Origin of the sequence: Roseibium sediminicola, from assembly GCF_023156505.1 — a bacterium.
Classification (GTDB): domain Bacteria; phylum Pseudomonadota; class Alphaproteobacteria; order Rhizobiales; family Stappiaceae; genus Roseibium; species Roseibium sediminicola.
In genome coordinates this window covers 629,077-685,078 of record NZ_JALNMJ010000001.1, presented here as the reverse complement: position 1 = coordinate 685,078, position 56,002 = coordinate 629,077, and the positions used below count along the sequence as shown (strand labels likewise).

Annotated in this window: 58 protein-coding genes and 1 pseudogene (2 of these 59 running past the window's edge); 24 read left to right on the top strand and 35 right to left on the bottom strand. The window is 61.5% G+C overall.

All coding sequences use genetic code 11. The features are described 5' to 3' along the window. From M0H32_RS03055 to M0H32_RS03040, 4 genes are all read left to right on the top strand, one after another. Positions 1-437, top strand: the 3' portion of a protein-coding gene (locus M0H32_RS03055; RefSeq protein ID WP_248150508.1) for a recombinase family protein. The gene continues 235 nt to the left of window position 1, outside the view; the window shows 437 of its 672 coding nt (coding positions 236-672); the start codon falls outside the window, past its left edge; its stop codon occupies positions 435-437. Positions 438-732: 295 nt separating this feature from the next. After that, positions 733-879: a hypothetical protein gene (locus M0H32_RS03050; protein WP_248150507.1), complete on the top strand. Its 147-nt coding sequence runs from the start codon at positions 733-735 to the stop codon at positions 877-879. A gap of 1 nt (position 880) precedes the next feature. Continuing rightward, complete coding sequence (locus M0H32_RS03045) at positions 881-1,123, top strand: hypothetical protein (protein WP_248150506.1); 243 nt, start codon at positions 881-883, stop codon at positions 1,121-1,123. Positions 1,124-1,325: 202 nt separating this feature from the next. Continuing rightward, the gene (locus M0H32_RS03040) at positions 1,326-2,069 is read left to right on the top strand and encodes a recombinase family protein (protein ID WP_248150505.1); all 744 of its coding nucleotides are present in this window, start codon (positions 1,326-1,328) and stop codon (positions 2,067-2,069) included. Positions 2,070-2,139: 70 nt separating this feature from the next. Here the strand turns inward: M0H32_RS03040 and M0H32_RS03035 are convergent, their stop codons facing one another. From M0H32_RS03035 to M0H32_RS03010, 6 genes are all read right to left on the bottom strand, one after another. Further along, entirely contained in the window at positions 2,140-2,532 is a 393-nt protein-coding gene (locus M0H32_RS03035) for a hypothetical protein (RefSeq protein WP_248150504.1), read from the bottom strand. Between the two features lie 538 nt (positions 2,533-3,070). After that, complete coding sequence (feoB, locus tag M0H32_RS03030; RefSeq protein WP_248150503.1) at positions 3,071-5,449, bottom strand: ferrous iron transport protein B; 2,379 nt, start codon at positions 5,447-5,449, stop codon at positions 3,071-3,073. After that, positions 5,449-5,778, bottom strand: a complete 330-nt coding sequence (locus tag M0H32_RS03025) for a FeoA domain-containing protein (protein ID WP_248150502.1) — start codon at positions 5,776-5,778, stop codon at positions 5,449-5,451. Before M0H32_RS03025 ends, feoB begins: the two co-directional genes overlap by 1 nt. A gap of 58 nt (positions 5,779-5,836) precedes the next feature. Then, on the bottom strand, positions 5,837-6,367 hold the full coding sequence (locus M0H32_RS03020; RefSeq protein ID WP_248150500.1) for a YbaN family protein: 531 nt from the start codon (positions 6,365-6,367) through the stop codon (positions 5,837-5,839). 47 nt (positions 6,368-6,414) lie between these two features. After that, positions 6,415-7,008 carry a UbiX family flavin prenyltransferase gene (locus tag M0H32_RS03015; protein WP_248150498.1) on the bottom strand — a complete coding sequence of 198 codons (594 nt, stop codon included), beginning with the start codon at positions 7,006-7,008 and terminating at the stop codon, positions 6,415-6,417. Further along, entirely contained in the window at positions 7,005-8,513 is a 1,509-nt protein-coding gene (locus M0H32_RS03010; RefSeq protein ID WP_248150496.1) for a UbiD family decarboxylase, read from the bottom strand. The genes M0H32_RS03015 and M0H32_RS03010 overlap by 4 nt, the downstream gene beginning before the upstream one ends. Positions 8,514-8,669: 156 nt before the next feature. Between M0H32_RS03010 and ubiT the strand changes: the two genes are divergently transcribed. From ubiT to M0H32_RS02950, 12 genes are all read left to right on the top strand, one after another. Then, positions 8,670-9,227, top strand: coding sequence for a ubiquinone anaerobic biosynthesis accessory factor UbiT (gene ubiT / locus M0H32_RS03005; RefSeq protein ID WP_248150494.1), 558 nt, complete (start codon positions 8,670-8,672; stop codon positions 9,225-9,227). 14 nt (positions 9,228-9,241) lie between these two features. Then, the gene (gene ubiU / locus M0H32_RS03000) at positions 9,242-10,228 is read left to right on the top strand and encodes a ubiquinone anaerobic biosynthesis protein UbiU (RefSeq protein ID WP_248150555.1); all 987 of its coding nucleotides are present in this window, start codon (positions 9,242-9,244) and stop codon (positions 10,226-10,228) included. Positions 10,229-10,230: 2 nt separating this feature from the next. Next, positions 10,231-11,142 (top strand): ubiquinone anaerobic biosynthesis protein UbiV, encoded by a 912-nt coding sequence (gene ubiV, locus M0H32_RS02995; protein ID WP_248150492.1) that lies wholly within the window; start codon positions 10,231-10,233, stop codon positions 11,140-11,142. Further along, positions 11,115-11,516, top strand: coding sequence for a hypothetical protein (locus M0H32_RS02990; protein ID WP_248150490.1), 402 nt, complete (start codon positions 11,115-11,117; stop codon positions 11,514-11,516). The genes ubiV and M0H32_RS02990 overlap by 28 nt, the downstream gene beginning before the upstream one ends. Positions 11,517-11,619: 103 nt before the next feature. After that, entirely contained in the window at positions 11,620-12,840 is a 1,221-nt protein-coding gene (locus tag M0H32_RS02985) for an NnrS family protein (protein ID WP_248150488.1), read from the top strand. Positions 12,841-13,161: 321 nt separating this feature from the next. After that, on the top strand, positions 13,162-15,327 hold the full coding sequence (locus M0H32_RS02980; RefSeq protein ID WP_248150485.1) for a NosR/NirI family protein: 2,166 nt from the start codon (positions 13,162-13,164) through the stop codon (positions 15,325-15,327). Between the two features lie 29 nt (positions 15,328-15,356). Next, positions 15,357-17,267 carry a TAT-dependent nitrous-oxide reductase gene (gene nosZ / locus M0H32_RS02975; RefSeq protein WP_248150483.1) on the top strand — a complete coding sequence of 637 codons (1,911 nt, stop codon included), beginning with the start codon at positions 15,357-15,359 and terminating at the stop codon, positions 17,265-17,267. 4 nt (positions 17,268-17,271) lie between these two features. Next, positions 17,272-18,555 carry a nitrous oxide reductase family maturation protein NosD gene (locus tag M0H32_RS02970; RefSeq protein WP_248150480.1) on the top strand — a complete coding sequence of 428 codons (1,284 nt, stop codon included), beginning with the start codon at positions 17,272-17,274 and terminating at the stop codon, positions 18,553-18,555. Then, positions 18,552-19,472 (top strand): ABC transporter ATP-binding protein, encoded by a 921-nt coding sequence (locus tag M0H32_RS02965; RefSeq protein WP_248150478.1) that lies wholly within the window; start codon positions 18,552-18,554, stop codon positions 19,470-19,472. Before M0H32_RS02970 ends, M0H32_RS02965 begins: the two co-directional genes overlap by 4 nt. 3 nt (positions 19,473-19,475) lie before the next feature. Next, positions 19,476-20,306 (top strand): ABC transporter permease, encoded by an 831-nt coding sequence (locus M0H32_RS02960; protein WP_248150476.1) that lies wholly within the window; start codon positions 19,476-19,478, stop codon positions 20,304-20,306. Then, positions 20,303-20,851: a nitrous oxide reductase accessory protein NosL gene (locus M0H32_RS02955; RefSeq protein WP_248150474.1), complete on the top strand. Its 549-nt coding sequence runs from the start codon at positions 20,303-20,305 to the stop codon at positions 20,849-20,851. Before M0H32_RS02960 ends, M0H32_RS02955 begins: the two co-directional genes overlap by 4 nt. Continuing rightward, positions 20,848-21,858, top strand: coding sequence for an FAD:protein FMN transferase (locus M0H32_RS02950; RefSeq protein ID WP_248150472.1), 1,011 nt, complete (start codon positions 20,848-20,850; stop codon positions 21,856-21,858). The genes M0H32_RS02955 and M0H32_RS02950 overlap by 4 nt, the downstream gene beginning before the upstream one ends. A gap of 84 nt (positions 21,859-21,942) precedes the next feature. On the opposite strand, the gene M0H32_RS02945 is transcribed toward M0H32_RS02950, so the two are convergent. The 15 genes and pseudogenes from M0H32_RS02945 to M0H32_RS02875 form a co-directional block, all read right to left on the bottom strand. Next, positions 21,943-22,338 (bottom strand): hypothetical protein, encoded by a 396-nt coding sequence (locus M0H32_RS02945; protein ID WP_248150470.1) that lies wholly within the window; start codon positions 22,336-22,338, stop codon positions 21,943-21,945. Between the two features lie 45 nt (positions 22,339-22,383). Then, positions 22,384-22,623, bottom strand: a complete 240-nt coding sequence (locus M0H32_RS02940; protein ID WP_248150468.1) for a hypothetical protein — start codon at positions 22,621-22,623, stop codon at positions 22,384-22,386. Then, complete coding sequence (locus tag M0H32_RS02935; protein ID WP_248150466.1) at positions 22,620-23,363, bottom strand: sirohydrochlorin chelatase; 744 nt, start codon at positions 23,361-23,363, stop codon at positions 22,620-22,622. Before M0H32_RS02935 ends, M0H32_RS02940 begins: the two co-directional genes overlap by 4 nt. After that, positions 23,320-24,852: a nitrite reductase gene (locus M0H32_RS02930; protein ID WP_248150464.1), complete on the bottom strand. Its 1,533-nt coding sequence runs from the start codon at positions 24,850-24,852 to the stop codon at positions 23,320-23,322. The genes M0H32_RS02935 and M0H32_RS02930 overlap by 44 nt, the downstream gene beginning before the upstream one ends. Next, positions 24,827-26,047, bottom strand: coding sequence for a heme d1 biosynthesis radical SAM protein NirJ (gene nirJ / locus M0H32_RS02925; RefSeq protein WP_248150461.1), 1,221 nt, complete (start codon positions 26,045-26,047; stop codon positions 24,827-24,829). Before nirJ ends, M0H32_RS02930 begins: the two co-directional genes overlap by 26 nt. A gap of 3 nt (positions 26,048-26,050) precedes the next feature. Beyond that, on the bottom strand, positions 26,051-26,539 hold the full coding sequence (gene ahbB, locus M0H32_RS02920) for a siroheme decarboxylase subunit beta (protein ID WP_248150457.1): 489 nt from the start codon (positions 26,537-26,539) through the stop codon (positions 26,051-26,053). Then, positions 26,536-26,991 carry an Lrp/AsnC family transcriptional regulator gene (locus M0H32_RS02915; protein ID WP_248150454.1) on the bottom strand — a complete coding sequence of 152 codons (456 nt, stop codon included), beginning with the start codon at positions 26,989-26,991 and terminating at the stop codon, positions 26,536-26,538. The genes ahbB (M0H32_RS02920) and M0H32_RS02915 overlap by 4 nt, the downstream gene beginning before the upstream one ends. Next, entirely contained in the window at positions 26,988-27,992 is a 1,005-nt protein-coding gene (ahbB, locus tag M0H32_RS02910) for a siroheme decarboxylase subunit beta (RefSeq protein ID WP_248150452.1), read from the bottom strand. The genes M0H32_RS02915 and ahbB (M0H32_RS02910) overlap by 4 nt, the downstream gene beginning before the upstream one ends. A gap of 3 nt (positions 27,993-27,995) precedes the next feature. After that, entirely contained in the window at positions 27,996-29,144 is a 1,149-nt protein-coding gene (locus M0H32_RS02905; RefSeq protein WP_248150449.1) for a cytochrome D1 domain-containing protein, read from the bottom strand. After that, a complete protein-coding gene (locus M0H32_RS02900; protein WP_248150446.1) occupies positions 29,141-29,458 on the bottom strand; it encodes a c-type cytochrome in 318 nt (105 codons plus the stop codon). Before M0H32_RS02900 ends, M0H32_RS02905 begins: the two co-directional genes overlap by 4 nt. Continuing rightward, positions 29,451-30,248, bottom strand: coding sequence for a uroporphyrinogen-III C-methyltransferase (gene cobA / locus M0H32_RS02895; protein ID WP_248150443.1), 798 nt, complete (start codon positions 30,246-30,248; stop codon positions 29,451-29,453). Before cobA ends, M0H32_RS02900 begins: the two co-directional genes overlap by 8 nt. A 203-nt stretch (positions 30,249-30,451) precedes the next feature. Next, on the bottom strand, positions 30,452-30,871 hold the full coding sequence (locus tag M0H32_RS02890; RefSeq protein WP_248150442.1) for a cupredoxin domain-containing protein: 420 nt from the start codon (positions 30,869-30,871) through the stop codon (positions 30,452-30,454). A gap of 57 nt (positions 30,872-30,928) precedes the next feature. Next, a complete protein-coding gene (locus M0H32_RS02885) occupies positions 30,929-32,074 on the bottom strand; it encodes an ethylbenzene dehydrogenase-related protein (protein WP_425607286.1) in 1,146 nt (381 codons plus the stop codon). Positions 32,075-32,182: 108 nt separating this feature from the next. Then, positions 32,183-32,674: pseudogene (locus M0H32_RS02880) on the bottom strand (NapC/NirT family cytochrome c); the annotation flags it as partial. A 244-nt stretch (positions 32,675-32,918) separates the two neighbouring features. Continuing rightward, positions 32,919-34,595 carry a cytochrome D1 domain-containing protein gene (locus M0H32_RS02875; RefSeq protein ID WP_248150441.1) on the bottom strand — a complete coding sequence of 559 codons (1,677 nt, stop codon included), beginning with the start codon at positions 34,593-34,595 and terminating at the stop codon, positions 32,919-32,921. Positions 34,596-35,372: 777 nt separating this feature from the next. Here M0H32_RS02875 and M0H32_RS02870 point away from each other — a divergent pair. The 6 genes from M0H32_RS02870 to M0H32_RS02845 are packed head-to-tail and all read left to right on the top strand — an operon-like array spanning position 35,373 to position 40,837. Beyond that, positions 35,373-35,825 carry a c-type cytochrome gene (locus tag M0H32_RS02870; protein WP_248150440.1) on the top strand — a complete coding sequence of 151 codons (453 nt, stop codon included), beginning with the start codon at positions 35,373-35,375 and terminating at the stop codon, positions 35,823-35,825. 24 nt (positions 35,826-35,849) lie between these two features. Then, a complete protein-coding gene (locus M0H32_RS02865) occupies positions 35,850-37,220 on the top strand; it encodes a cbb3-type cytochrome c oxidase subunit I (protein ID WP_248150439.1) in 1,371 nt (456 codons plus the stop codon). A gap of 5 nt (positions 37,221-37,225) precedes the next feature. After that, the gene (locus tag M0H32_RS02860) at positions 37,226-38,035 is read left to right on the top strand and encodes a CbbQ/NirQ/NorQ/GpvN family protein (RefSeq protein WP_425607282.1); all 810 of its coding nucleotides are present in this window, start codon (positions 37,226-37,228) and stop codon (positions 38,033-38,035) included. Between the two features lie 10 nt (positions 38,036-38,045). Beyond that, positions 38,046-39,983 carry a nitric oxide reductase activation protein NorD gene (locus tag M0H32_RS02855; protein ID WP_248150437.1) on the top strand — a complete coding sequence of 646 codons (1,938 nt, stop codon included), beginning with the start codon at positions 38,046-38,048 and terminating at the stop codon, positions 39,981-39,983. 8 nt (positions 39,984-39,991) lie between these two features. Next, positions 39,992-40,558: a cytochrome c oxidase subunit 3 gene (locus M0H32_RS02850; RefSeq protein WP_248150435.1), complete on the top strand. Its 567-nt coding sequence runs from the start codon at positions 39,992-39,994 to the stop codon at positions 40,556-40,558. A 6-nt stretch (positions 40,559-40,564) separates the two neighbouring features. Next, the gene (locus M0H32_RS02845) at positions 40,565-40,837 is read left to right on the top strand and encodes a hypothetical protein (protein WP_248150432.1); all 273 of its coding nucleotides are present in this window, start codon (positions 40,565-40,567) and stop codon (positions 40,835-40,837) included. On the opposite strand, the gene M0H32_RS02840 is transcribed toward M0H32_RS02845, so the two are convergent. After that, complete coding sequence (locus M0H32_RS02840) at positions 40,827-41,384, bottom strand: DUF4202 domain-containing protein (protein ID WP_248150428.1); 558 nt, start codon at positions 41,382-41,384, stop codon at positions 40,827-40,829. The two genes, M0H32_RS02845 and M0H32_RS02840, sit on opposite strands and share 11 nt — an antisense overlap. Positions 41,385-41,386: 2 nt before the next feature. Then, positions 41,387-42,091 carry a Crp/Fnr family transcriptional regulator gene (locus M0H32_RS02835; protein ID WP_248150425.1) on the bottom strand — a complete coding sequence of 235 codons (705 nt, stop codon included), beginning with the start codon at positions 42,089-42,091 and terminating at the stop codon, positions 41,387-41,389. Positions 42,092-42,261: 170 nt separating this feature from the next. Between M0H32_RS02835 and hemA the strand changes: the two genes are divergently transcribed. Together hemA and M0H32_RS02825 are read left to right on the top strand one after the other, a co-directional pair. Then, the gene (gene hemA / locus M0H32_RS02830) at positions 42,262-43,485 is read left to right on the top strand and encodes a 5-aminolevulinate synthase (RefSeq protein WP_248150423.1); all 1,224 of its coding nucleotides are present in this window, start codon (positions 42,262-42,264) and stop codon (positions 43,483-43,485) included. Positions 43,486-43,707: 222 nt separating this feature from the next. Further along, entirely contained in the window at positions 43,708-44,091 is a 384-nt protein-coding gene (locus M0H32_RS02825; protein WP_248150421.1) for a c-type cytochrome, read from the top strand. Between the two features lie 278 nt (positions 44,092-44,369). Here M0H32_RS02825 and ampH read toward each other — a convergent pair whose 3' ends face one another. The 12 genes from ampH to M0H32_RS02765 form a co-directional block, all read right to left on the bottom strand. After that, positions 44,370-45,467 carry a D-alanyl-D-alanine-carboxypeptidase/endopeptidase AmpH gene (ampH, locus tag M0H32_RS02820; RefSeq protein ID WP_248150419.1) on the bottom strand — a complete coding sequence of 366 codons (1,098 nt, stop codon included), beginning with the start codon at positions 45,465-45,467 and terminating at the stop codon, positions 44,370-44,372. Positions 45,468-45,606: 139 nt separating this feature from the next. Then, the gene (locus M0H32_RS02815; RefSeq protein WP_248150417.1) at positions 45,607-46,302 is read right to left on the bottom strand and encodes an RraA family protein; all 696 of its coding nucleotides are present in this window, start codon (positions 46,300-46,302) and stop codon (positions 45,607-45,609) included. After that, the gene (locus tag M0H32_RS02810; protein ID WP_248150416.1) at positions 46,302-46,994 is read right to left on the bottom strand and encodes an alpha/beta fold hydrolase; all 693 of its coding nucleotides are present in this window, start codon (positions 46,992-46,994) and stop codon (positions 46,302-46,304) included. The genes M0H32_RS02815 and M0H32_RS02810 overlap by 1 nt, the downstream gene beginning before the upstream one ends. Beyond that, positions 46,991-48,124: a cobalamin-independent methionine synthase II family protein gene (locus tag M0H32_RS02805; protein ID WP_248150415.1), complete on the bottom strand. Its 1,134-nt coding sequence runs from the start codon at positions 48,122-48,124 to the stop codon at positions 46,991-46,993. Before M0H32_RS02805 ends, M0H32_RS02810 begins: the two co-directional genes overlap by 4 nt. A gap of 19 nt (positions 48,125-48,143) precedes the next feature. Then, on the bottom strand, positions 48,144-49,109 hold the full coding sequence (locus M0H32_RS02800) for a cupin domain-containing protein (RefSeq protein WP_248150414.1): 966 nt from the start codon (positions 49,107-49,109) through the stop codon (positions 48,144-48,146). A 31-nt stretch (positions 49,110-49,140) separates the two neighbouring features. Further along, positions 49,141-50,109 carry a nuclear transport factor 2 family protein gene (locus M0H32_RS02795; protein ID WP_248150412.1) on the bottom strand — a complete coding sequence of 323 codons (969 nt, stop codon included), beginning with the start codon at positions 50,107-50,109 and terminating at the stop codon, positions 49,141-49,143. Then, positions 50,096-51,127: a LacI family DNA-binding transcriptional regulator gene (locus tag M0H32_RS02790; protein WP_248150410.1), complete on the bottom strand. Its 1,032-nt coding sequence runs from the start codon at positions 51,125-51,127 to the stop codon at positions 50,096-50,098. Before M0H32_RS02790 ends, M0H32_RS02795 begins: the two co-directional genes overlap by 14 nt. Then, positions 51,127-51,894 carry an SDR family NAD(P)-dependent oxidoreductase gene (locus M0H32_RS02785; protein ID WP_248150408.1) on the bottom strand — a complete coding sequence of 256 codons (768 nt, stop codon included), beginning with the start codon at positions 51,892-51,894 and terminating at the stop codon, positions 51,127-51,129. The genes M0H32_RS02790 and M0H32_RS02785 overlap by 1 nt, the downstream gene beginning before the upstream one ends. Then, on the bottom strand, positions 51,891-52,940 hold the full coding sequence (locus M0H32_RS02780; protein ID WP_248150404.1) for an ester cyclase: 1,050 nt from the start codon (positions 52,938-52,940) through the stop codon (positions 51,891-51,893). The genes M0H32_RS02785 and M0H32_RS02780 overlap by 4 nt, the downstream gene beginning before the upstream one ends. 2 nt (positions 52,941-52,942) lie before the next feature. Next, a complete protein-coding gene (gene hisD / locus M0H32_RS02775; protein ID WP_248150401.1) occupies positions 52,943-54,253 on the bottom strand; it encodes a histidinol dehydrogenase in 1,311 nt (436 codons plus the stop codon). Between the two features lie 138 nt (positions 54,254-54,391). Then, positions 54,392-54,928, bottom strand: a complete 537-nt coding sequence (locus M0H32_RS02770) for an ester cyclase (RefSeq protein ID WP_248150399.1) — start codon at positions 54,926-54,928, stop codon at positions 54,392-54,394. Between the two features lie 123 nt (positions 54,929-55,051). Further along, positions 55,052-56,002, bottom strand: partial view of a carbohydrate ABC transporter permease gene (locus M0H32_RS02765; protein WP_248150397.1) — the 3' portion only. Its footprint extends 207 nt past the window's final position; only the last 951 of its 1,158 coding nucleotides appear in the window; its start codon lies off the right edge, out of view; the stop codon is at positions 55,052-55,054.

Below are 56,002 nucleotides of genomic sequence, written 5' to 3'. Positions count from 1 at the left end.
TGTCCAGAGACGCGGCGTTTCTTCTAAATCTCCAGAAGGCTGGTGTACGCTTTGTCGCCGCAGACATGCCGGAAGCGAACGAAATGATCGTAGGTATCATGGCCGTTGTCGCCCAGGCCGAGCGGAAGATGATCTCAGATCGCACACGAGCCGCTTTGACAGCTGCGAAGGCTCGCGGCGTGCGCCTTGGTGGCTTCCGGGGACATAAGGCTGACGACAACGCCAGGCGCAAGGCTGCAGACGTAAAGAGCCAACGAGCCAACGGATTTGCGAGTGACGTCTTCCCGGCAATCGCAGCGGCACAGAAAGCCGGGGCAACCTCACTTCGTCAGATTGCCGCCGAACTGAACCGCCAGGAAATCACAACCGCGCGGGGAGGCAAATGGAGTGCGACCCAGGTCCAACGCGTAATGGACCGTTTGCAACACAATACATAGGGAGCCGTTCAATACGTACTGCATCGGCCTGTTCACTGTGTTTTCAACAGCTCCAGATTTCTGAAACCCAACAATATTTTCAGTCCATTTGACAAAATACGGCCAAAAATCTCACTTTCCAAAAGTTTAAAAAAGTATCACCTATGTTAACGAGAAACTCAAAAAAGTCGAAGTCTTAGAAATCCACACATAAGCGGAACCCTATGCAGTCATTGTCGGCCAAATATTTCAATTTATGCTTCAATTATACTTCAAATAATTGTAGAATAGAGCAAATTAACCAATTGGAGTTCCCATGAATAAATTCACTAGCATTTCGATCCGCAAGGATACGCGTGATCTCCTTCGCTCAATCGCTCAGGCAGAACGCCGGTCGATTGCTGAGACCGTAACCATCCTGGTTGAGCAGAAGGCCAAGGCCGCCTCCGTGGGAGGCAAGTAACATGAGCGAGATGAACTTCTACGCCCTCACCTCAAGTGACTTGACTGAGTTTCAGACACGGTTCCAGGGCGAAGGCCCGTTCGCTGTCGGCAATGCGGAATTCAATTTTGGATCGGTGGACGGTGTGCCGACCGTCATCATCAAGTCTGCGGGTGAAGCTGTTGCGGTAGCCCTGGCTGATGATTGGTCGACTTTCCAGGCAACACGCAGCGACGGACAGCCGCTCGAGTTGACGGACATGTAGTCAAAACCCGTGCGCATGCAGCTCCAGGAGCGTACTGCGCACGGGATCTATTTGAGCATTTCAACCAGTTTTCCATCCCTACCAGGCCACGCACGCACATCTCTAAAAGATCACCGAGAACTCGCAGAATTTCGCCATAAAAGAATTGTACATCACTATAAGGTATCGTATAGTATTGCTCACTCATATGAACGGAGGAACGATGCCAAAGAAAACCCCTGCAATCGCCTACACCAGAGTGTCAACGAAGAGACAGAAGGATCAAGGAGCCGGCCTGGATCTCCAGATGACAAGCATTGAAGCCTTCGCAGATCGGGCTGGATTTGAGATTGTCGATAGGTTTAGTGATGCACATACCGGTGTGGGTGAAGACAGCATTAAAAATCGCCCTGGCATCATTGCTGCCCTGAACCGTCAACGAGAAACTCGCTACCCAATCCTTGTAGACAATTTTGACCGCATCAGCAGGAATACAAATTCCATACAGCGACTGGCAAGCGAAGGCAGGCTCCACGTCATCGCCTGTCGGAATGATCACAGCGATAAGGCGGCTGTGATGATTGCAGAAACTAGCTATGCGCAAGCAAGGGCGGAACGTATCAGCAAATCGACTAAGCGCGGCCTTCAGATGGCCAGGGAACGCGGTGTAACCCTTGGCAATACGAAGAACCTGAAGGAAGCGCAGAAGAAAGGTGCTGAAGCGAACCGGGCCAAAGCTGAGGCCTTCGACAAGGAACTTGCGCCGATTGTCAGCGAGATAACCGCGGACAGAAAGCTCTCCCGGGCCGAGGTTGCCGCCGAACTTAATAAGCGCGGCCTTACAACCTCACGCGGCAAACCTTGGTCAGCGAACAACATTCGCCGCCTCCTGGATCGCATTCAATCAACTGAAGAAACAAAAGCCCGCGAGGCGTATGAGAGCGACCCTAATTGGGGTGCGTTTTGATCACGCACCCCAAATTGCGCCATGCGAACCCCAAAGCGTTTGCAGCTTCTGCTCGCAACACATGAGGACGTTAAATGCTTCTCAGTGCCTCTAGTTTTGGAAATGGCTGCCATCTCAGCGCTGAATTGTTACATGCTGCGCTATTCACCAGGTATCCATATAGCTTTCCATCACGGACGGTAATCTCTACTGCTTGCCGCCCAGCGTAGCCGCCCAATCTATTTTTTGAGTTTGCTTTAACACATAGCCAGTGCAACCCGCTGTGCTTGTTTAATTGCATGTATGATATTTCTGCATCTCGAACTGAATAGGGATCGACAAGGTAATCGCGCGCCGCGTCAACAATTTGTGTTTTAGTCGAAGCTGGAACCGGCTTGGCCTGGTCAATAGCTGCCTGAAGTTCGGCTGAGGTTTGGCATCCGGCAAGGATGAAGGCAATTGCTACAATAAAAAGCGATCTCAATTTAGCTCCCCGGTTAGATCATTCCTCTTCCGGTTGTTGAACATGAGCACTAAACCTGTCAAGCCTCGCGTAGCATATTTCTGTTTAATTGCAGTCTCTTGGCACATGATGAAGAATTCAATGAACCGCTGAGATACTCAACGGAGCATAACCTATGAACGGCATTCGTCGGATTTCGAGCAGCTCAACGAAAGCCGAACGTCGGCAGACCAGGCGAGGCTGGAATCCACAACACATTTACCGACACAATCAACCGACACACTGCGAGAGAAAGAGACTTTAAAAGATCAGAAACCTGCCATTTCAAAGCCGAGTCACCAGTTTTCAAATCTCTCCGGCAGCACCAATCACATTTGACAAGATTCGACGAAACTTCGCTTCGATAACGCGCAACTCTGTGCCTTCTGTCGCCGCCGGGGCATCGCGAGCCGTCCTGGGAGATGGCAGAGCGCAAACACATTGCCGCTGAAACAGTCTTTCCAGTGCCGGCTCGACCAGGGCTTCGCCGCTGCGAACGCTTTGATCTGTGGTTTGTCTTTCAGGTCCGGAACAATACTGTTGTCCAATGCGGCCCTGCTCTGCCGGCGCATCTTGCGACGGCGAAGATCAGCAATATCAATAAACCCATTCCCGCTAACCAGCCGATGGACGCTTCGGGATGCTGTGCGAATGTGCCCGCCTGGTAGGCGATGGTGGCCCCAGCATAGGCAACGATCGTGGTCCAGCCGGCCGCAAAGGCAGCCCACCAGGCGCCGATTTCCCGGGCGATGGCCGAGAGTGTCGCGACGCAGGGGATATAGAGCAGCACCGCCAGCAAATAGGCGAAGGCGGCGGCCTTGCTGCCGAAGTTGCGGTTCATTTCCGCAAAGACGGTGGCGGGAACGTCCTGTTCGGAGGCGGCGATTTCGAAGCTGGAAATATCGCCGACATCAAGACCAAGCGGGTCCAGCAGGGCACTTGCGAGGCCCGCTGCCGACGCACCGAGTGTCCGCAAGGCGGTTTCCGCGGTTTCAAGCGGACGCGGTGCTGCGTCGTCGGCAGGCTCCGCGGCGGCATAGAGCGCCTGCAGCGTGCCAACCACGGTTTCCTTCGCGAACATGCCGGTAAAGAGGCCCACCGCCGCCGGCCAGTTGTCGGCGCGGACACCCATCGGTTCCAGCACCGGCGTCACCTGGCGCGCGGTCAGCGCCAGGATCGACGTGCCATTGTCCTCGTTGCCGAAGCTGCCGTCCGGCCCGACCGAATTCAGGAAGGACAGCAGCGCCACGACGATGACGATGGTCTTGCCGGCCTCGGCAACGAACTGACGGATGCGGGCCCAGCAAAGGCGTAAAACGCGCGACAGCGGCGGCATCTGATAGATCGGCAGTTCGATCGCCAGCGGACGTGGCCGTTGCAGCGTCAGTCTCGGCGCCAGCATCCAGCCGGTGAAGAGAGCCGCGGCAATGCCGATGAGATAAAGCGCGAACACCACATTCTGACCGCCCACCGGGAAAAAGGCGGCCGCAAAAAGCGCATAGACCGGCAGGCGCGCGCCGCAGGACATGAACGGCGCCATCATGGAGGTGAGGATCCGTTCCGCGCGTGTGTCGAGCGTGCGGGTTGCCAGAACCGCCGGGATGGTGCAGCCGAAACCGAGCACCAGCGGCAGGAAGGCCCGGCCGGAAAGACCGAGGCGGCGCATCAGCCTGTCGGCGACGACCGCGGCGCGGGTCATGTAGCCGCTCTCCTCCAGGAAAATCTGGCACAGGAACAGGAAACCGACCACGGGCACAAACGTCCCGACCGTTTGAATGCCGGTGCCGACCGCCCCGACCGCAACATCCGCGGCACTTCCGGATAAACCCAGCCAATGGAACAGCAATGCCGGGGTCTCGACGAAGGCGGCCTGGCCGAGACCGTCGAACAGATCGATGAAAACACCGGAGACGTTGATGGTCAGGAAAAACAGGACATACATCACGCCGAGAAAGAGCGCCGGGCCGAACAAGGGCGACAGGGCAATCCGGTCGATCCGGTCGGACAGGAACCTGCGCCCGACAGGCGCCGGCATGTCGATGCGCCGGACCAGGGCAGACGCTTCCGCCAGCGGTGCGTCCGTCAGGTATTGATCGGCAGGAACGCCATCCACTGGCCCTGCCTCATCCAGAAGCCCGTCACGGATCTTGAGCAAATCCGCGTTGGCGCGCCGTTCGGTCAGCCAGTCCCGCTCCATCAGGCGGCGGGCGACGGCGAGGGTGTTGGCGTTCTCGTATTCCGGGCCTCCCTCCAGCGCCTGCCGCATCTTTTCCAGCGCGCTTGCGACCCTGGCGGGCAAAGCCGTCGAGGCCGGAATCACAGAAAGGCCTTCCCGCGCCTGCAGGCAGGCCACGAGCGCTGCATGTAGTTGGTCGAGACCGGCCAGAGTGCGGCCGGAGACGGGTACCGCGGGAACGCCGAGCTCTTGCGTGAGGATCGCAGCCGCATTGTCCACGGCGGCGGCGGTCCAGCAGTCGGCCTTGGTCAGGACCGCGATCACCGGAACGCCGTTGCCGCGCGCCTGCAACAGCATGGAAAGCCCCCGGTGCGGCGCGGAGAGATCGACGGCAATGAGCAGCGCATCGTGCGGCACGTTGGTCAGGGCGTCGCGGGCAACCCGTTCGTCGATGCGTTCGGCCTGCGGCGCCGACAGGCTGGAAATGCCGGGAAGGTCGACAAACTCGACAGCCAGCCCCTGTATCTCCGCCGTACCGCTCTTGCGGTCGACGGTCACGCCGGGCCAGTTGCCGATCGTTTGCCGCGAACCGGTCAGCATGTTGAAGAGCGTCGACTTGCCTGAATTGGCCGGCCCGAGCAGGAACACCCGGTATTGCGCCGGCGCGCAGGGCAGGATCTCCCGCTTAATACAGCCGGACGCGGCGCAGCTGGAGCATCCCATCAGTTTGTCTCCCCGGCATCCGCGCCACCGGCGTCTGTTTCCTTTACCACGGTGCACCGGAGTTCATGGGCGCAACCACAATCGCTGCCGCAAGGCGCCAGCCTTATGCTCGTGGCAAGATCCGCATCGATGGCGGCGCGGATACCGCCGCAGGCGACGATACGTGGCCGCCCCCCCTCCCCTCGGAGCAGATTGACCACAGCACCCGGTGCCAGTCCCGCCGACAGAAGTTCCAATTGGGCCATGCGTGTCTCGCCGAGAGACATGACGTGATAGGTCCTTGCAGGCACCGCCGATGCCAGGGTCAGCGCCGCGTTACCGTCAGGCACCCCTCTCTCCCTACGCTTGCTTGCCTCTGGCAAGGCCTGAAACGCATTTTGTGTCATGTCAGCACTCACTTTGATCGGTTGGAGACCGGGCGGCATTTGGACGGCTGAGAACGAAGACCGCCGCAGCGGTCATGCAGGCGACCTGCACGGCCAGCACGGTGACTGGCAAGGACAGCGCAAGGCTGAGTCCCAGGGCACCGGCCATCATTGCGACAGCGAGCACTTTGAAACGCGAGGCAATGGCGCCAGCCGCACGCCAGTCCGCAATCGCCGGACCGAACATCCGGCTCTCTTCCAGTTTCTTCTGCAGGTCCGGCGCACTCTTGCCAAAGGCAAAGACGGCAAGAAGAACGAAGGGCGTTGTCGGCAGGACAGGCAAAAAAGCACCCAGGCCGCCAAGTCCGAGCGCCAGCAACCCGAGCGACCACCAGAGGATGCGTCCCAACGGCGGGGCAACAAAGTTCAGGGCCGATTTCAAGGGGAACCTCATTAACTGGAATGACAGCCTCATGTTTATCCAGCGACCGGAGGTCTGGTTTTGACTTTCGTCAATCCGCGTCCACTTTTTGCGAATGAATTTCAATTGCAAGGCAGAGGCGGCGCAGTGCGCAAGGAGATAGCCCCCGGTACGCTGGCTCAGTCGGTGGCCGAACCCGTCAGGCCCTGCCACGGGCGCAGACTGTCACCCGGATCGAAACCCGCAGTCGCCAATGCACGGGCGGCAATCTGGCGTGTCATGTCCTCAAGGCTGGAAAGGCCGGCATAAAAGGGCGGCACGGGCGGCAAGACGATGGCGCCCATGCGCGTCACCTTGAGCATCGCTTCCAGGTGGCCTTCATGAAGCGGTGCTTCCCGCGCGAGCAGGACGAGGCGGCGGCGTTCCTTCAGCGTGACATCCGCCGCGCGCGCCAGCAGCCCCTCGCCGGTGCCGTAGGCAATGGCGGCCAGGCTGCGCATGGAACAGGGGGCGACGATCATTGCCCCCATGGGATAGGAACCACTGGCAATCGGTGCGCCGAGCTCCGCCATGGCGTATTCCCCGGTCGCCAGCCCACGGATCTCGCCGCGCGCTTCGTCCCCCAATTCGTGTTGGATGGTCAGTTCAGCGCCCTTGGTCACCGTGACGAAGGTCTCGATGCCAAGGGATCTCGCGAGGCGCAACAGTTCAAGTGCGATGACCGCACCGGAAGCGCCGGAAATTCCGAGAATGAGGCGTCTGGAGCGGTTCATGACAGGGGCTCCGGGATTCCGGCCGGCTGTAGCAGCGCGAAAAGCCGTTCGGCCTGTTCTTCCAGAGCCAACGGCATGATCAGCTTCTCGGCAAAGGCGCGAGATGTTTCCGCGCCGATCTTGATGGTCGCGTCGATGCCGAGCTTGCCGCCAAGGCCTTCACGCGGGCTCGCGAAATCGAGCTGGTCAACCGGCGTGTCGGTCAGGACCAGCAGGTCACGCTCCGGATCGGACCGTGTGGCGACCGCCCACATGACCTCATCCCAATTGCGGATATCGATATCCGGATCGACGGCGATCACATATTTGGTCATGGAGAATTGCGGCAGCAGAGACCAGAAGCCCATCATCGCGCGGCGGACCTGACCGGGATAGGACTTGTCGATCTTCAGCACCGCCACCCGGTAGGAACAGGTCGCCGGCGGCAAATAGACATCCAGGATTTCCGGGATCGCCTGGCGCAGCAGCGGGCGGAAGATGTCCAGCATGGCTTCGCCGATCACCGACGGCTCGTCGGGCGACCGGCCGGTAAAGGTGGAGAGATAAACCGCCCCCCGGCGTATCTTCATGCCCGTGAGCCGGAAAACGGGATAGGGCGCGGCTTCATTGTAATAGCCGGTATGGTCACCGAAGGGGCCTTCCAGCTCCGTCTCGCCGGGCCACACCTCGCCCTCCAGAACGATCTCCGCACTTGCCGGGACATGCAGGTCGATGCTGTCGCAGGGCACCAGGCGTGCCGGCCTTCCGTTAAAAATGCCGGCCAGGGCAAGTTCACTGACATTGCCCGGCGCTGGAATGACGGAGGCAAGCAGGGTTGCGGGATCGCAGCCGATGACAACGGCAACCGGCATCGGGCCTCCGCCAGCAAGCCACTGCCGATGATGCTGCGCCCCGCCGCGAAACGGCAGCCAGCGCAGGATCGCCCGGTCGCGGTCCAGCACTTGAATACGGTAGATGCCGAGATTGTAGCTCCGCGGATCGTCCTTGCCCGGTGCACGGGTGACGACCATGCCCCAGGTGATCAGCGGTCCGGCATCGCCGGGCCAGCAGGTCTGAACCGGCAATTGCGCCAGATCCGGGTCGACGCTGCACAGCTCCTTTGCAGGGCCAACGATCTTCGGCCGGGCATTGAGCCCTGCCTTGGCTATCGGGAACAGCTTGCGGGCGTCCCGCCAGGACGCCGGCGGCTGCGGGCTGCGCAGCGAGGCCAGGAAGGTCCCGAGATCCGGCAGGTTCTCCGGCTGCAGTCCGAGCCCATTCGCGACCCGCTTTGCCGTGCCAAAAAGATTGATCAGGAGGGGTGCGGCAAAACCGCCCCTGCCCGCACGGACGGGATTGGAGAGAAGCACGGCCGGACCGGCTGCGCCGATCACCTTGCGATGCAGGGCGGTGGCCTCCAGATGCAGATCGACCGGTGCCTGCAATGCCTTCAGCTCTTCCTGCCGGTCCAGAAAACCTAGGAATTTCCGCAAGTTGGGGAATGGAGGCAAGTCGCGGCCGGTCATGGACTGCTCGTCTGCTGGAATAGGGCAACGCGCCTTGAAACGCGCTTTCGGGATGTCCGGCGATATCGTCAGAACGGCCAGCCCCCACCTTGACAATTGTCAAGATGGCGGCGGTGGCAACCGGATTAGGGTCTGGCCACAGAAAGTGAGATCCGGATGCAAACACACCCCTCCTCCGAAAGCCTGCCGCCCCTCGTTTCCACTCTCATCTCTCCCTTGCCGAAACCACCGATGGAAGCCTTGCTGTCGACGCTGACCAGGCGCCTCGTCGCGCGCCGGCCGGATCTGATCCGCCGGCTCGGGGATGTTGTGCGGGTGCCGATCGCCATCGTGCCGGATGACCTGCCGCATGCCTTCCTGCTGTCTCTGGATCCTGACACGTCGCGTGTCCGGATCTGCGACAAGAGCCGGATCGGCGACGCGTCCGCAATCGTGCGGGCCCCTTTCCTTGTGCTGCTGGGACTGCTGGACGGTACCTACGACGGCGACGCCCTGTTCTTCAGCCGCGATCTCCGCATCGAGGGACGGACCGAACACGTGCTCGCCCTGCGCAACACGCTGGAAGAAGCGGACCTGACACCGGGCGCCTTTTTCGGTCTCGGCGGACGCTCCGCCGATTGGGTGAACGCGCTCAGCGACCGGCTGCTCGGCCAGGTGCGCGCCTATGCGCAGAAATCCAAGCCCGCCGCAGGCAGTGCCCGGCACCTGTCATGACCGGGACAAGACCGATGGAGCTTGTCTGTCCGGCGGGAACGCCCGCTGCCCTGCGCGCCGCCGCCGATGCCGGTGCGGATGCCATTTATTGCGGGTTCGCCAATGAGACCAACGCGCGGAACTTCCCCGGCCTCAATTTCACGCGGGAAGACCTTGCCGACGGCGTCGACCACGCGCACCGCAAGGGATCGAAGGTTCTGGTTGCCATCAACACCTTTGCCCGGGCCGGAAGTGTCGGCCTATGGACAGAAGCCGTCGATACGGCGGCGCGCTGCGGCGCCGATGCCATCATTGCGGCCGATCTTGCCGTGCTTGACCATGCCGCCAGCAATCATCCAGACCTGAGACTTCATCTCTCCGTCCAGGCCGCCGCCAACACACCGGAGGCGATCCGGTTCTATGCGGAGACCTTCGGCGTCAAGCGGGTGGTGCTGCCGAGGGTGCTGTCCGTGCCCGAGATCGCGGCGCTGAACAAGGAGATCGAGGTGGAGATGGAGGTCTTCGTTTTCGGCGGGCTCTGCGTGATGACGGAGGGACGCTGTTCGCTCTCCTCCTATGCCACCGGCAAGTCACCGAACCTTACCGGCGTCTGTTCGCCGCCCGATCATGTCGACTACCACGAAGACCCATCCGGCAAGCTGCTCGCCCGGCTCGGCGGCTTCACCATCGACAGGTTCGAGGCCGGACAGGCGGCCGGATACCCGACGCTTTGCAAGGGGCAGTTTTCCGCTGAAGGCAAGACCGGATATCTGTTCGAGGACCCGGTCAGCCTCAATGCCTTCGAATTCCTGGGCGATCTCGCCCAAGCCGGAGTGACCGCCCTCAAAATCGAAGGTCGGCAGCGCGGCAAGGCCTATATCGCCGGTGTCGTCAGCGCCTTTCGCAAGGCGGTCGACAGTCTTTCCGGCGGTGGCGACCCGAAACCTGCCATTGCCGCGCTGAAAGCGTTTTCGGAAGGCGGCAGGGAAACCGCCGGTTCCTACAAGAAGACCTGGCGGTGACCATGACGGACGTGACCCGGATCGAGCTTGCCCTTGGCCCCTGCCTCTTCAACTGGCCGGCGGACAGGCTCACGGAATTCTACGGCCGCATCGCGGACGAGGCGGAGATTGACGTTGTCTATCTCGGCGAAGTCGTTTGCGGCAAACGCATGCCCTTTACCGATCCGGTCTGGCCGGAAGCCATCGACAGACTGACGGCCGCTGGCAAGAGGGTGGTGCTGTCGACACTCGCCCAGCCGGTCAACAAACGCGAGCGGGAGGTCCTGCGCCAGCAGGCGGATTATGATTTGCCGATCGAAATCAACGATATGTCGATGCTGGCGGCCTGTTCGGGCCGCGCCTTCACAGCGGGGCCTTTCCTCAATATCTATAACGAGGCGAGCCTTGCCCTCTTGGCTGGCCGCGGCGCGACTGTCTGGTGCCCGCCTGTGGAGCTGCCGCTCGCCTCGACCCAGAAGATCGCCGCGCTGGTGCCGGAAGTGGAAGTCGAACTCTTTGCCTTCGGCCGGCTGCCGCTGGCGTTGTCGTCGCGTTGCTACCACGCGAGGACACATGGGTTGCGCAAGGATTCCTGCCAGTTCGTCTGTGACAGGGATCCGGACGGCATGCTGGTGGAGACGTTGGACGGGCGCCGGTTCCTGGCCGCCAACGGCATACAGACCCTTTCCGACACCTGCCACGTCGCCGGACTTACCAGCGGACATCTGACAGCCTCAGGCGTCAAGCGGCTTCGCCTCTCACCACACACGGTGGACATGGTTGCCGTCGCCAGGCTGTTCCGGAGCTTTCTCGACGGTGCCATGAACGCCGACGAATTCGAGACGAAGCTGGAGGCTCTGGATTTGCCCGGGCCGCTCAGCAACGCCTATCTGGCCGGAGACGCGGGATGGAAGAAGACAGCGCTGCCAGTCTGACAGGAGCCGAATACAGCGATCTCCTGGAGCAGATCCATCGGGAACTGGCCGGGCTCGACATGCCCTGCACCTGCAAGAGCGAGCTCGACCGGACCATCCGGGCCATCGAGACCTGGCACAGGCTGAAGACCCGCGCGGAGCTTACCCGGGAAATCGCCGCCGATTACCGGCATCTTGCTGCGGGGATTTCCTTCCTGACGGATCTCGGGCAGATAAGCACCGCGCCTCTCTCCTCCCAGGAGCTGCGCGATCACGCGGAAAGTCTTCTGTTCCTTTCCAGCCTGGCGTCGAGATGCTCCGGGCATCTTGTCGCGCTGGCGAAAGTTGCCGAAGGAAACCCGGATTTGCGCGACACTTGCGCCGGGACAACTTGACGATAGTCAAGACATCCGGATTTCAACCCTGTGACCATGGCCCTTCAGCGGCCCGGGAGACGCGGCCGTCCCGCAATTCCCGACTTTTGCAAAGGGCATCACCATGGCAGCCAGCATTCCCTCAAGGGACCAGGGAACGCCCTTCCGGGTGCCGACGGTCTTCACCGCCGGGTTCCGCTTCTTCTTTCTCTCCGCCGGGCTCTTCTCGGTGCTCGCGATGACGGTCTGGACGCTATGGCTTGGCATTCAAGCCGCCGGTGGTGAGGCCATGGCGGTTCCGATCGCCATGGCGCCGCAGCTCTGGCACGCGCATGAGATGGTGTTCGGCTATGCGGTTGCGGTGATGGCCGGTTTCTTCGTGACGGCGGTGCCAAGCTGGACGGGAACCAAGGAAACGGGCGCGGCCTTTGTCACCTTCAGCGGCCTGGTCTGGCTGGCGGGGCGACTGGCTGTCTGGTTTTCTGCAGTTCTCGATCCGATCCTTGTCGCCGCGGTCGATCTTGCGTTCGTTCCGGTCCTGTCTTCGGCTGTGATCGGTCGTCTGGCGCAGAAATCGCAGACCCGGAACATGGTGTTCCTGGCACTGCTTACCGCGCTCTTTTCCGGCAATCTCATGATGCATCTCGACTGGATCGGCTGGACCGGGGGCAATGCAGAGGCGGGTGCGCGGCTCGGCATCTTCACCAGCGCCGCAATGATTGCCGTCATCGGTGGACGTGTCGTTCCCGCCTTTACCCGCAATGCGCTGATCCGGCAGGGGATGGAAGATGACCTCCCCCGCTCCCGGGCCTGGCTCGACCGGTGCGGCATCCTGCTATCCCTTCTGACCACGCTCGCCTGCCTGCCCTTTGTGCCAGAAACTGCACTCGGTGCCCTCTGCGTGGCGGCGGGGATCGTCACTCTCATGCGTCTTACCGGCTGGCAGGGTCCTGCGACCCGCAAGGAACCGATCCTCTGGATCCTGCATGTCGCCTTCCTTTTGCTTGGTGCCGGGTATCTGCTCTATGGCCTGACCTTGCTGGCCGGGATCTGGCAGGAGACGGCAGCCCTTCATCTTCTTGCAGTCGGCGCGATCGGCAGCATGACCTTAGCGATGATGACAAGGGCGTCGCTTGGGCATGCAGGCCGGCCGCTGACGGTTTCAAGGCCAATCGTTGCAGCCTATCTCGCCCTGATCGTTGCTGCGCTGGTGCGTGCCTTCGCCCTCCCCGTCTGCGGTTATTTCGAAACCATGCTTCTGTCGGGCAGTCTCTGGATCCTGGCTTTCGGGCTCTATTCCTGGGTCTATTTTCCGATCCTCACCCAGCCACGACAGCGAAAATAATTCTTTGATTTTAGGACGCTCTCAGCTGGGGGAGCGACACTGTGTGTCGATAGTCCTCTCGGTCGTCATCCCGGCCAAGCGTAGCGCGAGCCGGGATGACGAGGGTGGGTCCACTCATTGCCAACAGCCTTTGAGACTCAAGCTTACCAGGCGTTCCTTTTTGCTGCAGAGCGAAAACAATTTCGGCCGGCTTGACTATCGTCAAGACGTCCAGGCCTCCCAGGACCGACAACAGGCTCCAAGAGATAAACTAGGATTTCCGGAGCACATCTCGTGGGTCGTCCCCGTCACATTTTCAGTTTTGCCCTGTTGTGCCTTGCTATGCTTTCGGGCCTAGCCGGAACGTCTGCCACGCAAGCGGCAGAGGCGCTGGTCACCCGTTATCTGGAGAAGGTTGAGCCGGGCGACCTGGTTCCCGGTGCGGACAGCTTCGGAGCCTTGAAGGCGGACGTGCCGGTCGTTCCCGCGCTGAAGGGCTCGGAAACGCTCGGCTGGGTCTATCTCACTTCCGATTTCGTCTCCACTACCGGTTATTCCGGCAAGCCCATCCACACGCTGGTGGGTGTCGACAAGGATGCCGTCATCACCGGCGTCCGGCTGGTCAAGCATTCCGAACCCATCGTCCTTATCGGCATTCCGGATGCCAAGATCCGCGGTGTCACCGAAGGCTATGCCGGTCTGGACCTGAAAGTTGAAGCCGCGAGCGGCGGCTCGGCCCACGACCTCGACATCATCTCCGGCGCCACCGTGACGATCATGGTGATCGACGATTCCATTGTCCGCTCCGGTCTCAAGGTTGCCCGGCTCATGGGACTGGGCGGCCTTGCCCCCGATGTCGCGGACCGGGGTCCCAAGAAGGATATCGATCCCGACAGGAAAGACGTCAGCGACTGGACAAGCCTGACCGGCGACGGCTCCGTGCGCCGCCTCTCCCTCGACGTGGTACAGATCAATGACGCCTTCCGGCAGCAGGGCGATCCGCGCGCGCTGAAGCGCCCGGAGCCCGGGCCGGAAACCGATACCTTCATCGATCTTTACCTGGCCCTTGCTGATGTGCCCTCCATCGGCCTGTCGCTGTTGGGCGAAGCCGAATATGCCAACCTTAAGAAGCGCCTGAAAGAGGGCGACCATGCCATCCTCGTTGCCGCCCGGGGCCGCTATTCCTTCAAGGGATCGGGCTATGTCCGCGGCGGCATCTTCGACCGTATCCAGCTGATCCAGGACGACATCTCGGTTCGCTTCCACGACCGTCAGCACAACCGCGTCGGCGAAATTGCGGCGGCGGGAGCTCCGGCCTTTTCCGAGATGGATCTCTTCATCATTCCGGCGGAGTCCGGTTTCGATCCGGCGAAGGACTTTCGTCTGCAGCTGCTGGTGCAAAGGCCGGTCGGTCCCATCGACAAGGTGTTCCTGACCTTTGATCTCGGTTACCTTCTGCCCGATGTCTACCTGAAGACTTCGGCGCCGGCTGCAGTTGCATCCGACACAGCGCCACAGGCCGGCGGCACCGCCGCCGGTAGGGACACGGGCGTCCAGGAGCTCTGGGAACGGATCTGGAACGACCGCAAGGCGGATGTCATCGTTCTCGGCGCAGCCGTCGCGGTGCTGACGCTGGTGTTCTTCTTCCAGATGCAGGTGACCCGCAACGAGCGCTTCACCTTCTGGTTCCGCATCGGGTTCCTGACCTTCACGCTGGTCTGGCTCGGCTGGATGGAGAACGCCCAGCTCTCGGTTGTCAACGTGCTCGCCTTCTTCTCCGCCCTGACGAGCGAGTTCAGCTGGGACGCGTTCCTGATGGATCCGCTGGTGTTCCTGCTGTGGTTCTCAGTCGCTGCCGCCCTGCTCTTCTGGGGACGCGGTGCCTATTGCGGCTGGCTCTGCCCCTTCGGTGCGCTGCAGGAGCTGACCAACCGGATTGCCAAGCTGTGCCGCATTCCACAGTTCGAGGTGCCCTGGGGTCTGCATGAGCGCCTGTGGCCGGTGAAATACATCGTCTTCCTCGGCCTCTTCGGACTGTCGCTCTATTCGCTCGATGTCGCCGAGCACTATGCCGAAGTCGAACCGTTCAAGACAGCGATCATCCTGAAGTTCCAGCGCGCCTGGCCCTTCGTTCTCTTCGCGGTCTCGCTTCTTGTCGCCGGGCTCTTCATCGAACGCTTCTATTGCCGATACCTCTGCCCGCTCGGCGCTGCGCTCGCCATCCCGGCACGCCTGCGGATGTTCGACTGGCTGAAGCGCTACCGGGACTGCGGCAATCCCTGCAATCGCTGCGCCAAGGAATGCATGGTCCAGGCCATCCATCCGGAAGGCCACATCAATCCCAACGAGTGCCTGAACTGCCTGCATTGCCAGGTCCTTTATCAGCACGATCAGAAATGTCCCGTTTGCATCAAGAAGCTCGCGAAAAGACGGCGGTTCGAAGTGCAGACCGGGCTCGTGAAGCCGGAACCGGATGCCAAGACGGCAAAGACGGTGCCGGCCGAATAACCTTCACCAGGCAAACAAGGAGAAATGCCATGAAGGAGTTTGAAGAAAAACAGGGCGTGTCCCGCCGCGATCTGCTGGGTGGCACCGCCAAGACCGCAGTTGTCGCCGGCATGGGCGCTGTCGCCGTGGCCGGCGCCAATCCGGCCTTTGCTCAGGAAGGGCATCAGAAGTTCGAGCTGTCGCCGGGTGAACTGGACGAATATTACGGTTTCTGGTCGTCCGGACAGAGCGGTGAACTGCGCATTCTCGGGGTTCCGTCCATGCGCGAACTGATGCGTGTGCCGGTGTTCAACCGCTGTTCGGCAACCGGCTGGGGACAGACCAACGAATCCCTGAAAATCCTGACCGAAGGCCTGTTGCCGGAAACCAAGGCATTCCTGGCCGCACAGGGCAAGGTTACCTATGACAACGGCGACCTGCACCATCCGCACATGTCGTTCACTGACGGCACCTATGACGGCCGGTATATCTTCGCCAACGACAAGGCCAACACCCGCGTTGCCCGCATCGATTGCTCGACGATGAAATGCGACAAGATCATCGAGATCCCGAATGCGCATGACATCCACGGCATGCGGCCGCAGAAATATCCGCGCACGGGCTACATCTTCGCCAATGGCGAGCATGAGGCTCCGCTTGTCAATGACGGCAAGATCCTGGACGACCCGTCGCAATACTCGTGCATCTTTACCGCCATCGACGGCGACGAAATGAAGGTTGCCTGGCAGGTGATCGTCTCGGGCAACCTGGACAACACCGACGCCGACTACCAGGGCAAATATGCCTTCTCGACCAGCTACAACTCGGAAATGGGCATGAACCTTGCCGAAATGACCGAGAGCGAACTGGATCATTGCGTCGTCTTCAACATCAAGGCGATCGAGGCCGCTGTTGCGGCCGGGAATTATCAGGAGCTCAACGGTGTGCCGGTCGTCGACGGCCGCAAGGAGGCGAACTCCCAGTTCACCCGCTACATCCCGATCCCGAACAGCCCGCATGGCTGTAACGCGGCGCCGGACAAGAAGCACATCGTCATCAACGGCAAACTGTCGCCGACGGTGTCAATTATCGATGTGACCAAGGTGGATGCCCTGTTCTCGGATAATGCCGATCCGCGCTCCGCGGTTGTCGGTGAGCCGCAACTGGGTCTCGGCCCGCTTCACACCGCGTTCGACGGCCAGGGCAATGCCTTCACCACGCTGTTCCTGGACAGCCAGGTGGTGAAGTGGAACGTCGACAAGGCCATCCGCGCCTATGCGGGAGAAGATGTCGACCCGATCATTTCCAAGGTCGATGTGCATTACCAGCCGGGCCACAACTCCACTTCGATGGGGGAAACCGCGGAAGCGGACGGCAAGTGGCTGATTTCGATGAACAAGTTTTCCAAGGACCGGTTCCTGAATGTCGGCCCGCTGAAACCGGAGAACGAACAGCTGATCGACATCTCGAGCGACGACATGAAGGTCGTTCATGACGGCCCGACCTTCGCCGAGCCCCATGACAGCATCATCGTGCACCGCTCCAAGGTGAACCCGGCGATTGTCTGGAACCGCGACAATCCGATGTTCGCCGACGCGGTCGCCCAGGCGGCTGCCGACGGCATCGACCTGGAAGACGCCGCCGACGTCGTCCGCGACGGCAACAAGGTGCGTGTCTACATGCATTCCGTCGCACCGACCTTCAGCCTTGAGAAGTTCACGGTCAAGCAGGGCGACGAAGTGACCATCTACGTCACCAATATCGACGACATCGACGACCTGACACATGGGTTCTGCCTGTCCAATTACGGCATTGCCATGGAGGTCGGACCGCAGGCGACCGCATCGGTAACCTTCATCGCCGAACGGCCGGGTGTGCACTGGTTCTACTGCCAGTGGTTCTGCCATGCGCTCCATATGGAAATGCGCGGCCGGATGTTCGTCGAACCGAGGAACGCATAAAGCCATGCACCGCGCCATCTTCAGACTGACCGGTTTCTCTGCCACACTCCTCGCCAGCCTTGCGGCCACAGGGCCGCTGACTGCCGGGGAATGGCAAGTGCCGGCTGATAAGGGCGCGTTGTCTGAGATCCTTGCAAAAGCGCAGGCCGGGGACATTCTCCGGCTTGCTCCCGGCAACCATGCCGGGCCAGTCCTACTGGACAAACCGGTGACCCTGGCGGGCGCAGGCAAGGCCCGGATCACCGGCACCGGCACCGGTAGCGTCGTGACCGTAGCGGTTGCGGACGTTGTCGTGGAAGGCCTGACCCTGACCGGTTCCGGCCTGTCGCAGGAGACCCTCGACGCCGGGGTGAAACTCACCAAAAAGGCGCATCGCGCGATCGTCCGCAACAACCGTATCTTGAACAACCTGACGGGCGTCGATGTCCATGGGGCGCGCGATGCGACCGTCTCCAACAATCTCATCGAAGGCCGCCGGGACCTGCGCATGAATGAGCGCGGCAACGGCATATATGTCTGGAACGCGCCCGGACTTCTGGCGGAACACAACACCATCCGCTTCGGTCGCGACGGCATTTTCGTCAACACAAGTCCAAAGGACACGTTCCGCGCAAACCGGTTCGAGGATCTGCGCTTTGCCGTCCACTACATGCACGGCAACAGCGGTGTCATCGAGGGAAACATCTCCGAAGGCAACGACATCGGCTACGCGCTGATGTTCTCCGACCGCCTGAAGGTCCGCGGCAACGTTTCCATCGGCGACCGAAACCACGGCCTGATGCTGAACTATGCCAACCACGCCGAGATCAGCGGCAATCAGGTGGAAGGCGGCGGCGAGAAGTGCCTCTTCATGTACAATGCCAACAAGAACAAGGTGACGGACAACCGCTTCGAGGGCTGCCCGATCGGTGTCCATTTTACCGCCGGATCCGCCAACAACGCCTTTGAAGGCAATGCCTTCGTCGGAAACCGGACACAGGTCAAATATGTCGGCAGCCGGCAGCTCGACTGGAGCACGGACGGGCGCGGCAATTTCTGGAGCGACCACCCGGCCTTTGACATGAATGGCGACGGTATCGCGGATACCGCATACCGGCCCAACGACATGATTGACCAGGTCTTGTGGACCCAGCCGTCCGCCAAGCTGCTCGTCGGTTCCCCCGCGGTGCAGCTGCTGCGCTGGACCCAGTCGCAATTTCCGGCGCTGCTGCCCGGCGGCATCGTCGACACCGCCCCGCTGATGCATCCCCCGGCGCAGGCGTTCCCAAGTGCGGGAGTTCAAGGATGACCGAGACAAATTTTCATTCGCCAACGCTGTCAGTTCGATCTGTCTGCAAGACTTTTGCCGGTCTCAAGGCCGTGGACGGCGTCTCCTTCTCGCTGAACCCGGGCGAACGAGTCGCCCTGCTTGGCCATAACGGCGCCGGCAAGACGACATTGTTCAAGATCGTGCTGGGTTTCCTGAAACGCGATGGCGGCGATGTTTCGGTGCTCGGGTCCGCTCCCGGCAGCCATGCCGCCCGTGCCGGCACCGCCTATCTGCCGGAATCCGTCGCCTTTCCGGGATCGCTCACCGGCAGGGAGGTCCTGACCTTCTATGCGAGGCTGAAGGGCGAAAGTCCCGCCGCCGCACTGCCGCTGCTCGACCGGGTCGGTCTGGCGGATGCAGTTAAACGTCGGGTAGGCACCTATTCCAAGGGCATGCGCCAGCGTCTCGGTCTCGCCCAGGCGCTGATCGGGCGGCCGAAGCTGATCCTGCTCGACGAACCGACAACCGGGCTCGATCCGATTTCGCGGCAGAACGTCTATGAGCTGATCGGCGAGATCGCCGGTCAGGGCACGACCGTGCTGCTGTCGTCCCACGCCCTGACGGAGCTCGAGGCACGGACTGACCGGATCCTGATCCTCTCCAGAGGAAAACTCGTCGCCGACGATATCCTGAGCAGGCTCAGAGCCCAGGCCGGCTTGCCGATCAGACTGAAGGTCTGGACCCGCCCGGAGGACGTCGCACACGTTTCCGAGTGTCTCGGCGGCGGCCGTATGAACGGACGCTCGGTCGAATTCGACTGCAACGCCGATGACAAGATCCAGCGGCTATCTGCCATCAGCGCTCTCGGCGGGCTGGTGGAGGATGTCGATGTCCATGCGCCGAGCCTTGACGATGTCTACCGGCATTTTTCCAATGCCGCGAACAGGGAGTCATAAGCGATGTTTTCCAGAATTCTGACCATCGCGGGCCAGGAAATACGCATCGGCATCCGCAACCGCTGGATCCTGCTTGCCGCCATAATCCTGGCGGTGTTCTCGCTGGCGCTCGCCCTGCTCGGCTCGGCGCCGGCCGGCACGCTCGGTGTCGATCGACTGACGATTACCGTCGCCTCGCTGGCGAGCCTTTCGGTCTATCTCGTGCCGCTGATTGCGCTCCTGCTCGCCTTCGATGCCATTTGCGGGGAAGTGGAACGGGGCACGCTGCTGATGACCCTGTCCTGCCCGATCTCCCGTTTCGAGTTCCTCATTGGCAAGGCTCTCGGCCATTCGCTTGTGCTCTCTTTCGCGCTTGTCGTCGGTTATGGCCTGACGGCGGGACTTCTGGTTGCGGCCGGATCGGGATCGCTCGACGGCCTCGTGGATTTCGGCCGACTGATCGTGACCTCGATCCTTCTCGGGATCTGTTTCCTCTCGGTTGGTTACGTCTTGAGCGCGCTGACGCGCCAGTCCCGCACTGCCGCGGCGTCGGCCATTGCGGCATGGCTGTTTCTGGTGGTGCTCTATGATCTTGCGCTGCTCGGCGCGCTGGTCGCCAATCCGAGCAGCGTCTTTGCCGCGGATGTCTTTCCCTATGCGATCCTGCTCAACCCGGCCGACGCCTTCCGCCTGTTCAACCTGGCAGCCCTCGGCGCCAGCGACCTTGTCGGTGGCATGGCTGGTGTCGCGGAAACCCTTCCCTTCGATCCGATGCTTGCCCTTGGCTCCCTCGCAGCCTTTGCCGGCCTGGCCCTGGCGGGATCGGCCCTTCTTGTCAGAAGAATTGCGCCATGAAGAACACGCTCATCGCCCTTTTTGCACTTACTTTGGTGACCGCCTGCCAGGATGAAGTTCAGGTGGTCAAACCCGCAGCTATCGCCCTGACGCCGGAGGCCGCCGGACACTATTGCCAGATGACCGTACTCGAACATGACGGTCCAAAGGCACAGATACACCTGAAGAGCTTCGACAATCCGATCTGGTTCACCCAGGTCCGTGACGCGGTCGCTTTCACGCTGTCCCCGGAAGAGCCGAAGGACATCGCCGCGATCTACGTCAATGACATGGACAAGGCGGAAAGCTGGGCGCAGCCGGGGTCCGACAACTGGATCGAAGCGGACAAGGCCTGGTTCGTCACCGGCAGCCGGCAGACCGGCGGCATGGGGGCTCCGGAAGCCATTCCCTTCGGCAGCGAAGAAGGCGCCAGGACCTTCGCCTCGGCACACGGTGGCAGCGTCCTGCGCTTCAAGGACATACCCGCGAACTATGTCCTTGGTTCCGTGGATGTCTCGTCGGCAGAAACAGTGACTGCACACGATATGCGGGGAGTTTCGCAATGAGCCCGTCGACAGGCACCCCCCGCAAATTCGGCCGCAGGCGGTTCCTGCGGATCTGCGCGGCCGGTGCAGCCGGTCTGGCGTTACCGGTCGGTGCCGCCTTTGGCGATAACAAGGCACAACTTCATCGCTGGCGCGGGATCGCCCTTGGTGCTGGCGCGGAAATCAATCTGTTGCATGAAGATGCTGGTGAAGCTCAATGGCTCTTCGGCCGCATCGAGGCGGAGATCCGCCGGCTGGAAGCAATCTTCAGTCTGTATCGGCCCGAGAGCGAACTTGCCCGGCTGAATACGCAAGGACGGCTCGAAGCGCCCTCCCTGGATCTCGTCGACCTTCTCGGGCTCTGTGCAAGGGTACATGCTGCAACAGAAGGCGCGTTCGATCCGACAGTACAGCCGCTCTGGGTCCACTATGCCCGGCAGGCGACGGGTGACACCGGGACGGACTTCGAGGCCGCGCGCAGATCGACAGGCCTCAGGCATGTCTCGGTCGAACCCGGCAGGATCCGCTATCTTCGCCCGGGCATGGCGATGACCTTCAACGGCATCGCCCAGGGTTATGTCACCGACAGGATCAATTCCTTCCTGGCCGCCAATGGCTGCCGGGATCTCCTGGTCGACCTCGGAGAGATCGCTGCGCGCGGTCTGCCGGACTTGGATTTCGACGAGGAAAAAGGGTGGCCGGTCACCTTGAGGCCGGTCTCCGAAATGCCGTCAGCCGAAGCAAAAATACGGCTGACCGATGCAGCGGTTGCTAGCTCGGCCCGGCTCGGCACGACCTTCGATCAGGCGGGCCGCCGGTCGCATATTCTCGACCCGCGAACGGGCCGGCCGGTGGATGGCGGCCTGTCGGGTGTCAGCGTCCTTGCTCCGACCGCAGCCCTGGCAGACGGGCTCTCCACCGCCGCGCTCGTTTGCGGCGAGGAGAGGCTCGCCTCGGCGCTTGCCGGATTTCCCGAAACGCGGGCCTTCGTGGTGCGCGAGGATGGCGCGGTGAGATTTCTCGGATAATTCAGTCATGCAGAATGGTCGGACACCGCGAAGTGTCCGCTCCATTTCCACGACAGACCTGGCAAGCCCTTGGCACCTCCTTCTTCAGCGCCCCCCTACAGAGCGTGCGATCATGGTCATCCCTCCCAGGAAGGCCAGCCTGAAGATCAGCGCGAAGAAGGTGCGAATCTCGTGTGCCCCGCCCGCCAGAACATGAACCAGAAACACGAGAAAGACGATGAACGTACCCGTCAGCACGGCGAGCGCGAGCCAAAGGGTCCAGCGCTGGCGTTTCAGAATCCCGATGCCAGCGAAGACGTATCCGAACCCTGCCAGAAAGTTGAACCAGAGCACATAATCGACGACGGCACCGGCGGCTGTCCTCGGCCCATCGCCTCCGAACAGCACCCAGCCGCCGGACAGGATTGTTGCGGACCCGAACAGCATCGCGAACACGGCGGCTATGAGCGAAGCTTTAGATTTCGCGCTTTTGTCCTGCATCAATCCCCCTTCCATCACGGCGACAGTTCCACCTGTTCTCGGCCACTAATTCACGCCGTCAGCCTCATCCATCAGCCGGCGCACCCATCTGGCCACCAGCCAGGTTGCGGGAACACCAAGTGGCAGGGACATCCAAAGGCTGGTGATAGGTGAAAGCGCCGGCAGGCCGATGGCCTGCCCCATCAAACCGAGCATGAAGAGGTTGATGGCAACGGCTGCCGCCGTGAACGGATAGAGCAGGATCGCCAGTTTGCGAAGGGGCCAGCCGGTTTGGATACCTGTCATGCCGCGAGATCCTTGCTGTTGGCACATTCAAGCGCACAGGCGATGAGCTTTGGAATGAAAGCAGCCTCGATCAAAGGTGCCAGACGCAGACCCTTGAAACCCGCCTCATCGAGCGCTTCGGGAATATCTTTCGTGACATGACCACCATTGCCGGCGAAAAGCGGCAACAGCAGCGTTTTCAGGCCACACCGGGCTGCCGCATTCCGAAGCCACGGAGTTTCTTCCAGAAAGCCGATACGGATTGGCACGTCCCCCAGGTTTTCCGCCAGCCCGGCAGCGAAGCGCAGCGTGCATTGGGCCGTCGCCGCACAGGTCGCCGATCCGTGAGCTGCCAGCAAAACCTCGTAGCCGGAGGTCCGCCAATGGGACTTCCCGGCCACCTCGTCCAGGTAGCGGGCCGTCAATTGCGGCAGGTCGGCATGAACACCCAGGGCCGGCAATTGTCGCGCGCCTGTTCCCGTCAAACGGCCCGCCAGCGCCTTTTGCGTGAACCAGCCCTCAGCCATGAAGACCGGGAAAACCAACGGCTCGGACCCGGCCTGAACGAGAGCCCGATCCAGACTACCCTGCTGAGCCAACGTCGCGGAGCGGACGGACCAGCCGGGTAGGAACGCGCGGACCTTTTGTGAAAGTGCGCGCAGATGCGCTTCACCTGCCTCCGGCTGCGACGGCTGTCCATGCGCGACCAGCACGGCCTCAATGGCTTGTTCCTTCCGAGAAGGTGATCTTGTTCCAGACATTGTATTTTCCCGAAGGTTTGCGCATGGGCAGGCGCTTGACCTCTTCCAGGGTCTCAGCGTCATAGACGATCACCGCACCGTCATCTTCCCAGACGGAGACAAGGGCAAAACGGCCGTCCTTGGTAAATTCGACATGGGCCACCGTCGCTCCTTCGACCGGCCTCAGTGTCTTGACGATTTCCAGGCTTTCCTTGTCGATCACATGCATGACGTCCTTGTTTGGACCGAAGAAAACGTCGACCCAGACATAGGGCGAGTTTTCGTGGCTGCGCATGAAAAAACCGGGACCGAGTGTCTCAATCCGCTTCACGGTCTGCCAGGTCGACATGTCGATCACCGTGACCGCACCGTCCTTGAGGTGCGGGGTCGCCATGACGGTCGTGTCGCCGTATTTCCAAGTGATGCCGGATCCAAGATGCGGCATGCCCGGTAGGTCGAGATCCGCCGTTTTCTGCCCGATCACCAGATCGATCACCTGGCCGCCGTCGCCGCTGCGCGAAGCGCCCATGACATATTCATAGCTCTGGTCGAAGAAGAAATCGTCGAGATAATCCGGTGTTGTGATCTTGCGGACCGGGAAGGGATCACCGGTCTTGATCGGACCTTCCATGCGCCAGTCATGGGCAAACCCCATCTCGGGTGGGTTTTTGCCATAAAAGACTTCCCAGATCTCCGGCACGTCCTTCAGGGCCAGCACGAAACTTTCCCGCGGCGGGGCCTGATAGACCGCCGAGATCCGGCTCGGTGTTCCGTCCTTACCTTTTACTTCCTTGACCTTGGCAACGCTCAGGTCATCCGTCGACAGGATGGTCAGCGAATTGGGCAGGTAGTTGGCAACTGCCAGCCATTTGCCGTCATGGCTGATGGCGATGTTGCGACTGTTGAGCCCGGCCCGGATACGGCCAACTTCCTGCAGCGCATAGAGATCGTATTTCTGCACCCAGCCGTCACGCGACATGATGAAAACGAAGCGCCCTTCAGGAGAAAACTTCGGTCCGCCATGGACGGCAAAGGGCGTTGCAAACCGATCCAGCCGCTCAAACGTGTCGCCATCAAGTACGCTGACATGATGGTCACCGGTCTCGACCGCGAGCGTGATGTTCATCGGGTCGGAGGACCAGGTGGGTTGGTCGACCGGCGTGTAGTCTTCATTCATCAGCCGACTGGCCATGATCTCGGCCTCGGTCCAGGGCGGGACCTCTGCAAGCGGCTCTTTCAGATAGACCGTTAGGGCCTCGATCTGCTCAGCAGAAAGGATCTCGTCGAAAGCTGGCATCTGGGTCGCCTCGCGGCCATCTCGGATAACCGAGACGAGATTGGGACCCCGCATCCGGCCCAGTGTCTGGGGGATCAGGGCCGGTCCCAATCCGCCCAGCCGTTCAGCGCCGTGGCATTCCTGGCAATTGTCGGCATAGTCGCGCGCCGGGTCCGCCAGCGGTGCGGTGACTGCCAGCGCCAGGGCGCTAAGCGAAACGATGAGCCGGATCATGGCGTTTTCCTCGAAACGGGGTCACGGCGAGGCGGTCGCCTGCGGAGCCGCTAAGCCCGATGTCTTCATCATTGAGATAACAGGCCGGATCTTCCGCCCACGGGTCACCGGTCAATTGCAGCGCGCGGATACGGGTGTTGCCGCCGCAGACATCCTTGAACGCACAGGCGCCGCATCTGCCTTTCAGCGGCCGCGGCCGGGTCCTGAGCTGGGCCAGCATCGGATCCTCTCCGGTCCAGAGTTCCGAGAACGGTACGGCTTTGACGCTGCCGATGGTGTAGTCGGACCAGTAGGTGTCCGGATGGACATTGCCGAGCGTGTCGATATTGGCAACGCCAAGCCCGGATGAGTTGCCGCCCCAGGCAGCAAGATGACTGCGGACATGTTCCGCTTTTTCATCGCCGAACCGGCTCCGGACCCAGGCCAGGAAATAGACCGCGTCGGCATCGTTGTTGCCGGTGACGATGTCAAGCGGCCGTCCGCTGCTGATGCCCTGCCAGGCCCGGTCCAGCAGCAGGTCCATCGCCCAGCGGGAGCGCCTGTGTTCGGCGTCCTCGCCGCGATGCTTGTCACCGCGGCCCGCATAAACGAGATGAGACAGATAGAATTTGTCGACGCCTTCGTCGTCGCACAGGCGCAAGAGGTCCGGCAGACTTTCGGAATTGCCTTCGGTCAGGGTGAACCGCAGGCCCACCTTGATACCGCGCGCCTTGCAAGCGCGCACACCCCGCAGGGCCGTTTCAAAGGCACCGTCGACGCCGCGAAACCAATCATTCGTGGCGCCGATGCCGTCAATCGAGATGCCGACATAGTCGAAGCCGATTTCGGCGACCCGGTCTGCCGCATCACCATGGATCTTGGTGCCGTTGGTCGACAGGGCCAACATGCGCACAAGGGCGCGGGCACGGGTGGCGATCTTGAAAAGATCCTTCCTGTCGAGAGGTTCGCCACCGGACAGGATCAGCGCGGGCACCCGAAAGCGGCCGAGATCCTCCAGGGTCTCCATGGCCTGCTCATGGCTGAGTTCACCCGGAAAGTCGACATCGGCCGACACCGTATAACAGTGCCGGCACTTGAGATTGCAGCGCCGGGTGAGGTTCCAGATCACCACGGGTTTCACCGGCCCGTTGGCCGGCCGCACACGCACGGGCGTCTGCTCCACGATCTGATGCATGTATTCCGACAAACGGAACATGGCTCAAGCCTCCTTGCCGCGCAGGCGCATGCCGGTCTTTTTCAGGATGCGGGTGGAAAACAGGATGTCGCCTGCCCGGCTCGCACTGCCTAGCAGTGCCGAAATTTCGGTCCGCTTGGACTGGACTTCTTCACGGGTCTCGCCATGGACCATGGCAAAGAGATTGTAGGGCCAGTCCGGCAGGGCCCGCGGGCGGCGATAGCAATGGGTAACGAAGGCGAGCGCGCCCACCTTTTCGCCAAGAGCATCGACATGGGCATCGTCGACATCCCAGACCGTCATGCCGTTGGCCGTCATGCCGAGGCGATAGTGGTTGGGGGCGGCGCCGATCCGGCGAATGATGCCGTCCTGCTTCAGCCGTGTCAGTCGGGTGATCAGCTCCGCTTCCGAAAGTCCCAGATTTTCCGCGACCACGGCAAAGGGCGCGGGCACCAGCGGCAGGCCCGCCTGCGTTGCCTCGACGATCGTTCTGTCCTTTGGGTCCAAGCTCATGCTGTCACGCGGAAGCCTATGAAAAATTCGCGTTCTTTCGGAAACAGGAGAACCTTCAGGCCCGTGTCCCGCTCGATTGCAGCGGCGGTCGCGGCAATGGCGGCCTGGCTTTCGGTTGCCAGCACGAACCACATATTCAGCCTGTGGTCCCGTTCATAGTTATGCGCCACCTCGGGGTAGGCATTGACTTTGGTTAAGACCTCCTCGAAACGCTCCGCCGGAACAGCCATGGCGCAAAGGCAGAACGCGCCGCCGAGGGCCTCGGCATCAAAGAAAGGACCAAAGCGCGTCAGCAAACCATCGTCGCGAAGACTTCTGATACGGCCGACGACCTCTTCCTCGCTGAGGTCCAGCTCCCGCGCCAAAGCGGCGAAGGGGTGCGGCACCAGCGGCAGGTCATCCTGCAACCGGTTGATCAGGATCCGCTCCAGGTCTGAAAGAGCACGAGTCATGCGGCCACACCCCGGCGGGAAATCAGGGCGCCGGTCTGCTTGAAACAGCGGCTGGAGAACAGGACCTCCTGCGCGGCGCCCGCCACTTCCGGCAACCGGCGAACCCGCGCCAGCACATCCAGCGCCTCCTGACGGCTCCGGCCGTGGATCATGCAATAGAGCCTGTAGGGCCATTTGCCGGCGACGGGGCGGCGTTCATAACACAGCGTAACACCCGGAAAGGCGGCGAGCACGGGCCCGGCCGCGGTGATCCGCTCGGGTTCGATATCCCAAACGACCATGGCGTTGGAACGCCAGCCAAGCGCACGGTGTCGCACGATCACGCCAAGGCGCGCGATAATGCCGGAATTCTGGAGATCGGCAAGGCGCTCCAGAACATCGCTTTCCTGCCGGCGCAGGGCCTCCGCGATCCGAAGATAGGGACGCGTGTCGAGGGCAAGGCCCGTTGTCAGAGCCTGCAGGAGGTCATCGTCTCCCTCCCGCAGTCGCTCCAACCGGACCGGTCGGGGCGCTGTTGGCTGGGGCGCTGTTGGCCGGTCCGATCCGCCATTCAAGCTGAAACCGAGATCGATGTTGAACGGGCGGATGATGGGCAGGTCGAGAACGGCGAGCCCCGTTTCCGACCGGATGGTCTCCAGAACCTCGTCGACATGACCGCGGTCCGGACCCGTAGCGACAAACCAGAGGTTCCAGCGGTTTTCACGCAGATACGAATGATTGATGCCCGGTTTGGCGCCGACGATTTCAGCGACAGCCTCGATCCGCTCCTGTGGAACCGCCATCGCTGCCAGTGTGCTGGCGGAGACAGTATTGGGTGCGCAGGTTCCGCCGATGCGGGAGATTCTGCCGGCAGCGAGCAGCTGCGCGAACCGGCCGATGACGTCCTCTTCCGCCAGACCAAGGGCCGCACCGATTTCCGCGAAAGGTCTTTCGACCAATGGGAAATCCCGTTGCCAGTTGTCGAGCAGGGAAAGATCAATCGGATCGATGAAGCTGGTCATGGCTCACAACCCCGTCCTGTGTGCCCGGGCGGTAAAGAAGATGCCGGAGGGGCTGTCCGCGTCGATCTCGGCTTTCTTCTCGAAAGTCCGTGTGTCGTAGACCATGACCTTGCCGGCATCGCGGACCGAGACCCAGACCTCGTTGCCGCGCGGCGTGAACTCCATATGCAGGACCGCAGGACCGGGCTTGAATTCATGCACGACCGTCTTCGTCACCGTGTCGATAACCTGGATGATGTCGTTGAGCGGATGAGCGAAGTTCACCCAGACCTGACGTCCGTCCGGACGCGCCATCGCAAAGACGGGCTGCCCATGTGTCTGCGTGCGCCCGGTCTCCTCCAGCGTCTCTCCGTCGATCCACAGAACCTCGTGGTGACCGACCGCAGGCAGGACAAACTCGTTCCCGGCCTTCGCCCAGCCTTCCAGATGCGGCATCTTGTAGACCGGCATCTCCGCCTCGCCCCGGCCATATTCCGGCAACACCTTGATGGGCTTGGGTGTTTCCTCCCAGAGATCGAGCGCCGTCAGGCCGTCCTCGCCGAACAGGCCGGCGATATAGAGACGGCCATCGCCCGTGATGAGCGCGTCATAGGGATTGCGACCGATGCCGGCGATCTTGGTAATCTTCGGCTCGTCCTTGGACAAGTCGGCAATCCAGGTCTCGCCCGCATCCCACAGCGTGAAAACAAAACGGCGGCCGGGAGCATCGACGAGACCGATGGTTTTTGAGCCCGTGGGAATGTCGGCGACCATCTCCAGCGTATCGGCATCAAAGACCCGCACACCACCGGGTTCATAATTGGAGACGGCCACGAGCCTGCCATCGTCGGAAATGGCACCGCCGATGGCGTTGCCCGACTGGACGACGCGTTTTGCAATCGTCTTTTCGACCAGGTCTACCTTGGTGAGGCCGCCGTCGCGGCCGAAGACATAGGCAAACCGTTCGTCCGGCGAATAGACGAGGCTGGCATGGGAGAGATCGCCGAGACCGCCGATCCGCGCCAGCGCGGCACGCTCGGACTGATCGACCAGCAACAGCGCGCCCGAGGCGCGCTCAACGACGAGGCCTAGGTCACCTGTGGCGACGACATTCTGCGCCTGAGCAACACCTGTCAACATGGCCGCCAGCGCGACCCCGCAAAGCCACTTCATTTCAGGTCTCCCTCAAGCAGGTATTCGGCGATCCGTTTGGCATCGGCCTCGGACAGGATCGGCCGCCATGGCGGCATTGCGGTTTCCGGAATGCCGTCCAGAACAACCAGGGACAGCGTGTCGATATCGTAGTGGCGCAGCGCCTCCGGCCGGATGTCCGGGCCTAGCCCGCCTTTCAGCGTCATGCCGTGGCAGGAGCCGCAGTCCTGGCGCACAAGGTTGACGAGCTTGGCTGGCGAACCGGTTTCCTCCGCAACCGCGAGGCTTGTGATCACCAGAAGACAGAACGCAACTGTCAGCAGCGCCTTAAGCATGGATCCGCCTTCCGGCAGCTCCGCTGTCGGCCGTTGTCATCAGGGATTTGAGATCCTGAGCGGACCATTCCGCGCTCAAGGTCACGACCTTGCCGATGACAAAGAGCACGGGTGCCGTCAGTTCGGCGTCCCGCACGTCGAGCGCGATGCGGCCAAGCTGTGAAAAGAGTCTTTTTTCGCGTGGTGTGGTTGCGTTGGCGATGGCCAGCACGGGCGTCGTTTCGCTGAGGCCCTCGGCCACCAGCCGCATCGCGATCTGGCCCATATTGGCAACGCCCATATAGACGACCAGGGTCGTTTCCGCGCTGGCAAGGCTGTTCCAATCGAGATCCAGAGTACCGTTGGCCTGCCTGTGGCCGGTGACATAGCGCACGCCTGTCGCCAGCCCCCGATGGGTCAGCGGCACGCCCGTCGCTGCCGCGGCGCCCTGCGCCGCCGTGATGCCCGGTGCATATTCAACGGCAATGCCATGAGCGGCAAGATGCTCCGCTTCTTCCGATCCGCGTCCGAAGATCAGCGGATCCCCGCCCTTGAGCCGGGCGACCGTCCTGCCTTCAAGGGCAAGATCGACCAGGATCTTATTGATCCTTTCCTGGGGCACGGGATGATTGTCGGCGGATTTTCCGACCGGCACCTTCAAGACCCCTTCAGGAGCAAGCGCCAGGATTTCCGGCGAGACGAGCCGATCGAAGACCACGGCGTCCGCCGCCTGCAGCATGCGCATCGCCCTGAGCGTCAGGAGTTCCGGGTCCCCGGGTCCCGCGCCGATTAGAAAGACTTTTCCAGTCATGAGGACCTCGCTTCTGCTGAAATCAGTCGGCCATCCGGTGCGAAGCGCCGGAGCGCTGTCGTTTGTCGAAAGGACGCCTTGGCACGGCAACGACAGTTTTTGTTCGGCGCTTCGCGGAACCATGATTGCCTGTTTCAGGTGCAGGTTGATTGACAATAGTCAAGCTGCCCTGGCTCCGCGAAAATTGGGATAACTACCTGAAATTATTCACCTACCGAGACCATTCCGATCATTTCCTGTGTTTCCCAGTGAGGACCGCACAGATAGGTCTGGTCTCCCGGGCTCAGGAACGTGAACTCAAAGGTTTCTTCCGGAAACAGCCGGTCGGATTCCGGTACGCCTTCTTCTTTGAGCACGATGGAGTGACTGGTGCGCCTGTCGACATTCACCCAGCGCACCGTGGTGCCGACAGGGACCGAAAGCTTTGGCGGGCAGAAGCGGTACTTGAACATCTTGACGACGGTTACGCCCTTCTCATCCGCAGAGGGATGACCGAACATGTCCGTATAGCTTTCTTCGGCCTGCGCGCACAGCGCAGCGAGGTCTTCCTCTCCGGCGAGAGACGAGCCCGCGGCCGCGAGTGACAACAGAGCTGCGGAAACGATGGACTGGACAAAACGCATTTCGCTTCTCCTGTTCTGATACGGAAAGGGCGGCAGTCTCCTGCCGCCCTGGGGTTACTACTGCTTGGTGACGTTGATCTGTGCCGTGTCATCATCCAGGGCGAGGCTCGTGTTGAGCGTCACGTGGTGGAAACGAGCGGCGGCAAAGTCATCGTGGATGGCGAAGCCGACCGTGTAGGTCTTGCCAGGTTCGAGCGGGATGTCGCCCGGTGCCCCGGAAGCCAGCGGCCGCGAGAAGACAACGGTCCAGACGCCGGCTGAAAGATTGGCTTCCGCCGACATTTCACCGTCATTCACCACCCGGCGCTCCAGAAGGTAACCGTTGCTGGCCGTGCCATCCGCATAGACCCGCAACAGATCCAAATAGGCGCCATCCTGGAACAGCTGGCTGATTTCTTCTGCGCTCTTGAGCTTGTCCCAGCCACCTTGTGCCTTGCCACCCCGGCCTTTGATCTCGACCTTTGTCCGGCTTTCGGTCAGATATTTGGTAATCTTTTCCGATGCTTCCAGACGGCTGGCGACGTCGGCATTTCCGGCGATCGCGTCGGCGCCCGGGTCGAATGGCATATAGGAATTGTCAGCGTGGCAGGACGACCAGCACCCGGTTGTCGCACCCAGTTCAATCCCGGTGCCCGCGATCATCATCGCAACCTTGATCTGGTTGTCGGGGTCCATCTTGCCGCCGTCGACAAATGGAGCCGGGTTGTGGCCGGCATCGGGCCACTGGAGACGCACATAGAGGTTCTGGTCGTCATGGGCGGCCTGGATTGTCGCGTTGATGATACCGCGTTTGCCCGGGATCGGTGTCGGCTCAAGATCTCCACCCGCGACGATCTTGGTGCCGATGGCTTCCAGTTCCGCGGCGTGACAGGTGGTGCAGGCGTCGCCGCCCTTGGTCAGCGGACGGGCACCGCCATGGGTCTTGCCATTCTGCACCCATTCAAAGGACGCCTGGCCCGGATAGAACAGGGTCATGTCCGCCGCCGGAACAGCATTCCAGTCAACATTTGCTGCAACGGTTCCCGTTGCCGCACCGTCGCCGGCGGTTTCACCATCTGCACTTGCGCCCGCATCATTTGCCGTGGCGCGTTCTTCGGCAACAGCCGCGTCAACGGCCGCCGCGATTTGCGCCTGAACGGCTTCCTGATGGGCCTTCTGGGCGGCTTTGGCAGCGGCGGCTTCCTCAGCCTCCTTGTTGACGATACGCTCTAGGCTGGCGATGTATTCCGCCGGGACCTCGCGTTTGAAGGCCGGGTTCGGTGCTTCCAGCTTTTCAAGATACTCTTCATCCGCGCGATCGCGCAGGTCGGAGTGGGCAATGCCCTTGTGGCAGTCGATGCAGGTCTGGCCCGCTTCCATTGCATTCAGGTGCTGCTGGCGTGCGCGCGGTCTCTGGAATTCGGGCATCATGGATTCGAAATCGTGACAGTTGCGGCACTCGCGAGAATCGTTGGCCTTCATGCGCTCCCATTCGTTCTGGGCAAGCGACAGTCGTTTGGCCTCGAATTTTTCGGGGGTGCTGATGGTGCCGACCATCTTGCCCCACAATTCCTTCGAGGCCTGTACCTTGCGGATAATCTTGTGGGTCCAGTCTTTCGGTACATGGCAGTCGGAACACATGGCGCCGACGCCGGACCGATTCACATCGTGGATCGTGCCCTTGTATTCTTCATAGACAAAGTCACGCATCTCGTGACAGGAGATACAGAATTGCTTCGTGTTGGTGGCTTCCATTGCGGTGTTGAAGCCGCCCCAGAAAATGATACCGGCGACAAAGGCGGCCGCGGCCCCTCCGATCGGCATGCCCCATATCAGGTACCTGCGCCAGATCGGCTTTTTCTTGTCACCTTGGCTGCTCTCGGTCATGTCCAGGCTCCGTGTTCATGTTTCTCCGCCTCACCCCTGAAAGGGCAGGCAGCGATCGCATCGCGGGCGCAGGGAACGTCTCCGTTTTTCCGGGGTAACCATCTTTCGATGCAGTCCCGACACCGCTGGCAAAAAGAAGGGCGGGCGATGAGCCCGCCCTTCTGACGCTTGGCTGTTGTCGTTAAGTGACGTGGTTCGAACGGTTGTAGACGTTGAACTTGCCGGTCGGGGCAAAGAGACCCTTGATCCGGGTTTTTTCTTCAAGTGTCTTGGCGTCGTAGACCACGATCTCGCCGTTTGGCTCTTTTGAAGTCGCACGGTTCCACTTGGAGACCCAGACTTCCGAACCGTCCTGGTTGAATTCGAAGTGAACGGCGACGTTCCCTTCTTCATCCGTAACCTGGATGGTCTTCACGATCTCACCGGTTTCCTTGGAGATGACCTGCACCGACTGTTGCACTTCCGGCTCCGGATGCTTGGTCTGGTCGGCCCAGATGTAATCCGAGTCCGGGTGCGTTCTGATGAACAGGCCCGCGCCGTCGGTTTCAACTTCGTAGCAGACCTTCCAGGCATCATCCGGACGGTTTTGCGGATCGTTGCCCCACACCGTGACAGTGCCTTCACCGAGGTGAGTGGTGCCGGCGACCGGACCGCAATTCGGATCATTCCAGTTCGCGCCCGGGCCGGGATGCGGCAGGGCTGCCGTGTCGATCATTGCCTCGAGCTTGTGCGTTTCCGTGTCGACCACAACCATCTTGTTCGACGCGTTTGCGGCGATCTGGAAGTAGCGGCCGGTTGGATCGAAGAAGCCGTCATGCAGGAACTTGGCGGAATTGATCTTGTCGATCCGGAGGTTGTCCAAATCGGTGTAGTCAACTTGCCAAAGCTGACCGAGTTCCTTGACAGCAACAATCCAGGTCGGCTCGTTCGGCGTGGTGTAGATCGCCGCCACGCGGCTTTCTTCCACATAGTCGCCGTCGACATTGACGCCGCGCGTGGAGACGACTTTTTTCGGCTCCATTGTTTCGGCATCGACGATTGCGAAATGCGGTGGCCAGTAGCCTCCACCGATCACGTATTTTCCATCGCCGGAAACGGCCACATCGCGGGCGTCATAGGCGATCTTCACTTCGGCAACCAACATGTTCTCCGGCTTCTGCCAGAGATCGATCTTCGTCATCTTGCCGTCGCGGCCCATCGTGTACCAGAAGCGGCCCGGATTTTCCGGTTCTTCCAGCTTGTGGTGCTCGGAGGCCTTCAGGACGTGAACGGCATAGCCGGTTGGAATATGGGCCAGAACTTCCTTGGTGTCGCCATCGATAACCGCGACCTTGCCGACGTCACGCTCGATGACCACGAAGAAGTTTTCCCAGTTCCGGCCGTGAAGCGGCTCGGTCGGATAATCCTTGGGCTCGACATAGACCTTTCGGGTCGCCTCCATCTGCGCCAGCGACATTTCCGGCGGTTTGGGCGGCTCCATCATGATGTAGGTCGCCATGTCCTTGATTTCCTGCTCGGTCATGATGTCCGAGAAGTTGTTCATGCCGCCTTCGGTGCCCCAGGAAATGATCTTCTCAAGCCGCTCCTGGCCAAGCTTCAGCGTGCCGCCCTCTGTCACGGTGCCGTCGGCCGCGGTCTTCTTCCAACTCGGTTCCAGGTTCTTGCCGGTTGCGCCCTTGCGCAACACGCCGTGACAGCCCGCGCATCTTTCGAAATAGAGCTGCTTGGAACTTTCAAAGGCCTCCTCGCTTAACGTTGGGCCCTCTGCAAGGGCAGGCACCGCCGCGCTGCCCAATAACAGCGCGAGACTGGCCGCTAGCGCGGGTCCTGTCCTTGTCTTCAGTCTTGGATGTGACATTTTCAAACTCCAAATGCTGGTGAGGCAATCGCGAGCCTTAAGCAATCGCGGTCCCCAATCCTTGACTTTCGTTAAGATGAAAGCCCCGAATTTTTTCACCCCCTTTCTTCATCGATGAAACCGGCATCGAAGCGGCTTGGTTTTCTTAAGGTTTGCCTTGTGCCATCCTCAGTAGACTGGAAGCGATCCGACCGCGTTTAGGGCACTGTTCAGCAGGAAACATGTTGCCGGACGCCATGGTTTTTCGTTCAAAAGCTGCGAAGCAGCCGACGCGTCCCCGAATACGGCCTCAGGTGGCCCGCTCCGGTCCGCCGGATAGCGCTGCCTGCTTGAATGTCCAGCCAGGCCGTCCTGCGCTATGCGCCTGGTGGAGTGAAATTGACATTTGCTCTCGTGCTTGCGGCAAATGGATGCAAATGTCAGAAACGAACCGCTAGCCGGCCTAGCGATTACCCGCCGTGCAATGTCCTTTTTTACGCTGCGCATGAAGACCGCAAATCTACTGCGGCGCGGTTTGTTTGTTTTCATCTTGACTTTGGTTAAGGAAAACCGGTCTCGCGCTGTCACCCTCCGGCCTGGGGTACGGACCCATAAGAGTGTTCTTTCAGGCGTGGTTCGAGCGTGGCACGTTCGAGGCGCCACGCGGAGGCGGGGCGCAATGGTGTCCACCGCGTACCGAAATCCGGTTCGCGTCCAGTGGATCGCTCAGGCAACAGCCTGAATGCACGATCTTATGTGTCCGTACCCTCGGATCAACTCGGGGGAAAGGAGCGCGCGATGCGCGAAGTCATGACCAAAAGCATGGCCCGAAACATATTTTATGGCGGGTCACTGTTCTTCATAGTTATCTTCGTGGGGCTGTCGATACACAGCCACCTCTACATTACCGGCACATCGACCGATCATGCAGGCATCACGGAAAGCGTGGCGGCCGGCAAGCGCGTCTGGGAAGACAAAGCCTGCATCAACTGTCACACGATCTTGGGGGAAGGTGCCTATTTCGCACCTGAAGTCGGCAACGTGATGACCCGCTGGGGTGTCCTCGACGATCCGGATGCGGCCTTCGATACGCTGAAAGGGTGGATGGAAGCCATGCCGACCGGCATCGAGGGCCGCCGGCAGATGCCGCAATTCAATCTCACGGACGAGGAAATCCGCGATCTCGCCAATTTCCTGATCTGGACCAACAAGATCAACACTCAAAACTGGCCGCCGAACGACGCCGGTTGATCTTGAACGCGAAGGAAACCCAAGATGAAATATCAATCCCAAAAGGTCGCACTGGCGTATTTCGCAGTGGCGCTTGCCCTGTTCGCCGTTCAGGTTCTGGGCGGTCTGCTGGCCGGCTGGATCTATGTGTCTCCGAACTTCCTGTCGGAGCTGCTTCCCTTCAACATCGTGCGCATGCTGCACACCAACAGCCTGATCGTCTGGCTGCTGCTGGGCTTTTTCGGCGCTGCCTATTTCCTCGTTCCCGAGGAAGCCGAACGGGAGCTCCACTCCCCCAAACTCGCCTATCTGCAGCTGGCCGTCCTGGTGATCGGCACGCTCGGCGTGGTGCTCACCTATGTCTTCAACCTGTTTGAGGGCAACTGGCTGTTGGGCAAAGAGGGCCGCGAGTTCATCGAGCAGCCCAAATGGGTCAAGGTCGGCATCGTCGTCGCGGCGCTTATGTTCCTCTACAACATCACCATGACGGTGCTGAAGGGCAAGAAGACCGCGATCACCAACATCCTGCTGCTCGGCCTGTGGGGCCTGGCGCTCTTGTTCCTGTTCAGCTTCTACAACCCCAGCAACCTGTCGCTCGACAAGCAGTACTGGTGGAACATCGTGCACCTGTGGGTGGAAGGCGTCTGGGAACTGATCATGGCCTCGGTCCTGGCCTACCTGATGCTGAAACTGACCGGCGTCGACCGCGAAGTCATCGAGAAGTGGCTCTATGTCATTGTCGCCGCCGCCCTCTTCTCCGGCATCCTGGGCACCGGCCACCACTATTACTGGATCGGCACACCCGGCTACTGGCAGTGGATCGGCTCGATCTTCTCTTCCCTCGAAGTCGTTCCCTTCTTCGCCATGATGTCCTTCGCCTTCGTCATGGTCTGGAAAGGCCGGCGGGACCACCCCAACAAGGCTGCGCTGCTTTGGTCGCTCGGCTGTGCCACGCTCGCCTTTTTCGGCGCCGGTGTCTGGGGATTCCTGCACACGCTGCACGGGGTCAACTACTATACCCATGGCACTCAGATCACAGCCGCCCACGGACACCTGGCCTTCTTCGGCGCCTATGTGTCCCTGAACCTGGCGATCATCAGCTACGCCATGCCGCTGCTGCGGGGACGGGACCCCTATAACCAGGTCCTCAATATGGCGTCCTTCTGGCTGATGGCCGGCGGCATGACGTTCATGACCTTTGTGCTTACCTTCGCCGGCACAGTGCAGACGCATCTGCAGCGGGTGATGGGCGAGTACTTCATGGAGGTCCAGGACCAGCTCGCCGTGTTCTACTGGATGCGGTTCGGAGCGGGCGCTGCCTTCGTTCTCGGTGCCTTCCTGTTCATCTATGCGGTTGCCGTGCCCCGGCGCGAAGTCATCCAGCCGGGTGAAGCAGCCGGCGTTCCAGCGGAGTGATGGATATGGATGCCAGTGTCTCCATGGCAAAGGGGGCGGCAAGCGCCCCCTTCTACCTCTCGCAAGGCGACGAATGCGATGTCTTCGAAGCTGCGCACAGAAACGGCCTGCCGGTTCTGCTCAAGGGACCGACCGGCTGCGGCAAGACCCGCTTCGTCGCCCATATGGCGGCAAAGCTCGGCCGCAAGCTCTACACGGTCGCATGCCATGACGACCTTGCCGCCGCGGATCTGATCGGCCGGTACCTTTTAAAAGGCGGCGAAACTGTCTGGGTCGACGGACCGCTGACCCGGGCCGTCCGCGAGGGCGCGATCTGCTATCTCGACGAAGTGGTGGAGGCCCGCAAGGACGTGACCGTTGTGCTGCACCCCTTGACCGACGACCGCCGGACCCTGCCGATCGACCGGACCGGCGAGGAACTGGTCGCGGCACCCGGCTTCATGCTGGTCGCCTCGTATAACCCCGGTTACCAGAACATCCTGAAAACTTTGAAACCCTCCACCCGGCAGCGTTTCCTGTCGCTCGAATTCGACTTCCCGCCCGCCGATCTCGAAACCGAGATCGTCAGCGAGGAAAGCGGCCTCGACCGGGACCGGACAGCCTCTCTGGTCCGCCTGGCCGGCAAGTTGCGCGCACTCAAGGGCCAGGATCTTGAAGAGGGCGTTTCGACCCGCCTGGTCGTCTATGCGGCCACGCTGATTGCCCAGGGCATGCCGGTCGAACGCGCGATTGAAGCGGCGATGATCGAACCGCTGACCGACGATGAAGACGTGAAACGCGGGCTCCTTGATCTTGTTACGGTCGTGTTTGGGTGAGGCCGGACCGATGGGCAGGATCGACTTCGAGCCATGGGAACCCGAGGAAACCGTCGGGAAACTGTGGCACGCGTTTGCAAGCCGCCTCGATGCACCCGAGGTGCATCATGGAGCCGCGGTCGGCCTCAATGAGGTCGGCGGGCGGCTTGCTGTCCTTTTCCGCGGACTGGGAGGCGCTCACAGTGTCGAGCTCCGCCCGGTCAGCGAGGAAGTCTCGCGTCACCGCCTCGGATTTCTGAGACGGCTCGGCACGGAAGCCGAGACCGTGGCGCGTACCAGTTTCGACGGAGAAATCCTGCGGCTGCCCGCCAGCCTCGCGATTTTTCCACAAAGGGAAGCCAATGCCGCACTTTATTTCTGGCTGACGGCGCTGGCAGCCCATGCACCGGTCCACGTCGCCGAGCACGATCCGCTTGCCGCGGATTTGCGAGCCCTGCAGGTAACAGGCACCATGGTCCGTGAGACCCTCGACCAGGCGCCGGGCCTGCGTGATCTATATGCCGCGCTTTGCCGGCAATCGCTTTTGCAGCGACCAGACGCCAAGCTGCCCGAGCTGGAAGCCAGGATCGAAAGAATTGTCCGCCACAGGCTCGGCGATCCGGCCGAATTGCCACTGGATGTCCGGGACCTGCAGGAACAGATCGATGGCGGTGCATTCGAAGATGTAGCCGCCCCGCGCGGTTACCGTCCTTTCCGCCCGGTTGCACTCTGGCCGGACCTGCGTTTGGTTACCTTTTCCGCAGGTGACGAGGTCGAGAACCGGGAAACCGAGGGGACCCGGGAAGAAGCTTCCGGCAAGACCGTTCGCGCCCGCCGCCGCAAGGCCGATCAGGCGGAGCGCAAGGACAGTCTGATCCTGCACAAGTTCGAGGCGATCCTCAGCTGGGCGGAATTCCTCAATCTCAACCGCCGCGTTGACGACGACGACCACGACAGTGCCAAGAAGGCCGCCGAAGAGCAGGAAGAGATCGGCCTCGGCCAGATTTCCAAGGCGCCGGCCACAAGACTGAAGCTGCATCTCGACCTGTCGCCGGAAGATGTCGACCGGGAACGCCTTTCAGGCAGACATCTTTATCCCGAATGGGACGCGCGCAGCGGCGCATACCTGCCGGATCATGTCTGCGTTCTGACAAGCCTTGCCGAGGCGGACCCGGAAAAAGCCGCGATCACCCAGGACGACCGCGCCGCCCGCCGCATCCGGGCCGTGAAAAAACAGTTCGAGGCCCTGCGACCTGGCCGGGTGACGACACGCGGCCATCTGGAAGGCGATGCGCTTGATCTCGACGCAGTCGTCCGCTCCGAAGCCGAGCGCTCCGCCGGCGGCGCCGGATCCGAGCGGATCTGGCTGCAGACACGGCCAGAAGCGAGAGACCTGGCGGTCTCGATCCTGCTCGACGTCTCCCGCTCCACCGAGAGTGCCGTTACAGGGCGCGCCGTGATCGATATCGAACGCGAGGCGCTGACGGCACTCGCCTGGGGCCTGAATGCCTGCGGGGACGATTTTGCGATCACCGCATTCTCATCACTGAAGCGCCACCGTGTCTACCTTCAGACCTGCAAGCGGTTCGGGGAACCGATGACCAAGCTGGTTGAGCAGAGAATAGGTGGGCTGAGACCCGGTTTCTACACGCGGCTCGGCGCCGCCATCCGCCATGTCTCCAGGGATCTTGCAGCCCAGTCCCGCAAACGCAGGCTCCTTCTGGTCATCACGGACGGCAAGCCGAACGATCTCGATCACTATGAAGGCCGCCACGGCATCGAGGATACAAGAATGGCTGTCCACGAAGCCCGGCGCGCCGGACAGTCGGTCTTTGGCGTGACCATCGACAAGTCTGCAAAGTCCTGGTTTCCACGGCTGTTCGGCCAGGGCGGATTTGCAGTGATCCCGCATCCGGACCGGCTGACCCAGGCCCTGCCTCAGATCTATCGCCAGATTGTCGGAGGATAAAACCGGCCGTGCATGCACCCGCCCCCAAACCCGATGCCGGACTTCTGGATGACCTGCCCGGCGAACTGATGATGTGGGTGCTGATTGTCAGCGAGCTGCTCGTCTTCGGCGCCGGGCTCGCCGCCTTCCTGAGTGTCCGGATCAGCGATCCCGCGGGTTTTGCGGCAGCAAGGGCGGCGCTCGATCCGGCTCTTGCCGGCATCAACACCGTCGTCCTCATCACCAGCGGTTTTCTCGCCGCCAGGAGCCTCGACCTGCGCCTTGGCCTGAAACGGGCGGCGGCCCGCTGGCACCTTGCCGGCGCGATGCTTCTGGGCGCTGTCTTTCTGGCGATCAAGTTCCAGGAATACGCAGCGAAGGCAGCGGAAGGCATTTCCACGGACACCCATGCCTTCTTCACCTTTTACTATCTGCTCACCGGGTTCCACGCGGCGCATGTTGTCGCGGGCATCGTTCTTCTGGGGCTCGTCGCCTGGAAGGATGCCCCGCGCAACATCGAGGCCGGAGCCGCCTTCTGGCACATGGTCGATCTCGTCTGGGTGCTGCTCTTTCCGGTGATCTATGTATTGGGGTAGGCGCCGATGACATCCAATCCGCTTTTTCTCGCCTGGCTCACCTTGATGAGCCTCGGCATCGCCGCCGTTCTGGTGACGGCTGGCGGCGCGGAATTCTTTAGCCCCGTCCTCTTCGGTGGCCTGCTCCTGCTGCTGGCCTGGGCCAAGGCACGGATCATCCTGTCCCGGTATCTGGGCCTTTGGCAGGCTCCCGGGTGGCTGTCGGGTTTCAGCTGGGTGATCGGCCTCTTTTGCGTGTTGCTGCTTTGCCTTTACGCCGTTGCGGGTCTCAGCCGCTGAAGGCGGCGGCGAGCGGTTCCGGCAAATCGAATTCGGCCAGCACCCGCGCACGGCCATCATCCGACATCTTGCAGGCGGTCTTCTGCACGATGTCAAGCACCTTGGCGTCCTCGTGTTTGGCGGCGAAGGGCGCGAAATACCATTTCAGGAAAACAAAGCAGATCACGTCTTCCAGCGCCTGCACGTCCGCGTCCCGCTTGAGGCCCTCCTTGCGCAGCATCCTGGCCGCGGCTTCAATTGCATTGTCCGAATAACCCGCCGCCGCCATGATCCCGCCGACGCGATCCGCATGATGTCTTGCAAGATCCCGGCGCCAGGCGTGATAACCAGCCTTGCCTTCTGGGTAGGCACTGCGCGGAGAGGTCCAGCGCTCGATATGCTGGCCTCTGGCCGCGATCTTCAACGGATCGGCGGCCTGCGGGAAAAGCCGTCCGAGCTCTTCACTCATCCGCCGTCCATAGAGCAGGGCCGCCGGCTCGCCGTCTTCCAGATTAGGATCGGCCGCATTGGCGGCATCGATTTGTTCAAGCGCGGTTTCCAGTTTCATGGTCACCCCTTGTGCCAGGCTTCAACAGGATCTTCTTCGGAGAAGGCCCTCAGCCTCTCGATATCCTCGATTTCCGCATGGTTGCGGTTGATCTGCACGCCGACGGATTTCAGCCGGGCGAAGGAGCGCGACAGGCTTTCCGGCTTCATGCCCAGACGGCCGGCGATCAGGAATTTATCGTAGGGAAGCGTAACCTCGCATTTGCCACTCTCCTGTTCGCACAGTTCCAGCAGGAATTCGGCAACCCGTTGCGGCCCGGTCTGCGCCTTGAGCTGCTCCAGCTGGGAGACAAGAGAGTGCAGATGGATGAAGGTCGAGGCGACGACGGAAAGGGCAATCTCCGGGTCCTTGCGCATGGCCTCCAGGATCGCTGTGCTCGGAATGCGCATGACCTCGCAATTGGTTACGGCTTCGGCCGAAACCGGATAGGCGATACCGCGGAAGGCGACCGCCTCGCCGAAACTCTCCCCCTTGGCAAAGACGTTCACCACCGCCTCGCCGCCATTGGGCGCGATGCGGTAAAGCTTCACCCAGCCGTCCATGACGATATGGATCGCCTGGGCGGTCTCGCCCTGCAGGAACAGCGTCTCGCCGCGGTCGTAGGTCCGCCAGCTCGACAGGCTGAGCACCATGTCGCGGATCTCCTGCGGAAAGCTCTTCAACAGCAGCGAGTTCTGCGCGATTTTCCTTTGGCGATCTGTCGGCATGCGTCTTTTCCTGATCGGGTAATACGACAGAACCTCTACCGCGTCCCTGTCGCTTTGCACAATAGCCATATCAGGTCATCGGCGCTTTCCACCGCTTCTTGACTATTGTCATTCAGGCTCCGGTCCCAGGCACTTAGGGTCGTTCCGACATGTGAGAAAGCGGGGATGTCATGGACTATCAAGCTTTTTTCAAGGACCGCCTCAAAGAGCTGAAACAGGAAGGAAACTATCGGGTTTTCATCGATCTTCAGCGCAAATGCGGCAACTTTCCCGAAGCCAGCTGGGCCTGTCGGGACGGGACGAAGGATGTCGCCATCTGGTGTTCCAATGACTATCTCGGCATGGGTCAGCACCCGAAGGTGGTCGCCGCCATGCACGAAGCGGTTGACCGGTGCGGGGTCGGCGCCGGCGGGACGCGCAACATTTCAGGCACCACGCATGACCATGTGCAGCTGGAAGCCGAACTGGCGGACCTGCACGGCAAGGAAGCCGCGCTCGTCTTCACATCCGGATATGTGTCGAACTGGGCGGCGCTCGGGACCCTTGCCGCCCGGATCCCGGGCTGTATCGTCTTTTCCGACAGCCTGAACCATGCCTCGATGATCGAGGGCATTCGCCATTCGCGCGCCGAGAAGGTGATCTGGAAGCACAACGACTTGGCGGACCTGGAAGCAAAACTTCAGGCCGCCGAGCCGGACCGGCCTAAACTGATCGCCTTCGAGAGCGTCTATTCCATGGATGGCGACATCGCGCCGATTGCTGAAATCTGCGATCTTGCCGACCGGTATGGCGCCATGACCTATCTCGACGAAGTTCATGCCGTCGGCCTTTACGGGCCGCGCGGCGGCGGCATCGCCGAGCGGGAGGGCCTTATGGACCGGCTCACCGTCATTGAAGGCACGCTCGGCAAGGCCTACGGCGTTGTCGGCGGGTATATCGCCGCCAGTGCGGAACTTTGCGACTTCGTCCGCAGCTTTGCCAGCGGCTTCATCTTCACGACCGCCCTGCCTCCGGCCATCGCGGCGGCGGCCACAGCGTCCATCCGGCATCTGAAGGAAAGCAACACGGAACGCGAGGCGCACCGGGCCATCGTCGCCCAGGTGCGGCGGCGCCTCGACACGCTTGGCATTCCCCATGTCGACAATCCCAGCCACATTATTCCGGTCATTGTCGGCAACCCTGCCAAATGCAAATTCCTGTCGGACACGCTCCTGGAAGAATTCGGCATCTACATCCAGCCGATCAACTATCCGACCGTGCCCAAGGGAACCGAACGGCTCAGGATCACGCCATCGCCGGTCCATACACCGGGCGACGTCGACCGGCTGGTCTGCGCGTTGCATTCGCTCTGGGCGCAATGCCAGTTGGCAAGGCAACCTATCGCCGCCGAATAGACGGGCTCCGCTTGACGGTTGTCAAGGAGCCGCCAGGCCCGTTCGGCTTTCTTAGGCCGTACAGGCTGACACTTGATACCGGCCGTCCGACAGTGAGGCCATAAGACGAGCCGGCAACGCCGGGCGAACACAGCTTCGCCCGGCCCTTCTCTGCCGCATTGCCTCGGGCCGTTCCCGTTTCGCTCAGACGGCGGGGTCGCGGCAGAAAGGAAAGGAAAACCCATGCGAAACATACTCACCTGCCTTGTCACTCTTGCCGGTCTGCTGGCGGTTCAACCCGCTCTGGCCGACGGTGATGCCGTCGCCGGAAAAAAGGCTTTCAAGAAATGCGCCGCCTGCCACGCGGTTGGTGACGGGGCCAAGAACAAGGTCGGGCCGGCGCTCAACGGCATCGTCGGCGCGCCAGCGGCCCAGGTCGAAGGGTTTAAGTACTCCGCCAACATGGTGGAATTGGCGGAAGGCGGTCTTGTCTGGGACGAGGAAACCCTTGCGGCCTATCTGCACAAGCCCAAGGACGTCGTCCCAAAAACCAAGATGTCCTTTGCCGGCTTGCGCAAAGACGAGGATGTTGCAAACGTCATTGCCTATCTTAAGACGTTTGAATAGGCCTCGACAGCTTCAGAAGCCGATTGAAACCGGGCGTTCCTGGCAGTGGGAACGCCTTTTCTTTGGCAATCCAGCAGCGCTCGCCGGTTTACTCGAACGCGGGGCGCTCCCTATTCCAATTCCAGGTATCTCGCGAAGTGTCGACACATAAATCACCGAATGCCCCGCTGACGCCGCGCCCTGTGACTTTTGAACGCTTGTTTTTCGAGCACGCCGTGTGAGCGCCGCTCGTCTCAGCGAACACTTTCCGGCAGCTGCTGCCTCTTCGCCAGACCCGGTCAGCGCGGTGCGAGCGTTGCGATCAGGTCGTTGACCACATGGGCCATCTCCATGCCGGCGCCGAAATTAAATTGATTGATGGCGATGAACACGCCGACATTGCGGTTGGGCGCGAAGGCGATGTAGCTGAAAACGCCGTCCGCCCCGCCCGCTTTCTGCAGGATCAGCGGCCGGTCGCCTTCCGGCATCATAATGACCCAGCCGAGCCCCATGGTGTTCATGTGCCCGGATTCATCCAGGCCGTAGACCGGCGATAGACCGTCCCGCTGCATCCATGCCGCCTGGCTGAGCCTGCGGGCCTCCATACCCTCAGAACCGAACCGGTCGAGATGCCAGGCAAGGTAGCGCAGCAGATCCTCGGCCGTGGTGTAGATCCGGGAGGCGCCATAGCGCTCCGCAGGGGCCGGCGGCTCCATCCTTTCGCCATTCCAGTCATAGCCCTTGAAAGTGATCTCGTCGGCGGGCCGGTCGTAGCCGGTGTTGTCCATGCCCAGCGGCTGAAGAACACGTTCGCGTAGAAACTCCGGGTAAGGCTGCTCCGCCGCGCCTTCCAGGGCGACGGCCAGAACATCGAAGCCGATGTTGGAATAAAGAGCGCCCTCCCCGGGTGCGTAAAGCAGCGGCAGCGTGTCGACATTGGCGGGGAACCTCTTGCCGCCCTCGGTCTCTTCAGATGGAAAGAGGTCGCGCTGCAAGCCGCCGGAATGGGTCACCAGGTCGATCAGCCGGATTTGCCGCCCGTCATGATCCGGCAGCCCATTCAGGTCCGAACTCCATCTTCCTGCCGGGTCGCTCAAGGAGACCGTGCCGTCGGCGGCAAGATGGGCCAGGGCGAGGCCGGTCAGCGTCTTGGTGATCGAGCCCACCCCGATCCGGGTCGCACCATCCGGCGCTGTCCCGCTGCCCTTGGCAATCTCGCCGAAGCCGTAAATCGCGGTCTCGCCGTCCTTGATCGCCCCGATGATCAGGCCCGGGACCTTGCTGTCGAGAAAGAAAATCTGGCCGGTGAATTCGACGGTGTTGTCAAACAGCGCCTGATCGGACCGCGCAGGGATCGTAGCAGCGACGAAGACAACAAGGGCGGCAAGTAACCTCATCGGACGGTCCTTTGCAGGTTATGGAAACAGGCGTTCCATTCAGGCTAGCGCCCGAAGTGACGTTGCGCAAACATCGACTTACCGTGTGGTAAACCCGTTCCACCGCATTCGAGACCTCGCTATCGCCTTCAAGGCAGGCTTATGTTCTGGCCTTTTCAAACGCGGCCCACGCTGCCTCGAATTTTTCGAAGGAGAAGTCCGGCTCTCTTGCAGGCCCGAGCACAATCTGCTCGGTCTCCAGAAGCTTGCGGATCGCACCGGCCAGGACCGGGATGACGGTTTCCGGGATCACGAGGGCCCCGTGCCGGTCCGCATGAATCAGTTCGCCGGCGAGAATGTCGAGGCCGAAGATCTTCACCGGCGTGCCGATCTCTTTCACATGTACATAGCCGTGGCTCGGGCCGACGGAGCCGGCGACGACCGGAAAGCCGTCAGGCAGATCGCCAAGATCGCGCATGACGCCGTTGGTGAGCGCGCCGGAAACACCCAGTCCCTTGTGAACCGTGGTGTTGATCTCGCCCCAATAGGCGCCGATCGCGTTCGGGAAGTCGACATCCTCGACCACGGTGATCGCCGGACGCGGGCCTTCGGACATGTAGCGGTAATAGTCCATGCGCCGTGCCTTGATCACCTCCGGGGCCTCGGTCGATGGGGCCAGGGCCGAGATCTTGGCCGTTCGGGCATAACCGACCATGGCGCCGCCATCCGGATCGGACGAGAGCATGGTGCCCCGTGTGAAGCGGTTGAAACCGCGCCGGCCTTCGGCCACCTCAATGGCGTTGCAGACGGTCGGCGTGTCGACGGTTTTCAGAAGGTCCAGAAGGTCAGTGTCCATCACAGGTCCAGCCAGGTCTTGAGGGCAGCGGTGACGGCATTGGGCTGTTCCAGCGTGGGCAGGTGACCGGCACCGTCGATGATTTGAAGGGTCGAGCCGGCAATGAGCGCATGCATCAGTTCGTGCCGGTCGCGCGGACAGAGCCGGTCGTCGGCCCCCATGAGAATGAGCGTTGGGCAACGCACCTGTTTCAGCGTTTCCTGCTGGTCCGGTCGGGTCTGAAGGGCGCGAGACTGGCGTTCAAAGACGTCCGGGCCGAGATCGAGCGCCATCGCCATGCAGAGATCCAGCACGTCCTGGCGGCGCGGCCCTTCTGCCAGATAATTCGGCTTCAGCTCGTCGCGCATGATGTCTTTCAAGCGGCCATTGCGGACCGCTTCGATCTGCGGCTCACGCCGCTGCCTGACCTCCTCAAGCTCGGCTCTTGGATTGGTGTCGAGCAATGCCAATCGGTCGATGCGTTCCGGTGCTTGGCGAATCACTTCCATCGCGACGATGCCCCCCATGGACAGGCCAGCCAGGGCAAAGCGCGGCGGTGCGGTTTCCAGAATGTCCACCGCCAGCTCTTCAACGCTTTGCCGGTCCTTAATCGGCGCCAGGTGGAGCGGCACCCGGCCGGACAGGGCGGCAATCTGTGGCCCGTAAAGCCGCGCGTCGCACATCATGCCCGGCAAGAGTACGAGCGGCGTCACGCGCGCGCGCCTGCGATGGACGCGCCTTCAGCAAGCGCGGCCAGCTTGGCATAGGCGATTTCCGGATCGACCGCGCCGAAGCCGGCAAAGGTGCCGAAGCCGCAATCGGACCCAGCGATGACGCGGTCCTTGCCGACAATGCCGGTGAAGCGTTCCAGACGCTGCGCCACCGCTTCCGGATGCTCGACGAAGTTGGTGGTCGTGTCGACGACACCGGGCACCAGGATCTTGTCCTCCGGGATCTCCGCCTTGCGGTCGCGGAAGACCGTCCATTCATGGGCGTGGCGCGGATTAGAGGTTTCGAACAACACATAATTGGCCCGGGCGGACATCAGCGTGGAAAACACTTTGTCCATGGAGATGTCACAGACATGAGGGCCTTCATAGTTGCCCCAGCAGATGTGAATGCGCACCCTTGCCGGATCGATATCGGAGAGCGCATGGTTGAGCGCCTCGACGTGGCTGGCCGCTACCTTGACGAATTCCTCGTCGGACAAATCCGTGAACAGCATGTGCCGGGACAGCGCCAGGTCCGGACAGTCAAGCTGAAGATCGAGGCCGGAGGCTACAATGGTCTCGTATTCCGCCTTCATCACGTCGGCGAGCGCCGCCAGGTAGGCGTCCCTTGTGGGGTAGAAGTCATTCTGCAGGAACAGCGAGATCACGCCCGGCGAGGCCGCATTCATGAAGCCGCGGCCAGCGCCGTGTTCGGCCATCGCCGCTTTCAGGTTGGCGATGTCTTTCTCCAGCTCCCCCTGCCCTTTAGACCGGACCTCGCCGGTGCACATGGGCCTTGCGTATTTCGGCGTGCCGCCGCTTTCGGCGATCCGCTTCAGAAAGCTCGGATAGAGCTTCAGATCGGCCGGCGCGTTGCGCGGGCTGTCGCCGGAAAAGCCGGTATAGCGGTCCTTCACATAGGTGGCATAGGAGATCTTCGAGGTCTCGCCGTCGCTGACGATGGAAACGCCGGCATCGACCTGTTTGCGCACGGTCTGCGAAACCGCCTCCGTCATCGCTGCGTCGAAGTCCGCCTCCTCATAGGGCGTGCCGTTCTCGCGGGCAAAAATGAAATCGACGACCTTTTGCGTGCGCGGCAGCGAGCCGACATGGGTAACCTCAAGCGTGCTCATGGGGGCCTCCCTTGTTGTTTCAGCTGACCCAGGTCGGTCCGGCCGGATCCGCCGTGTTCATCGCGCGGAAGAGGCTGGCTTCACCACTCATTGACGGGGCAAGGCTGTGTTCGAGACCCGGCGGCACGGCGCAGGTATCGCCCGGTGCCAGCACCTTTTCGCCATCCGCCCAGGAAAGCTTCCAGTGGCCGCGCATGACCATCAGGATCTCGTGAGCCTGGAGCGTATAGGCCGTTTCCGGGATCGAGCCGCGGGTCAGGAACTCCACTTCGAAGCCAGGCTTGTCCTTCAGGAGCGCCGTTTCGCCGATGACCTTGCAGGGTCTTTTCGCGGCGAGCGCCATCATGTCCCAGTAGCGCGCAACGTAATCGCGGACCACAGCCTCGTTGCCGGGCTCCGGGAAGGCTTTCAACTCGTCATCGCTCAGGAGAGGCATCGGCTTGACACCTTCGGGAAGCGACTGGCCCTTCTTGCTGTCATAGAGCACGCCGTTCTCGCCGAGGACCAGGCCGTGATCCCTGGCATCCTCGATCACCTGGGGCGCCCAGGTGACGCCGCCGCCGGCATCATCGCCGCCAAGGATCGCCATGATCATGCCGTAGTCGGTGCCGATGTTTTCAAAGCCCCGGAAGATGCCGGTCGGAATGTTGAAGATGTCGCCTTCTTCCAGCACCACTTCTCCGGCGGTGCCCCAGCGTCCCCAGAAGAACCGCCAGCGGCCCTTCAGCACGAAGAACACTTCGGCAGTGGTATGCGAATGCAACGAGTTGCGGCATTTCGGCGGCTGGCCGGCCGCGCCGATGTTGAAGCCCGGCGTTTCCTTGATATGGACATGCTGGTCCGGGCTTTCGGACACACCACCGCCGATGATGGTGAAATTCTCCTTCTGGTCCGAGCCCGGCGTGTGGGCATCGATAAAGGCGGTGCGGCAGGGTTTCAGATCGCCATAGCGGACAATCCGGGTTTCCATCTCTTCAGGGCTCATGACAGGACCTATTGAGGGGTTGGGCTGGCGATCAGCCGGTTTTGAGTGCGATCTGCTTCCAGATCGACGTTTCATCGAAAAGCACGTATTCGCGGCGCAAGCCCCAGGGGCCGAATTCGGCGTGGGCCGCGCCCATCACATAGACCTCGGCTCCCGTTGGCTCGCCGAAGGCACCCCAGCCGTCATGCTTGCCGTGCAACGACCAGCGCAGGGCCGCACGCGGCGGCATCAGGGGATCGTCGCGACCGATCTGGTGTTCGATCCGGAAGGTGGCCGAAGGAAAGCTGGCGCGCAGGCCCATCCAGAACCGGTCGGCATCGCCCCAGGAATAACCGTTGACGCCGCCCGGATAGGCGAGCTGGCAGGCGCGGTCGTATTCGGTCTCGATGGCGGCCATGTCGGCGCCCATGATGCGGCCGAGAATGTCGGCGTATCTGGCGCCCCATTCATTGTCGTTGCCCTTGCCCTTGTAGGGACCGGGCTGGTCGATGGCCGACGTGAACGGCCGGACGCAATCCTCCGGCCCTCCCTGGCGCTCAATCAGATCCCGCGCATAGGCGGCCGGATCCCAGCCCATCTGGCGCACGATCGCGCCCTGGTCGCGGATCAGCCATTCGTCGTTGATCTGGTTGTTGATGGCATGGCAGTCGGCGATGATCCGGTATTGCAGCTTCTTGCCCGTCGCCTTGCCATAGACACCGTCGCCGAGATGGGTGGCGGTGGAAATGATCCGGTGGGAGGAGAGCATGCCCTCCTCCGGCGTGCCCGACCAGATGACGTCTTCCCCCAGCAGCGTCCGGTCCGGGAATTCGGCCAGGGTCGCCATGGTCGCGCCGATGACGTCCTTGTTGCCGACCACGACGGAGGCGGGCGAGCGTACGACGATGTCATCGGAATAATAATGGTGCAGGGTCGCGATCTTGCGGTCTTCCCAGATCTCCTTGGTGATCCCGATGATGTAATCGGGGAAATCGGACCAGCGCGGGTCAAAGCCTTTCATCGGGCCATCCTTCGGGTAAGCGTGCGGAACCGCGGATCATCAGCGGTCCGTCGATCTTGATTTTCTGAACATCCTGGCTGCCTTCCTCGATCCAGCCGAGCAACGTTGAGACGGTCGCCTCGACCATGCGGTTGGAGGGTTGGCGCAGGGTTGTGAGGTCATAGGCCGGCCAGGCGGCCAGCGGCACGTCGTCATAGCCGACGACGGACACATCGCCGGGCACGTCGAGTTTCAGTTCGAAGCGCAGCACGTCCATCACGGCAAAGGCCATGTGATCGTTGCCGACAAACACCGCGTCGGGGCGATCCTTGGCCGAAAAGATGTCCCGCGCCGCCTGGGCCGCGATATCCCGCTTGTACATGCCATCGATACAGACAGAGAGCTCGAGACCGACCTCTCTCAGGCCTGCCCGGAACCCAGCCTCGCGGTCGCGCCCGGTGGACGAGCCTGACCAGCCGGCAATGTGGGCGATTTTCTTGTGGCCACCGGCGGCCAGGAAGGCGGCGATCTTGCGCCCGCCCTCGAAATTGTCCGAGGTCACCTGGTTGAGACGGACGTCGTCCTGGCCACGGTTGAACAGCACCACCGGCACGCCGGCCGCCGCGCAGCGCGAGGTCAGCGCGTTGGACATGGCGACAGAGGCGGTGATGATGCCGTCGACCTGATAATCCAGGAGTTCGCCCATCACCTTGTCGATGCCGTCGTCGTCGTTCGAAACCATGAAGACGAGGATGTGATAGCCGTGGGCCTGGAGCGCATTGGAGAGCTTTTCCAGCGCGTCCGGATAGAACTGGTTGTCCAGATAAGCCACCACCAGGCCGATGATGCGCGAGCGGCCGGTGATCAGCGAACGCGCCAGGACGTTCGGCCGGTAACCAAGCTCCTCGGCGGCCTTCAGCACTTTCTCGGCCATTTTCGGCGAGACGGAGGCGCCAGGCGTGAACACGCGGCTGACCGCCGACTGGCTGACGCCGGCCTTCTTGGCAACTTCGATGGAGGTGACTTTCTCGTTTGCCATCAGTCAGCCGTCCAGCCTCCGTCGACAAGCAGCGATGTTCCCGTCACCAGGGACGAGGCGTCGCTGGCGAGATAAAGCACTGCGCCCATGATGTCCTGGACCTCGCCCGTCCGGCCGAGCTTGATTTTCTCCTCGATCCACTTGACGCGGTCGGGATTGTCAAAGGTCGGTTCGGTGAGCGGCGTGCGGATGAAGGTCGGGCAGATCGTGTTGACGCGGATCTGTTTGGGACCGAATTCCAGCGCCATTGCCTTGGTGAAGCCTTCGACGGCGAATTTGGAAGCGCAATAGACCGCGCGGTCGATGCCGCCGACATGGGCCATCTGCGAGGACATGTTGATCAGGGAACCAGGCCTGCCCGCTTCAATCAGGCCTTTGGCGACCGCCCGGGTCACGAAATAGGCGCCACGCAGATTGACGTTCATGACGCGGTCGAAATCCTCCGGGGTGGTCTCGGTCGCCGGCGTGTGCAGGGCAAAGCCGGCGCTGTTGACCAGGACGTCGAACGGTCCGTTTTTTTCGACACTGACTTCGACTTCCAGGACATCTGCAATGTCGAGCTGCAGCGCGGAAGCTTTCCACCCCCTTGCCGTCATGGCGTCGACCGCGTCTTTCAGTCTGTCTTCCCGCCGCGCCGCCAGCACAACGTCGCCGCCGGCCTCAGCAAGGGCGGTGGCACAACCCAGGCCGATGCCGGAGGAGGCGCCGGCAACAAGAACGCGTTTGCCGGCAAGAGAAAAGCTCGGGGTGGAGGGAAGATCGATCATGACAAGGCAACTCCGGTTTCTGGATCAAAGCCACAGCGGGCCTTGTTGAATTCCCGAAGCCGATGAAAGACGTCAACACCCAATTGCTCGTAAGCGTCCAGAAGATCGACCAAAACCCAGTTTTCCCGGATCAAGCCGTTCTCCACTCGCCAGAAATCCAGGCTGCGCATGGTGATCTTCCTGCCCGAGGGAGCAATGCCCATCCAGCCGTCATGGCTGACAGTCTGGATCATGTTCGGCCAGCCGGTGACTGCGGCATAGTCGCGGTCGCCGAAAAAGTGGTACTCGATCTCGTCGACATATTGGCCCCGGTCGGGCATGCCGTTCAGAAACGGGATCTGGTGCCAGTTGCGGAAACCCTTGATGCCGCGGCCAGTGCCGATGCCCGAAGGGCCGTACCAGCTCATGCGCGGATGCCAGAACCTCGGCATTTCCATTACTTCCGGCCCGCCCTGGGACGGGTGTTTCTTCAGATGCTCCAGCATGTCGATGATGTGCTGGCAGGTCCGTCTGCCTGCCTCGTCGTCATAGGGCCCCGGCACGATGCCGTCCTCGGTCGCCGGGCCCGGTACATGCCACTCGCGGCCAAGGCTCGGCGCCATCGGCCAGGCCTTCGCCTGCATCATCACTTCCGGAATGTCCCACAGCGCCTGGAATTCGACCACCTTGCCGTCGACAAAGCGGTAGAACTCGTGAAAGCGCATGGCGACCTGGTGACCGGTCGCGGGAATGTCGAGCCACGGCGTTTCGAAGGAGCCGGTGTAATAGCCGCCGCAGCCGACCCAGTCGTTGCCTTCCGGGGTCGGGCCGGCCATGACGATGGTGTCGCGGCGCTCCAGATCCGGAATTGCCTTGAAGAGCGGTGCATAGGCCTTGTCGTAAAAGGCGTCCGTGCCGGTGGTGTCGCCAAACGGGTGGCACAGACGGAAAAGGACATCCGACGCGCAGACATCGGACAGCGCCTTTCGCACGGTGCCTTCCTCGAAGTCGTACATCGCCGCCCGCAGCGGAGCAATCAGCGCCTTGTGGTGGGTATGCCGGTCCATGGTTATTCGGCGGCCTCGCCGTAAGGCACGTTGCCGCCGCCATAGCGGCGCACCCGGATGTTGGCCTGTTCGGCGTGCCCCACAAATCCTTCCAGCATGCACAGACGCGAGCAATAGGCTCCGATTTCAGCGGCGGCCTTGTCGGTCAGCACCTTTTGGTAGGAATGGGTCTTCAGGAACTTGCCGACCCAGAGCCCGCCGGTGTAGCGACCCGCCTTCTTGGTCGGCAGGGTGTGGTTGGTGCCGATGACCTTGTCGCCATTGGCCACATTGGTGCGTGCGCCCAGGAACAGCGCGCCGTAGCAGGTCATGTTCTCAAGGAACCAGTCGTCCCGGTCGGTCATCACCTGGACATGCTCGGAGGCGATGTCGTCGGCAACGGCGAGCATCTCGTCATAGCTGTCGCACAGGATCACTTCGCCGTAGTCCTCCCAGGACTTCGAGGCGGTTTCCGCTGTCGGCAGGATCTTTAGGAGGCGGTCGATCTCCGCCATGGTTTCCGTGGCAAGCTTGCGGGAATTCGTCACCAGCACCGCCGGCGAATTGTAGCCGTGTTCGGCCTGGCCAAGCAGGTCGGTGGCGCAGAGTTCCGCATCGACGGTTTCGTCGGCAATCACCATGGTTTCCGTCGGACCGGCAAAGAGATCGATGCCGACCCGGCCGAACAGCTGCCGCTTTGCCTCGGCGACAAAGGCATTGCCCGGGCCGACCAGCATGTGCACCGGGTCGATGGTTTCGGTACCGAGCGCCATGGCACCGACTGCCTGGATGCCGCCGAGGACGTAGATCTCATGCGCCCCGCCCAGATGCATGGCGGCAATGACCGCCGGGTTCGGCGCGCCCTTGAACGGCGGCGTCGCGGCGATGATGCGCGGCACCTTGGCGACGGACGCCGTCGCCACGGACATATGCGCGGAGGCCACCATCGGGAACTTGCCGCCCGGCACATAACAGCCGACCGATTGCACCGGGATGTTTCTGTGTCCCAGGATCACACCCGGAAGGGTTTCCACCTCGATGTCGAGCATGGAATCGCGTTGCGCCTGGGCAAATTTGCGCACCTGCTCCTGGGCGAACTTGATGTCTTCCATGTCCCGTGCCGAGACCTGGTTCATCAGCGCCTCGATTTCGGACGGGCTCAGGCGAAAGGACGACGGCGTGTAATTGTCGAATTTTTCGGACAGCTCGCGCACGGCGGCATCGCCGCGGGCCTCGATCTCCTTGAGTGTTCCCTCCACGATGGAGCGAACCTTGGCATCGTCCTCGGAGCGTTCCGTCTCCGGCTTGCCGCGCTTCAAATACTCAATCGCCATGTTTCTTCCCTTTCGAGGCGCGGACCGGAGGGCTTCTTTGGGACCCCGTGTTCCAGCCGCTGTCATTTTCAATTTGCATACGTATGCACGATAAATCAAGCGGCTTCGAAGAAATGCCCGAAGCCGCAAGGTTCCGCGTTACGCAGCCTGCTCCGGCGCCGACGGTTGCCGCTCACCACGGTCATAGGCTTCCCAACCTTCGCCGTTGAAGACGTCCTTGCCGAGCTGGGCAAGCACATGCGGAAAGTCGACCATCACCCAGTTGTCGACGATCTTGCCGTCCACCACTTTCCAGAAATCCATGTAGCGGATCTCGACCCGCTTGCCGGTTGCGGCGACACCCATGAAAGGACCGGAATGGGTGGCCTCCTGGCGGCCGAAGGCGGCCGCCCACTCGCCCATGTAAAGCCTTGCCTCGTCGACGCAGACCTTGTCGGAAAAGGCGGCCTGAAACGGTTTTTGCCAATTGTCCTGGAATTCCTTCAGGCCGGTCTTGGTGCCGCAGCCGCAATTGCCCAGCCATCGAAAGCCATCGGAAAAGAACTCGCCGATATCGGCAATGCGGTGGTCGTTCAGCCCGTCGACCATACCTTCGATCACGCGGCGGGTCTCTCCGGTCTTGCTCATGTCCGTGTCGCGGCTCAGCACCGCCTGTTCGGGACGGGATCCCTTCATCTCAATTCTCCATCGATCGTGTCTGTGTTCCGGTGGGCAGCAGGCACGGTTGAGCCGGAAGATCACGTGGGAGCCGGTTGCGCGCCGGATGCCGGATCGGGAATGGTGTGACCAGATAGATCGTCATCCCTTCACCGCCCCCGCGGTGAGACCGGACACGATCTGCCGCTGGAAAATCATGATCAGCAGGAACAGCGGAGCAATGATGGAAACGGCTGCCGCCACGGCCTCCACCTGGTCCGTCGTCGTGGTCTCCCGGTTGAAATACCCTGCAATCGCCGGAACCATTGTCTGGTTCTGGGCATCGAGCAGCAGCGAACAGACCAGGTAGTCGTTATAAGCCAGCAGGAAGCTGAACAGGCCTGTCGTGATCACCCCGGGCCACATGACCGGCATGATCACCCAGCGAAAGGCCTGGAAATGGGTGCAGCCGTCGACCCGCGCCGCTTCGTCCAGCTCATTCGGAATGTTCTGGAAGAACGAGCGCAGCATCCAGATGGTGAAGGGCTGGTTGATCGACACCAGCACCGCGATCACCGCCCAGGGCTGGCCGTAAAGCGTCGGCGCGGCGTCGCCCAGGATCGGCCGCAGGAGTTCCGCCGAGTTGATGAAGGGCGGCAGGTAGCCAGCCACTAGCACCGAATGCGGCAGAGCCCGGAAGATCAGCGCGATGATCAGGATCCAGAAGGCAAGGCTTGAGCCCGAGCGCGCCAGGCCATAACCGGCCAGCGTCCCGACGGTCAGCGACACGGTCACCACGCCGACCGTGATGACCAGCGAGTTGATGAAGTTCTCGTAGAAGGCGTTTTCGAACCAGACCGCGCTGTAATGTTCCGTGGTGAGGCCGAGGATCGGCTTGCCGAGCGGACCGAGCACGGAGTTGACCGCCCCCAGAAGCGGAGGCAGCAGACCGGCGAAGACGATCAGGAAGCCAAGCGCAAACACCAGAGCGCCGATGATCCAGCCGGGCACGATCAGGTGCGGCGGCGAATACTGCTTGACCAGCCGCGGCAGCGTCGTGGTCGCCAGGCGGAACGTGTACCAGAGCGCCACCATCCCGACGAGAATGCTGAC

Bases quoted from the DNA above. Each gene is read 5' to 3' on its own strand.
- M0H32_RS03050 (WP_248150507.1), top strand. From the start codon at position 733: ATGAATAAATTCACTAGCATTTCGATCCGCAAGGATACGCGTGATCTC.
- M0H32_RS03045 (WP_248150506.1), top strand. From the start codon at position 881: ATGAGCGAGATGAACTTCTACGCCCTCACCTCAAGTGACTTGACTGAG.
- M0H32_RS03040 (WP_248150505.1), top strand. From the start codon at position 1,326: ATGCCAAAGAAAACCCCTGCAATCGCCTACACCAGAGTGTCAACGAAG.
- feoB (WP_248150503.1), bottom strand. From the start codon at position 5,449: ATGGGATGCTCCAGCTGCGCCGCGTCCGGCTGTATTAAGCGGGAGATC.
- M0H32_RS03015 (WP_248150498.1), bottom strand. From the start codon at position 7,008: ATGAACCGCTCCAGACGCCTCATTCTCGGAATTTCCGGCGCTTCCGGT.
- M0H32_RS03010 (WP_248150496.1), bottom strand. From the start codon at position 8,513: ATGACCGGCCGCGACTTGCCTCCATTCCCCAACTTGCGGAAATTCCTA.
- ubiT (WP_248150494.1), top strand. From the start codon at position 8,670: ATGCAAACACACCCCTCCTCCGAAAGCCTGCCGCCCCTCGTTTCCACT.
- ubiU (WP_248150555.1), top strand. From the start codon at position 9,242: ATGGAGCTTGTCTGTCCGGCGGGAACGCCCGCTGCCCTGCGCGCCGCC.
- ubiV (WP_248150492.1), top strand. From the start codon at position 10,231: ATGACGGACGTGACCCGGATCGAGCTTGCCCTTGGCCCCTGCCTCTTC.
- M0H32_RS02990 (WP_248150490.1), top strand. From the start codon at position 11,115: ATGGAAGAAGACAGCGCTGCCAGTCTGACAGGAGCCGAATACAGCGAT.
- M0H32_RS02985 (WP_248150488.1), top strand. From the start codon at position 11,620: ATGGCAGCCAGCATTCCCTCAAGGGACCAGGGAACGCCCTTCCGGGTG.
- M0H32_RS02980 (WP_248150485.1), top strand. From the start codon at position 13,162: ATGCTTTCGGGCCTAGCCGGAACGTCTGCCACGCAAGCGGCAGAGGCG.
- nosZ (WP_248150483.1), top strand. From the start codon at position 15,357: ATGAAGGAGTTTGAAGAAAAACAGGGCGTGTCCCGCCGCGATCTGCTG.
- M0H32_RS02970 (WP_248150480.1), top strand. From the start codon at position 17,272: ATGCACCGCGCCATCTTCAGACTGACCGGTTTCTCTGCCACACTCCTC.
- M0H32_RS02965 (WP_248150478.1), top strand. From the start codon at position 18,552: ATGACCGAGACAAATTTTCATTCGCCAACGCTGTCAGTTCGATCTGTC.
- M0H32_RS02960 (WP_248150476.1), top strand. From the start codon at position 19,476: ATGTTTTCCAGAATTCTGACCATCGCGGGCCAGGAAATACGCATCGGC.
- M0H32_RS02955 (WP_248150474.1), top strand. From the start codon at position 20,303: ATGAAGAACACGCTCATCGCCCTTTTTGCACTTACTTTGGTGACCGCC.
- M0H32_RS02950 (WP_248150472.1), top strand. From the start codon at position 20,848: ATGAGCCCGTCGACAGGCACCCCCCGCAAATTCGGCCGCAGGCGGTTC.
- M0H32_RS02945 (WP_248150470.1), bottom strand. From the start codon at position 22,338: ATGCAGGACAAAAGCGCGAAATCTAAAGCTTCGCTCATAGCCGCCGTG.
- M0H32_RS02940 (WP_248150468.1), bottom strand. From the start codon at position 22,623: ATGACAGGTATCCAAACCGGCTGGCCCCTTCGCAAACTGGCGATCCTG.
- M0H32_RS02935 (WP_248150466.1), bottom strand. From the start codon at position 23,363: ATGTCTGGAACAAGATCACCTTCTCGGAAGGAACAAGCCATTGAGGCC.
- M0H32_RS02930 (WP_248150464.1), bottom strand. From the start codon at position 24,852: ATGATCCGGCTCATCGTTTCGCTTAGCGCCCTGGCGCTGGCAGTCACC.
- nirJ (WP_248150461.1), bottom strand. From the start codon at position 26,047: ATGTTCCGTTTGTCGGAATACATGCATCAGATCGTGGAGCAGACGCCC.
- ahbB (WP_248150457.1), bottom strand. From the start codon at position 26,539: ATGAGCTTGGACCCAAAGGACAGAACGATCGTCGAGGCAACGCAGGCG.
- M0H32_RS02915 (WP_248150454.1), bottom strand. From the start codon at position 26,991: ATGACTCGTGCTCTTTCAGACCTGGAGCGGATCCTGATCAACCGGTTG.
- ahbB (WP_248150452.1), bottom strand. From the start codon at position 27,992: ATGACCAGCTTCATCGATCCGATTGATCTTTCCCTGCTCGACAACTGG.
- M0H32_RS02905 (WP_248150449.1), bottom strand. From the start codon at position 29,144: ATGAAGTGGCTTTGCGGGGTCGCGCTGGCGGCCATGTTGACAGGTGTT.
- M0H32_RS02900 (WP_248150446.1), bottom strand. From the start codon at position 29,458: ATGCTTAAGGCGCTGCTGACAGTTGCGTTCTGTCTTCTGGTGATCACA.
- cobA (WP_248150443.1), bottom strand. From the start codon at position 30,248: ATGACTGGAAAAGTCTTTCTAATCGGCGCGGGACCCGGGGACCCGGAA.
- M0H32_RS02890 (WP_248150442.1), bottom strand. From the start codon at position 30,871: ATGCGTTTTGTCCAGTCCATCGTTTCCGCAGCTCTGTTGTCACTCGCG.
- M0H32_RS02875 (WP_248150441.1), bottom strand. From the start codon at position 34,595: ATGTCACATCCAAGACTGAAGACAAGGACAGGACCCGCGCTAGCGGCC.
- M0H32_RS02870 (WP_248150440.1), top strand. From the start codon at position 35,373: ATGCGCGAAGTCATGACCAAAAGCATGGCCCGAAACATATTTTATGGC.
- M0H32_RS02865 (WP_248150439.1), top strand. From the start codon at position 35,850: ATGAAATATCAATCCCAAAAGGTCGCACTGGCGTATTTCGCAGTGGCG.
- M0H32_RS02860 (WP_425607282.1), top strand. From the start codon at position 37,226: ATGGATGCCAGTGTCTCCATGGCAAAGGGGGCGGCAAGCGCCCCCTTC.
- M0H32_RS02855 (WP_248150437.1), top strand. From the start codon at position 38,046: ATGGGCAGGATCGACTTCGAGCCATGGGAACCCGAGGAAACCGTCGGG.
- M0H32_RS02845 (WP_248150432.1), top strand. From the start codon at position 40,565: ATGACATCCAATCCGCTTTTTCTCGCCTGGCTCACCTTGATGAGCCTC.
- M0H32_RS02840 (WP_248150428.1), bottom strand. From the start codon at position 41,384: ATGAAACTGGAAACCGCGCTTGAACAAATCGATGCCGCCAATGCGGCC.
- M0H32_RS02835 (WP_248150425.1), bottom strand. From the start codon at position 42,091: ATGCCGACAGATCGCCAAAGGAAAATCGCGCAGAACTCGCTGCTGTTG.
- hemA (WP_248150423.1), top strand. From the start codon at position 42,262: ATGGACTATCAAGCTTTTTTCAAGGACCGCCTCAAAGAGCTGAAACAG.
- M0H32_RS02825 (WP_248150421.1), top strand. From the start codon at position 43,708: ATGCGAAACATACTCACCTGCCTTGTCACTCTTGCCGGTCTGCTGGCG.
- ampH (WP_248150419.1), bottom strand. From the start codon at position 45,467: ATGAGGTTACTTGCCGCCCTTGTTGTCTTCGTCGCTGCTACGATCCCT.
- M0H32_RS02815 (WP_248150417.1), bottom strand. From the start codon at position 46,302: ATGGACACTGACCTTCTGGACCTTCTGAAAACCGTCGACACGCCGACC.
- M0H32_RS02805 (WP_248150415.1), bottom strand. From the start codon at position 48,124: ATGAGCACGCTTGAGGTTACCCATGTCGGCTCGCTGCCGCGCACGCAA.
- M0H32_RS02800 (WP_248150414.1), bottom strand. From the start codon at position 49,109: ATGAGCCCTGAAGAGATGGAAACCCGGATTGTCCGCTATGGCGATCTG.
- M0H32_RS02795 (WP_248150412.1), bottom strand. From the start codon at position 50,109: ATGAAAGGCTTTGACCCGCGCTGGTCCGATTTCCCCGATTACATCATC.
- M0H32_RS02790 (WP_248150410.1), bottom strand. From the start codon at position 51,127: ATGGCAAACGAGAAAGTCACCTCCATCGAAGTTGCCAAGAAGGCCGGC.
- M0H32_RS02785 (WP_248150408.1), bottom strand. From the start codon at position 51,894: ATGATCGATCTTCCCTCCACCCCGAGCTTTTCTCTTGCCGGCAAACGC.
- M0H32_RS02780 (WP_248150404.1), bottom strand. From the start codon at position 52,940: ATGGACCGGCATACCCACCACAAGGCGCTGATTGCTCCGCTGCGGGCG.
- hisD (WP_248150401.1), bottom strand. From the start codon at position 54,253: ATGGCGATTGAGTATTTGAAGCGCGGCAAGCCGGAGACGGAACGCTCC.
- M0H32_RS02770 (WP_248150399.1), bottom strand. From the start codon at position 54,928: ATGAAGGGATCCCGTCCCGAACAGGCGGTGCTGAGCCGCGACACGGAC.